Below are 56,189 nucleotides of genomic sequence, written 5' to 3'. Positions count from 1 at the left end.
CCAGCATCTTGTCGACCGGGACCCCGGTCCAGCGGGAGACGACGGCGGCGATCTGTTCGGCGTCGACGACCTCGGGCGTCAGGGGGCCGCCTTTGGAGGTTTCCGCCGCCTCGGCCTCGGCCAGTTGCTTTTCGATCTGAGGGATCTGGCCATAGGCGATCTCGGAGGCGCGGCCGAGGTCGCCGTTCCGTTGGGCGGCGGCCAGTTCGGCGCGCAGGCGGTCGAGGGTCTCGCGCAGCTGGGCGCCCTGACCGACCTTGTCCTTCTCGGCCTTCCAGCGCGTGGTCAGGTCGGCGGATTCGATCTCGAGGTCGGAGATCTCGTCTTCCAGCCGTTCCAGCCGGGCGACGGAGGCCTTGTCGGTCTCCTTCTTCAGGGCCTCGCGCTCGATCTTTAGCTGGACCAGGCGGCGGTCGATCTCGTCGAGGGCCTCGGGCTTGGAATCGACGGCCATGCGCACGCGGCTGCCGGCCTCGTCGATCAGGTCGATGGCCTTGTCGGGCAGGAAGCGGTCGGTGATGTAGCGGTTGGACAGGGTGGCGGCGGCGACGATGGCCGAGTCAGAGATGCGGACCCCGTGGTGGACCTCGTACTTCTCCTTGAGGCCGCGCAGGATGGAGACGGTGTCCTCGACCGTCGGCTCGTCGATGAAGACCGACTGGAAGCGGCGGGCGAGGGCCGGGTCCTTCTCGATGTATTTGCGGTATTCATCCAGCGTCGTGGCGCCCACGCAGTGGAGCTCGCCGCGCGCGAGGGCGGGTTTGAGCAGGTTGGAGGCATCCATGGCCCCGTCGCCCTTGCCGGCCCCGACCAGGGTGTGCATCTCGTCGATGAACAGGATGATCTGGCCCTCGGCGGCGGTGACCTCGCCCAGGACAGATTTCAGCCGCTCCTCGAACTCGCCGCGGTATTTGGCCCCGGCGATCAAACTGCCCATGTCGAGGGCCATGACCGTCTTGTCCTTCAGGCTCTCGGGCACGTCGCCGTTGACGATGCGCAGGGCCAGGCCCTCGACGATGGCGGTCTTGCCGACGCCGGGTTCGCCGATCAGGACGGGGTTGTTCTTGGTGCGGCGGGCCAGGACCTGGATGGTGCGGCGGATCTCCTCGTCGCGGCCGATGACCGGGTCGATCTTCTGGTCCCGGGCGGCCTGGGTCAGGTCGCGGGCATAGCGTTTCAGGGCGTCGTAGCTGTCCTCGGCGCCGGCGCTGTCGGCGGTCTTGCCCTTCCGCACATCGGCGACGGCGGCATCGAGCTTGTCGGCGGTCGCCCCGGCGGATTTCAGGATCTCGGCGGCGACCCCGCCTTCACGGGCGAGGGCCGACAGCAGGCGTTCGGTGGTGACGAAGGCGTCGCCGCTCTTCTTTGCGGCCTCCTCGGCGGCGGCGAAGACGCGGGCCGTGGCCCCGTCCAGATAGAGCTGGCCCGAGCCGCCCTCGACCTGGGCGCGCTTCTTCAGGGCGGTCTCGGCCCCCTCGGCGGCCTTGCCGGCGTCGCCGCCGGCGGTGGTGATCAGGTTGCGGGCGAGGCCGTCACGCTCTTCCAGCAGCACCTTGAGCAGGTGTTCGGGCGCGAAATGCTGGTGGCGGCGGGCCAGCGCCAGGGTCTGGGCCGACTGGACGGCCTGTTTGGCGCGGTCGGAATAGAGGTCGAGGTTCATGCGGGGTCCCCTTTGGAAGGCGGAATCGGGGCTTCGCGTCCTCTGTAGCAAGCCACGCGACGCCCCGTTGCAGGGGATGTGTGTGTGGCTGATGCGTCACACAAGTGGCGGACATGAAAACGCCCGCCGCCGGGAGGGCGACGGGCGTTTCAGCGCCGCGGGATTCGGGATCAGCCCCCGGCCGGGCCGGTCGAGAAGTCGAACTGTTCCGGCGGCTTGCGCGGGCTGGAGCCGAAGCTCCAGCTGAGTCCGACATAGAAGGCGCGCAGGCGGATATCCTGTTCCGACCGTTCGCGGAACAACGGGGTGTCGTAGATCGTGGTGTTGTTGAACGAGTTGAACAGGTCGCGGCCGGTGAAGTTGAACGAGACGCTGTCGGTCAATTTGCGGCGGTAGCCGAGGTTGACCATGCCGCCGGCCTCCCGCGTGCCCTGGGCCAGCAGGCTCTCGCCCTGCCAGAAGCCGGTCAGCTGGACGAAATCCTTCGGCGTCGGCTGCCAGTTGAGGCTGATGCGGCCGCTGGCCAGGGTGGCCTCGCGGTCGCCGCCGCCGGGAATGCCGGCCGCGTCGATCTGCTGGCGGAGGACATTGACGCTGGCGCTGTAGCGCAGGGTCGGGTGCAGCGGGCCGGTGGCGGTGGCCTCGAGACCCACATCCCGACGCGACCCCAGGTTCTCGGGCCGGGTCAGCAGGACGCCGCCGCCGATGTCGGTCGCCACCGGGGTGAAGGCCTTGTCCGTGTCCCGCAGATAGGCCGTCGCCTGATAGAAGCTCTGGCCCTTGCGCATCTGCCACATGGCCTCGAAGGCGTCCGTCTCCTGCGGCTCCAGATCCGGATTGCCCGAACGCAGGTTCAGCGGATCGCCATAGGACACGAAGGGATTGAGCTGGGCCGGCTGGGGGCGCTGGATGCGACGCGAATAGCTGGCGCGCAGGGTCTGGGTCTCGGACAGGGTGTAGCTGACATGGCCCGTCGGATAGGCGCGGAAATAGTCCTGAGACGCGGAGGTCCCGCCGGTCAGGTCCTTGATCTCGATGTCGGCCTGTTCAAGTCGCAGCCCGGCCTGGGCCGACAGTTTCGCCGTCAGGGGGCGTTCGAAGGTGGCATAGAGGGCGTGGACCGTCTGACGCGCCTCGAACCGGTTGCTGAAGCCGGGCACGACGGCCAGGGCGCCTTCGGAGGGGCCGCGGCGGAACACGACGTCCTGTTCCGGCCGAAGGTCATTGACCTCATAGCCGAGGCGCAGCTTCGCGTTATCGGACATCGGTCGCGTGTAGGCGCTGGTGAAGCCGAGCGTGACCTGGTCGGAGTCCTGTTCGGTCCGTTCAAGGAAGGTCGCCGCCGCCGGGGTTATGAAGCTGTTGGTCGAAAGCCCTGAGGTGTCGTTGCCGTTGCGGTCATAGCGCAGCTCGTTGGACCATTCGTGGCCGGCGTCATCGAACCGGTGCACGACCCGGGCCGTGGCGCCCCAGTTCTGGAAGTCGAATTCCGAGTCTCCGTCCCGCCGATAGCCGCTGGTCACCGTCCCGGCGGCATTGCGGGTCTCGTACAGACTGTCCCCGCTTCCCGTCCCGTCGAACAGCACGCCGCGCAGTTCGCCCGTCAACTGGGTTTTCGGGGTGAGGCGGTATTCCGCCGTGAACCGGCCAAAGGCGCCGTTCTGTTCCGAGGTGATCGGCGACTCGAGGCGGGTGGTGGAGACCACGGCGCCGCTGGCGGGGTCGAGCTGTTCACGCAGGCTGCGGAGCGAGATCTCGGTCGGGTCCGACCGGTAGCTGAGATCGCCCGACAGGGTCAGCTTGTCCTTCTGCCAGGACCCGCTGCCGCCCAGGTTCCACCGGCCGTTGTCGCCGACATTGGCGCGCAGGGAGCCGGTCGTCAGGGCGTCTGCGACCACGGTCGCTGGCTTGCTGATCAGGTTGATCACCCCGCCCGAACCCTCGGGACTGTAGGCGGCGGATGGATTGGTCATGACCTCGATACGCGCATACCGGTCGGCCGGAAGTTGCAGCAGGGCCTGGGCCCGGCCCTCGCCGGTCAGGATGCCCGACGGACGGCCGTCGATCAGGATGGTGACATTGCCGTCGCCGCGCAGCGAAACATTGCCCTGGGGGTCCACATCCACCGACGGCACATTGCGCAGGGCGTCGGCGAGGCTGCCGGTCGTGGCCTGAAGATCATCCTTCAGGCTGTAGCTGATCGAATCGATCGAGGTGCGGATGGCGCTGGCCTGACCGGTGACGACGACGTCGCCGACGCTGGCGGGCTTGTCTTCCGCAGGGGCGGGCGCCGGGGCGTCCGGGGGCGTCTGGGCCGGGGTCTGGGCCGGGGTCAGGGCCTGAGTCTGGGCCGACGTCTGGGCCGGGGTCGGGGTCCGTGCCGGCGGCGTGGGCGTCGAGGCCCCGGGCGCCGGGGTCGGTGCGGGCGACGGCGTCTGGGCCATGACGGCGCCGGCCGAAGCCGTCATGGCGACGCCGAGAAGGAGTGCGAGCTTGGAGGAGGTCATTGCCCCGGTGATCCTGAAAAACGCGGGCGATAAGGGAGGGCCCGTCAAGGACGCTTGACTACCAGTCCGTCCCGGCAAGGCGAAGTTACTTCTTCTTCATGTCGGTGGATCGTCACGGCGCCAGCCGGGCGTTTGACGCGACGCGGCCACAGGTGTCTGTGAAGGGGGCGGCGTCGATCCCGCGCTCCGACCCCTGCAGTTGTCCTTTCCGTCCCATGCTTCACGCCCTCTGGCCCGTCGATCCTGCGGTGATCCCGCCCTTTCTGGCGGCGGTGTCGCTGATCGAGCTGACGCCGGGGCCGAACATGGGCTGGCTGGCCATTGTGGCCATCGGACAGGGACGGATCGCCGGTCTCGCCGCCGTGGCCGGGGTGACGCTGGGGTTGACCGTCTGGATGGCCGCGTCGGCGTTTGGTCTGACCTCGGTCCTGCTGGTCTTTCCCTGGCTGTATCAGGTCGTGCGCTGGTCCGGCGTCCTGTTCCTGATCTGGCTGGGGTGGGAGGCCTGGTCGGGGGCCGGGCGCAGGACGCAGGTCGAGGCCCGTGATCCCGAGACGCTGCGGGGACTGTTCCTGCGAGGACTGACCGGCAATCTGCTGAACCCCAAGGCGGCGGTCTTCTATGTCGCCCTGTTGCCGACCTTCATCCGGCCGGACCATGCCACGCCCCTGGTCCAGGCCCTGACGCTGGGCGGGCTGCATGTGGCGGTCAGCGTCGCGGTGCATGCCCTGATCGTGCTGGGCGGGGCGAGTGCGGGGGCGCTGGTGCTGAAACGGATCGAAGGCGTGTGGGCCGGCCGGGCGATGGCCCTGGGCATGGTCGCGGTCGCCCTGTGGATGGGCTGGGCCACGCGGGGGTGAGCGCGGGGGTGTGAGCGCGAGGGGGTGACCGGAGGCGGACCGCGCGATAGCCTTCCTTGAACGCCCTGTCCGTCCGGAGCCCCCATGTCCCTTCGCCTGTCGCGCCGCGCCGCCCTGATCGCCTCGTCCGGCGCCGTCGCCCTGCCGATGCGGGCCTTCGGTCAGGCGTCCCCCGCCCCCGCCGACCTCGCCCGCGACGACGCGGCCCATGACGCTGCCCTGGCCGAAGCGGTCCACGCCTATGTGACGAAGGCGATGGCCGCCTGGCCCGACCAGCCGGCGCTGGGAATCGCCGTGGTGCGCGACGGGCGCGACGTGCTGGTGCGCGGCTATGGGGTGAGGAAACAGGGGGAGGCGGCGCGGGTCGATGAACACAGCCTGTTCGCCATCGCCTCCAACACCAAGAACGTCACCGCCGCCGCCCTGGCCATTCTGGTCGACGAGGGGAAGGTGAAGTGGGACGCGCCGGTGCGGACCTATATCCCCGGCTTCACCCTGTCGGACCCGGTCATCGGCGAACGGATCACGGTGCGCGACACCCTGAGCCACCGGGCGGGGTTCGGTCTGGGCGCCGGCGACCTGCTGTTCTGGCCCAACTCCGACCGGACGCGGGCGGAGATCATGGCGGCGGTCCCCCATGTGCCGATCGAGGACGGGTTCCGGGCCGGCTATCACTACTGCAACCTGATGTTCGTGGTGGCGGGCGAGATCATCGCCCGGGTCTCGGGCATGGCGTGGGAGGATTTCGTCCAGACCCGCATCCTCGAGCGGGTGGGGATGACGGAGACGGTCCCCCTGATGACACGGGCCGACCCGGCGAAGTCGGCCCTGCCCCACGGCCGGGTCGGGCCGCCCCTGCGCTATCAGGGGCCGATGACCCTGTTGTCGGACACCATCGCCGGCATCTGGGACTGGGATTCGGCGGCGGCGGCCGGGGGCTTCTGCGCCTCGCCCGCCGACTGGGCGAAATGGATGAAGCTGCGGCTGGCCATGGGCGCCCTGCCCGACGGGACGCGGCTGTTTTCGGAGGCGACGGCGCGCGAGATGTGGCGGCCCAATGTCATCGTCTCCTCGTCCGAAGGGCCGACGGCCGCCCTGCCCGGCCGGGCCATCGCCTCGACCTATGCGATGGGTTTTCAGGTCCAGGACTATCGCGGCGAGCGGTTGATCAGCCACGGCGGCGGGTCGCCGGGCGGGATCTCCGCCACCCTGCTGATCCCGGGACGCAAGGCCGGGATCGCCATCTTCTCCAACGCCGAGGAGAGCTTCCTGCTGCGGGCCCTGAGGTCCGGTCTGGTCGACATCGTCATGGGCAAGACGGGGTTCGACTGGATCGCGGATTCGAAGCGACTGGAGGGCGAGGGGACCGCGCGGTCGCTGGCCGCCGCCGCCGGGATCGATGCGAAACAGGCTGAGGGCGCGCCGCCCGCCCGTCCGCTGGAGGCCTATGCCGGGACCTGGCGCGATCCCTGGTATGGCGACATCACCATCGAGACGCGGACGACCGGCCGGGGGCGGAGCGCGAAGACCAGCCTCTGGCTGGCCTTCAGCCGCACCCCGGCGCTGAAGGGGCCGCTGGAGCCCTATGACGGGGAGACGATGCGGACGCGCTTTCCGGACAGGCGGGAGGAAGACCTGTTCATCACCTTCGACCTGAAGGCCGACGGCGCGGCCACCGCCACGATGAAGGGGGTCAGCCCGGACATCGACTTCAGCTACGACTATCAGGACCTGAGATTGACGAGGGTTTGATCATGAGTGTTCCGGCAATCGTGCTTGCGGCAGCCCTGATAGGCGGCCACGCCCCGATCAAGCCCGACGGCGGCCCGCCCTTGCCTCACACATCGCAAGATATCGCGCGCATGAGCGCAGACCGGTTCTGGGAGCTGATCGACAGGACGACTGCCTCCCAGTCCGATCCGGATGCGCAGTTAGCTGCTCTAAAGGACGAACTTCTACGGCTCCCGGCGGAGGAGATCGTCGCCTTTCAGGCGGAGTTCGATGGTCTGCTTGCCCAGGCCTATCGCTGGGACCTGTGGGCGGTCGTTTACATCGCGCACGGCGGCGCGTCCGATGATGGATTCGAATACTTCCGGCGCTGGCTCCTGTCGAAGGGGCGCGCCGTCTTCGAAAGCGTTCTAGCCCGGCCTGACGATCTCGCCGATATCGCCCGGCAGGTCTCGATGGGTCAGGACGGGGTTATGGAATTCGAGCAATTCTACGATGTCGCCGCTGAGGTCTGGGCCGTAAAAAGCGGCTCCTCACCGTTGGATATGCCGGCGCCTCCGGGTCAGGAAACGACAGGACGAGACCCTCTGGGCGAGCCCTTTTCCGAAGACAACGAGGTTCTGGCGGCGATGTACCCCAAGACCTGGGCGATGTTCGGCGAGGCTCCGCTGCCCTAGCTGGACCCTCTACCGCGCGGATCGAGCAATAGCCCCGACACCGTCCCGGCCAGCAGGCGGTCGGCGAGGGGCAGGCGGGCCAGCTTGCCCAGCAGGTGGTCGCGGATCCACGGCCGGATGCGGCCGTCGGCCTGATAGAAGGGGGTGAAGCCGAGGCTGAGCGCCTGATACAGGCGCAGGTGCCAGCGGCGGGCGCGGGCATAGGCGTCCAGCGCCGTATGGAGGTCGTCGGTCGACTCCAGGGCCATGGCCAGGGCCCGGGCGTCGAGCAAGGCCATGTTGACCCCCTGACCCAGCTGGGGGCTGGTCGAATGGGCGGCGTCGCCGATGACGGCGAGGCGGGGCGCGACGGGATAGTCCAGCGTGTGGTGCCCGTAGCGGGCGAGGGTCAGGGCCTCGGGGTCGGCGATGGCGTCCAGAACCGGGGCGACGCGGGGCCAGAGCGACAAGACCTCGGCCTTCCACGCCTCCATGCCCGCAGCGCGCCAGGCGGGATGGTCGGCGGCCTTCAGGCTCCAGAAGAAGGTGGCGCGGGGCTGCGGATCGTCGGGAAAGCGGCCGGACGGCAGGACGCCGATCATGCGACTGGCGCCGCGATAGACCTGTTCGAGGGCGCCGGCGTCGAAGTCGCCGCCCGGCCACGGGACCGTGCCCCACAGGGCGCCCCATTCCAGATCGCGGCGCGTGCCGAAGAAGCCCGTGGCGGGCAGGGTCCGGGCGATCGCGGACCGGGCGCCCGAGGCGTCGATGACGAGGTCGAAGGTTCCGGGGCTGCGGCCCTCCCGTCCTGTCAGCCGGCCGTCGGCGGCGGCCGTGACCTCGGTGTCGGGCGCGAAGTCGACGCCTTCGGCGAGGCAGGCGCGGTACAGGATCTGGAAGATCGAGGCGCGGAGGACGCCCCGGGCCGGACGGGCCGGGTTCAGGGCGCCGTAGCGGACGTCCAGCACGATCCGCCCGCGCCGGGCCTCGCGACCGAACAGCCGATCGATGGGTTGGCCCAGGGTCTCGACCTCGGTCGTCAAACCCAGACCGTCCAGCACATCCAGACCGGTGGGCTGGAGCATGAAGCCGGCGCCGACCGGTCGCGGCTGGTCGAACCGCTCGAAGACGACGGGCCGACGCCCCTGACGCGCCAGCATCAGGGCGATGGCCAGACCGGCCGGACCCGCGCCGATGACCGCGATCGAGGACGAGGGCCTAGGCAGGAACCAGCTCGATCAGGTCGAGGTTGGACTCGTTCTGGGGCCAGGGCATGACCAGCCGCCAGCGGCGATCGCCGATCCGCTCCAGAATGGCGACGAGGTCGCGGTCGGGGCGCCGGCCATAGGAGTTGGCCGGGGGCTCGGCGGCCAGGGCCATGGAGCCCAGCATCAGCATATGCCGGTCGTCCTCGGGGAACAGCAGGCCGGAGGGGCGCTGGGAGCCCGTGACCTTGGAGAATTTCAGGCCGCGCGGCGTGGCCTCGATGCGGCAGGCGAACCAGCCGTAGACGACATAGCCGAGACCGTCCTCGCCGCCTTGCGAGCCCAGTTTGACGGTCCGGCAGCGATAGTCGCCGGGCGGCGGGGCGACGGCGTCCTGTGCGGCCCGCTGTTTGATCAGGTCGCCAAGGCCGGCGAGATCGCCCGAACCGGGCTGGCGTCGCGCCTGTTCCAGGGCCAGGGACCAGGCGGCGTCGCGGCGTTGATAGCGGTCACGGTCCACCGAGGTGATGATGCCCCGCCAGTCGAGCCGGGCCACCGCGCCGCCGGGCGGCGGGGGAGGAGCCGGCGGCGGGGCCGAAGCGCAGGCGGAGGCCAGCAGCAGGCCGGCGATGGCGGTCAGTCGGACAAGACGCATGATCAACCCCTGAGGCGACGGCGTCCGGACAGATCGCCGCCTGAGCTTCGACTGCGTTTCTAGGGCGAAACGGGCCCGGGGTGAAACCGTCCGCTGCGTCGCGTCGTCGCGTCAGTCTTCGGAAGGCGCGGTTTCGGCCTTGCGGCGGGGCGCGCGGCGTTTGGGGGCGGGCGCGGCCTCCGGGGCCTCACCGGCGTCATGGACCGGCGCGTCGGTCTGGATATCGGCGGGAGCGGCGGCGGCGGGCGTCACCGGGGCGCGGGTCAGGAAGCCGGGCAGGGCCGAGGGCGCGTCGTCGCCGTCGGTCTCGCGGGGCATGCGGGTGCGGCGCGGCCGTTCGGCGCGGGCCGGGGCTGACGTCGGCTGATCCGGGGCGGCGTCCTCGACCGCCGGGGCCGCGACGTCGTCCGCGGGCTCGTCCGATGCGTCGTTGGAGGGCGCCTCGCCCACCCCGCCCTCGGCTTCAAAGCGGCGATTGCGTTCCTCGCGGCGGCGCTCCCAGCGTTCGCGCCGGGTCTCGCGACGGCCGCCCTGACCGTCGTCGCCCTCGGCGCGGGGCTCGCGGTCCTCGCGCGGCGGGTTGTCCCGGGCCTCGCGGGGCTCACGGGGCTGGCTGTCGCGGGTCTGGTCGCGGTCCCGGTTCTGGTCCCGGTCGCGATTCTGGTCCCGGTCGCGCCATTCGCGCTGACCGCCCTCGCTGCGGGCATGGTCTCGGCCTTCGCCGTCGCGGGGCTCGCGGGGTTCGCCGTTCTGGTGTCCGCCGTTCTGCCCGCCGCCGTTCTGGGCGCGGTCGGCCGCCTGCTGGGCGGCGAGGAAGGCGGCGGCCTGGGCGCCGGACTCGTCCTCGAAATCGATGTCAAAGCCCTGGTTGGACAGTTCGCGGGCGGCGATCTCGGACACCGGCCGGGCCGGCTGGAGGGCGCGCAGGACGCGGAAATAGTGTTCGGCGTGCTGGAGATAGTTCTCGGCCAGAACCCGGTCGCCCGAGGCGCCCGCATCGCGGCCCAGCTGGAGATAGCGCTCATAGACGGTCTGGGCATTGCCCCGGACCTTGATGTTCTCGGGACCCTGCGAATCCCATGACCGGTTGGGATTGGCGCTGTTGGCGTTCGCGCCATTGCCACCGGGTTTCCGGTTGCGTCCGCGCTGACGCTTCATGCCCTTGAAATCTCGCATATGAGCTTACCGTGCTGGTGAGGGCCGCCGTCGCGTGAGGACGGGCCGGGCCCAGTTCGTCATTCCGGTCGTTCGGGGCCTATCCCCGGGGCGATGTGTCGGAACCTTGCGCCGCCTGTGGTCCGCCGGCGCAGGAGTGGAGCGCCGACCGTCACTGTTCCAGACACCGGGGTTCGGGCAGACGAGCCTGAATCGAATGGGTTTGGATGGGAGACAGACCTGCCTTAGCGCGGCTTAAGCCGGTTTCCAAGGTCAATTCGCGCGCCCGGCGAAGAGCCGGCCGGATCAATCCTTCGGGATCGGATTGACGCGGGGGTCCGGGCCGTTGGTGACGACCCGGTCGCGGTCGGCGAGATCCCTGACGATCTTGACGTCGGCAAAGCCCTCGGCCTCGAACAGGGCCTTGACCTGGGGGCCCTGGTCCCAGCCGATCTCGACGGCGAAGACGCCGCCGGGCTTCAACACCCGGGCGATCTCGGGGGCCAGGTCACGATAGGCCTGAAGCCCGTCGGGGCCGCCGTCCAGCGCCAGGATCGGGTCGTGCTCGCGCACCTCGGGGTCGAGGCCGGCGATGTCGTCGGTCGGGATATAGGGGGGGTTGGACACCACCAGATCGAAACTGTCGTCGCCGAAGCCCGTCGCCCATTCGGTGCGCAGGAAGGCGGCGCGGCCGTCGAGATCCAGGTTGGCGGCGTTCTCGCGCGCCACGGCCAGGGCCTCGGTCGAGATGTCGGTGCCGACCCCGGTGGCGGCCGGACGCTCGGACAGGATGGCCAGCAGGATGGCGCCCGAGCCGGTGCCCAGGTCGGCGACGGTGAAGGCCTCGTTCCGGGCATGGGCCAGGACGGCGATGTCGATCAGGGTCTCGGTGTCGGGACGCGGGCTGAGCACGTCGGGGGTGACGTTCAGCATGATCTTCCAGAAGCCCTTGCGGCCGAGGATGCGCGAGACGGGCTCACGGCGCAGGCGGCGCTCGACCCAGCCGTCCAGCTGCGCCTGCTGGTCGGGGGTCACCAGGCGATAGGGGTCGGTCAGGATGTCGACGCGGGTGGCGCCGGTGGCCGCCTCGACCAGCAGGCGGGCGTCGATGGAGGGGCTGTCGATCCGGCCGGTCTTCAGCCGGGCCTGGGCGGATTTCCAGGCGGTCAGCAGGGTCGGGGCGGCGGGGGCGGTAGCGTCGGGGGCGGTCATGCGCCGCTGGTTATCAAATCGCCGCGCGAGATGCGACCGCCCGTCTCGATCGAACAGTAGAGGCCCGTCAGGACGTGGCCGTAGAGGTCGAACAGGGCCTTCACCACCGGCAGGTCGCGCTGGCCCGTCGCCGGATCGACCTCGGTCGCGGCGCAGCGGGTGATCGGCTTGTCGCCGCGCAGGGTGACGGCGTCCCCGTTTTCCGGGCCAATCGTGAAGGCCACGCCGCCGTCAGCGCCGCCGCCCCATTCATTCTCGACCCACGGCGCCCAGCCCTCGACCCAGAGATTGGCGCGGAAACGCAGGGGATCGACGGGGCGGCCCAGCCTCTGTTCCAGATCCCGCACACTGGCCAGGTTCAGAACGGAGACCTTGCCGCGCATCGAATCCATGAAGCGGTGGCGCGGCCCGGCATCGATCAGCTTCAGCGGACCTTTCGCCTCATCGCCCAGGCGGACGCCCAGCCAGTCGGCGAAACGGACGCGGTCGGCCGCGTCGTCCATCCGGACGGTGAAGCCGGGGTCGTCGGCAGCCGACACGAACATTCTGTTGGTCGCCTCATCCCAGCGCGTGCGCACCTTCGCCACCTCGGCCTGACGCATCAGGACGGCGAACCGGGTCTTGGGCAGGTGTTCGGGCGCCTCGGGGTCATAGCCGGTCGGGCCGTTCTCGACGGCCCACATCCGGTCGCCGGGAAACCAGCCGCCGGGCTGAAGCACCACCGTCTCCAGCGGTTCGGGCGTGAAGCCTTTCACCGGATGGCGCCAGAGACCCGCGACATGAGGCGCGATATCAGCGGGTTTGGGGGATGGGGACGCCATCGCCTATAGCTGCCCCACCGGACGGCCGCCCACAAGCCGGCGGAATCCCGGGAACGGAGGCGAAGCGCGACCGTTTCCGGGCGATGCCCCTGCCTGACCTCCGTCGCCCCTTCGCTCGCCTGCCGCTCAGGGGGCCACGCGCGCGCGGACGCGGCGGGCGTTCGGTCTGGAGTTTCGTCGGCGCCGCCCTGGGCGGGCTGGCGGCCGGCGCGACCGCAGCGCACCTGATCTACAGTCAGGGGCACAAGGTCGGGCTGGAATTGCGGCGCGACAGGCCGCCCCCCCTGCCGGCCCGCGACCCGACGCCCGAGGACTATGAGGCGCGCGAGCCGGGCCGGGGACGACTGGCCCGGAGGCCCGAACACATCCCGCACAAGGGCTGGGCCGACATCCTGTGGCGCACGGCCGCGGCCTATTTCGGCGATCGGGTCGGCTTCTTCGCCGGGGGGGTGACCTTCTTCCTGGTGCTGTCGATGTTCCCGACCATGGCGGTCTTTGTGACGATCTACGGTCTGTTCGCCGATCCGGGCGACGCCTGGTCACGCCTGCAGAGTCTCTATGCCTTCCTGCCCGCCAATGTGGCCGAGTTCATCGGCGAACAGATGCAGCGTCTGGCCGAGAATTCGACCGGGGAGATGACCTTCACCCTGATCTGGACCCTGGCCCTGTCGCTGTGGGTGGCCAACAACGGCATCAAGACCCTCTTCTACGGGCTGAACGTCGCCTATCACGAGGTCGAGAAGCGCAACCTCGTCCGCTACAATCTGATCTGTCTGGCCTTCACCCTGTCGGGTCTGGCGGCGGTGCTCATCTCGGCCCTGCTGGTGGTCGGCGTGCCGGTGGTGCTGGGGGTGCTGCGTCTGACCGAGGAATACCAGATGGTAGACTGGCTGAGGTGGCCGGTGCTGTTCGTCGGCTATGTGGCGGCCCTGACGCTGATCTATCGCTTCGGCCCGTGCCGGTCGAAGGCCCGCTGGCGCTGGCTGACGCCCGGGGCCGTGATGGCGGCGACCCTGAGCGTGTCGGTCTCCTTCCTGTTCAGCTGGTACCTGACCAATTTCGTCCGCACCGACAGCTACGGCCCGCTGGCGGCCTTCATGGGCTTTCTGCTGTGGATGTGGATTTCGGTGCAGATCATTCTGATGGGCGCCGAACTCAATGCCGAGATCGAACACCAGACGGCGATGGACACCACCACCGGGCCGGAGCAGCCGATCGGCCGGCGGGGCGCCCTGGTGGCCGACAGCGTGGGGCCGAGACGGGGATCGCCCGCCGCCCTGGGCTTTACCCTGAAACACGCCGAGGCGGTCGCCGACCGGTTGACCCGACGCCGGACGCGGCGCCTCTAGGGCCCGAGCGCGCCGGCGGATCGGGCCGTTGCCGGCCCGGACCGCCATGGACGATCAGAAGAACAGGGCGTCGGGCTTCTTCTCCGGCGGCAGGGCCGGTTCCGGGCGCTGGTCCGGGGGATCGACCGGACGCACCCGGGCCGGCGGGGTGGTGGTGCGAGGCGTGTCCGGGCGCGTCGGCTGGCCATTCGGCTGGACATAGGGCCGGCCCTGATCGGGATCGACCGGCGCCGCCGGGCTCCCGCCGTAGGGGTCTTCCAGATTGCCCAGCAGGTCGCCGACGGGATCGGTCATCGGCTGGGGCGGAACCCAGCCTTCCGGCATGGGCGGACCGTTGGGGATGGGCTGGACGGCGAGGCGCGGAAGCGCGGCTTCCATAAAGCCCTTCCAGATGGCGGCCGGCGCGCTGCTTCCGGTGACGCCGCGCATGGCGGTGTTGTCGTCCTTGCCGACCCAGACGGCGGTGACGAAACCGCCGGTGTAGCCGACGAACCAGGCGTCCTTGTAGTCCGAGGTCGTGCCCGTCTTGCCGGCCAGGTCCCGCCCGGCGATGGCCGCGCCCCGGCCGCTGCCCGAGGTCACCACGCCGCGCAGCATCTGGTTCATATAGTAGAGCGGGGGGTTGTTGATGGCCTGACCCGAGACGGAATCGCGGGCGGAGCGCTGATAGATGATACGGCCCTGGGGCGTGCGGATGCGCTCGATCCCGGCCGCCTCGACCCTGCGGCCCCCGTTGGCGAAGGCGTCATAGGCGGTGGCCATGTCGATCGGCGAAACCTCGACGGCGCCGAGGGCCATGGCCGGCTCCAGCCCGATGCGGCTGGAAATGCCGAGGCGGCGGGCGACGCGCGAGACATTGTCGCGCCCGATCTGGTCCGCGACCGAGGCGGCGACGGTATTGGTCGACTGGGCCACCGCCGTGGCCAGGGTCATGGGCCCTGCGAAGGTCCCGGAATAGTTGCGCGGCGACCAGTTGCCGATCTGGACGGGCTGGTCGACGACCGGGGTCTCGGGCGTATAGCCGGCCTCGACGGCGGCCAGATAGACGAAGGGTTTCCAGGCCGAGCCCGCCTGACGCCGGGCGTCGACGGCGCGGTTGAACTGGCTGTCGGCATAGGAGGCGCCGCCGATCATGGCCCGGACCCGGCCGTCGCCGTCCAGGGCGACCAGGGCCGCCTGTTCGACGCCCTTTGACCGGTCGCGGGTCAGGATGCGGTTGACCGAACGTTCGGCGGCGGTCTGGAGGGTAAGGTCCAGGGTCGTCTCGACGATCATGTCCTCGGTCGGTTCCCCGACCAGTCCGCGGATCTGTTTGTCGAGCCAGTCGATGAAATACTGGGCGTGCTGGCTGGCCAGGGTGCGGGAGACCCGGACGGGCTCGGTGACCGCCTGGGCGCGCTGTTCGGGGGTGATGACGCCGGTCTCGACCATCTGGTCCAGCACGACGGTGGCGCGGCCGGCGGCGCGCTGGCTCTCGGACACCGGCGAATAGCGGGACGGCGCCTTGAGGAGGCCGGCCAGAAGCGCCGCCTCTCCGACGGTCAGGTTATTCGCCGACTTGTCGAAATAGCGTTGCGAGGCCGCCTCGATCCCATAGGCGCCGGCGCCGAAATAGACCCGGTTCAGATAGAGGGCCAGGATCTCCTTCTTGGTGAACTTCAGCTCCAGCCAGACGGCCAGGATCAGCTCCTGGGCCTTGCGGCGCAGGTTCTGGTCGGGGGTCAGGAACAGGTTCTTGGCCAGCTGCTGGGTCAGGGTCGAGCCGCCCTGGACCACCCGCCCGGCGCGGACATTGGTGACCATGGCCCGGCTCATGCCGATGGGATCAAAGCCCGGGTGCCACCAGAAGCGGCGGTCCTCGATGGCGATGAAGGCGGCCGGAACATAGTCGGGCAGGGCGTCCAGATCGGCGGGCGGCGCCATCTGGGTGCCCCGGGTGGCGATCAGGGCGCCGTTGCGGTCCAGATAGGTGATCGAGGGCTGGCGATCGACATTGTAGAGGCTGGAGGTGTCGGGCAGGCCGCGCGCGAAGACGGCGAAGAAGACCACGACGAAGATCAGACCCCAGACGGCCAGGACCGCGCTCCAGTACAGGAGCCGCTGCAGGGGCGTGCGCGGGGCCTTGCCGCCGCCCGCGTTTCCGCCGCCGCCGGGCCGTCCGTTCGAATTGCCGTAGCCCGGAGCCGCCATCGCCGTCCTCATCGTCTGCCCGGCTGGTTTAGCGGGCGATCGTCGACATCGAAACGCCCTTCATGGTGAACGGGCGATGAAGACTTCACGCAAGCGTGAGGGGACTTTCCGCCGAAACGATGGCGTTGGGGTTAACGCTCATCCATCCCGGTGAGCCAGCCACACCGACCCATCGTCGGCCCAGACGCCCTGCTCGACGCTGAAGCCGGCGCCGGCGAGGATCGCGTCATACTCCGCCGCGTCCAGACTGCCGTGATAGAGCGGCTCGCCGTGCCAGGCGCCCATGGCGTGGCCCAGCCGGTGGCCCGACGAGAAGATGACCACCGAGCGGGGCGCGGCGTGGCCCAGAAGGCGGGACAGCGCCGCGCGTTGATCGTCCGGCGTCAGATGGAACAGGCTGTGCCAGGCCAGAACGCCGGCGAACGTCTGGTTCAGATCCAGCGTGCGCATGTCGGCCTGCACGAAACGGCCGGCAGGCAGGTCGGCGGCGGCATGGGCGACCAGCCGCGCCGACGAGTCCACGCCGGTGACCCGGAAGCCCCGGTCCAGCAGGGTGACCGCCATAGGCCGGCCGGAGCCGCAGCCGACGTCGAGCACCCTGTCGCCGGGCTCCAGATCGGCCGTGAACCGGCCGATCCAGAGGCGGTCGGCCGCCGTCAGGACCGCGCCGCGATCGGCGACCCAGTCAGTAGCCCTGCGATCATAGAGATCGACGATGTCCGCAGCGGCCGTCTCGACCGGGTCGCTCACCGTCTATTTCGCCAGAAACGCGTCGACCTCGGCGAAGAAGGCGGCCGGCTGGTCCAGCATGATGAAGTGGGCGCTGTCGTCGATCCGCTTCAGGGTCGCGCCGGGCAGGGCGGCGAAGGAGGCGCGATAGATCATGTCGGTGATCTCCGGCGTCATCCGGGCGTCGTTGAACTTGACATAGACCACCTCGACCGGGGCCGTGATCCCGGGCAGTTCGGGACGCAGGTCGGTGACGATCAGTTCGCGATAGGCCGAGGCGGAGACCGTGCGGTCGCTGGTGCGCGCATCCTCCAGCGGTCCGGCGCGCAGGCTTTCGGTGTTGATCATGCCGGTGACGGCGGCGGCGGCCTGGGCCTGATAGGCCTCGACGGGGCCGGCCATCATGCCGGTATGGATCTGGTCGGCGATGGGCGCCACCTGTTCGGCCGTGACCCCGGGGGCCCCGAACATCGCGCCCATGAAGGGGATCATGTCCACGACCATCAGCCTGCCGACCCGGTCAGGATGCCGGGCGGCCAGCATCATCCCCATGGTCCCGCCCATGGAGTGGCCGATGACGGCGGGTTTGTTCAGACCCTTTTCGGAGATGTAGCGGGCGATTTCGTCGGCGACCGGCGCGGCGACCGGCCCGGCCGCATTGGCCCTGGCCGGCGCCCCGGCGAAGCCCTGGACGTGAATGCGGTGGATCCGGTAGCGGCCGTTCAGGTGGGCGACGGTCGAGTCCCAGACCTCGGGCGAGGACGACAGGCCGGGGATCAGGATCAGGTCGGGCGCGCCCTCCGGCCCGTCCACGCGCACATGCAGCCGGTCGGAGGCGAAGTCGGCGTGGTGGTGGCCGTGGTCGGCAGGGGCGGCGGCGGACGGGGCCGGATGGGCGTGGCCGGCATGGCCGTCCTGGGCCATGGCGACGGCGGGGGCGGCCAGGAGGGCGAGGGCGGCGGCCGGACAGGCGAGGGCGGCGAGACGGGTCATGGATAACTCCCTTGGATATACGGCGCTTCTACACGCACCGACTTTGAATTGTAAAGCGCTCTGTCGATAGTCTGATCCGGCCTCGCGACAGCGGCCAAGTCTCTTGATAGACAGGGTCCATGAAGCCAGCCGAAGACGCCGCCGTCCAGTCCTCTCCCGCTCCGGCCAGGGCGGGACCGACCCCGTTCGGCAAGGGGTTCGTGCGCGACGCCTGGTATTTCGTCGCCCTGGCGCGCGATATCGCGCCGGGATCGCTGGAGCGGTTCGAACTGATGGGCGAGCCGGTCCTGATCGGCCGAACCCGGGGCGGCCAGGGGGGGGCGGGCCAGGTCTTCGCCCTGCGCGACATCTGTCCGCACCGCGCCGCGCCCCTGTCCGCCGGAAAACTGGTCGACAAGCCCGGCGAGGGCCAGACGGTCGAATGCTGCTACCACGGCTGGCGGTTCCGGCCCGACGGGGTCTGCGCGGCCATCCCCTCGCTGGTCGAGGATCAGGCGATCGACCCGGGCCGCATCCGGGTGCGTCCCTATCCGGTCGCCGAGAGCCAGGGGATGGTGTTCGTCTGGATGCGGGCCGACCCGCGCTCGGACGCCGAGCCCGATCATGAGCCGCCGGTGTTTCCGGGCGTGGTCGGGGGCGGGGCGCGGCTGGTCGAGTCCATGGTGTTCGACAGCCATATCGACCACGCCGTCGTCGGGCTGATGGACCCGGCCCACGGCCCCTATGTGCACCAGCAGTGGTGGTGGCGGTCCGAGCGGTCGATGCATGAAAAGGCCAAGGCGTTTGAACCGCGCGATTTCGGCTGGGCCATGGTGCGGCATGCGCCGTCGTCGAACAGCCGCGCCTACAGGATCCTGGGCGGGGCGCCGGCGACCGAGATCACCTTCCGCCTGCCCGGCTATCGCTGGGAGCATATTCTGGTGGGGGAGAAACAGGTTCTGGCCCTGACCTGTCTGACCCCCGTGACGGAGACCTCGACCCGGATCACCCAGATCTTCTGGTCCGACCACTGGGTGTTCGGCATCGCCCGGCCGTTCCTGAGACAGGGGGTCAGGGCCTTCCTGAAACAGGACGGCGGAATGGTGAACCTGCAGAATGAAGGGCTGCGCTACGATCCGGCCCTGATCTGGATCGACGACGCCGACACCCAGGCCAAATGGTACCAGCAGGTGAAGCGGGAATGGATCAACAGCCGCGCCGGGGGGCGGCCGTTCGCCAATCCGGTCAGGCCGGCGACCCTGAGATGGAAGAGCTGAGGTCCTGCCCCGGCCCTGAGCCCTGTGGGCCCCTCCGCCAGCGGTCCAGAACAATGTTCCACCCGACGGTTGACTAATTCATATCCAATTGGTTATGAGATAAATCATAATCAGATGGTTATTGTTTGCCCATGCCTCCGGCTCCCGACCTGGTGTTCCGCTCCCTGTCCGACCCGACGCGCCGGGCCCTGTTCGAGCGGCTCTGTCGCGACGGAGAGCAGACGGTCACGGCCCTGACGGCCTGTTCCGGCGTCTCCCAGCCGGCGGTGTCGAAACATCTGCGCCAGCTCCGGGAGGCCGGTCTGGTGACCGACCGGCCCGATGGGCGGGTGACCCACTACAGCGCCAGGGTCGAGGCCCTGGCCCCTCTCAACGCCTGGTCGCGCCAGATGACCGGCTTCTGGGAAGCCCGCCTCGACGGGCTCGAGACTCTGCTGAACAGGATGGACCAATGACCGCCGCCGAAACCCTGTCCGTCGTCGTCGAGCGCGACCTGCCCCACCCGCCGCCGAAGCTGTGGCGCGCCCTGACCCACCCCCACCTGATCCAGGAATGGCTGATGAAGACGGATTTCGTCCCCGAGACGGGGCGAAAATTCCATCTGACCGGCGAATGGGGCGGGACGCTGGACTGCGAGGTCCTGACCGTGGAGCCTGAACGCCGCCTCGCCTATCGCTGGGACTTCGTCCACGACGATCCCGCCCTGGCGCTGAAGAGCGTGGTCACCTTCACCCTGACGCCGACGCCCGGCGGAACCCGGCTGACCGTGGAACAGGCCGGCTTCCGCCCCGACCAGAAACAGGCGGCCGGGGGCGCCCGGCTCGGCTGGCCGACCTTCCTCGACAAGCTCTCCGCCCTGCTCGACAGCCCGGCGCTCGACTGATCCGTCTCTGGAGACCCCCATGAACGCCCTGGTCCGATCCGCCCATCGCTGGCTGTCGATCGTCTTCACCCTCACGGTCCTGGCGAACATCGCCGCCATGGCGATGCAGGTCCAGGCCGTCTGGCTCGGCCTGCTGGCCCTCGTGCCGCTGGTCCCGATGCTGGTCACGGGCCTGTGGCTGTTCGCCCTGCCCTACGCCAGACACAGACGCGCCCGCTGACCATCGGGCCAGCGGGCGCGTCCGGTCGTCGATGGCCCTGTCCTAGCTGCGGGTAACGGCGCCGGCCAGGATGACGTCGACCTGGCGGCCGGCGTGGTCGGACAGCTGTTCCACGGCCCAGCCGTCATAGGCGGCGCGGCGGTAGTTGGAGAGATAGGCTTCCCAGACCAGATCGGTCAGCAGGGTCACGTCGGCGTCCTGGGACAGTTCGCTCCGGCCGACGCCGTCCCGCAGGATGTCCGAGATCACGGCGGTCAGCTTGCGGGTCGAGACCCGGGCGCGTTGTTCGGCGTCCCTGGGCTGGAACCATGAGCGGGCGACAATGGCCTGGAACAGGGGCAGGTGATCCAGGGTGTCATGATAGCCGGCCGCGAGGGCGGCGACGAGGCGCTCACGCACCGATCCCTGTCCGGCGCCGGCCTTCAGGGTCTCGGCCAGACGGCCCATGTCCTCGGTCAGCACCGTCTCGAACAGTTCGGCCTTGTCCTGGAAGTTGGCGAAGACGGCGCCGGTGGACATGCCGGCGCCCCGGGCGATGTCGCGGATGGTGGCGGGTTCATAGCCGCGCTCGGCGAACAGGTCGCGCGCGGCGTCCAGAACCTTCTGGCGTGTCCGCACCTTGGCGGCCTGACGACGGTTCATGCGCGGCTGTTCAAGGGTGGCTGCGGTCTGGGACATGGACGGGATCACTCAACAAACAAAAAGCAGGGTATCGGGCAGAACCGGGTCCGGCGCGCATCCTGCGTTCGCCGAAGGGCGGCTGTTCATCACGCAAGAATGACGAAAATGGGTCGCAAAGATTAATCCGGCCACGGCGCACGGCTTCGGGCCGGCCATCCGGCCGGCGAAACGGGCTCCCGGGCCGGAACGGGCGCCATCGCCGAGGCGGCCGTCAGGTCTCGCCGAGCGGCACGGGCGTCCGGTCCGATCCGCGCAGGGCGCGGGTCGGGCGGTGACGCCGCTCTTCCGGTACGGCCGCCTGGAAGACGGCGCGGAAGACATCGCGCTTCTCATGGATCGAGGCCAGGACCAGACCCATGGGCACGCCCAGATCCACCAGCACATTCTCGGCCAGCTGCAGGCTGGCCTCGGTGGTCTCGGGCACGGCGTCGGTGGCGCCGAGGGCGTAGAGCCGGGCGGCGTGCCGGTCGTCGCGGGCCCGGGCGATGACCGGCATGTCGTCCCGCAGACTGCGGGCGGCGATGACGACCTCGTCCACCTTGGACGGGGCGTCCATGGTGACCACCAGGGCGCGGGCCTGTTCGAGGCCGCACAGTCGCAGCATCTCCACCCGTCCGGCGTCGCCGTAATAGATGTCGACGCCCTCGCGCCGGGCGGCGGCCACCGCAGCAGCGTCGGTGTCCAGTCCGATGAAGGCCACCCCATGCTCGGTGAGCAGTTCGCCGACCAGACGGCCGACCCGGCCGAATCCGACGATGATGACCGCGTCCTCGTGTGCGACCGGGGCGGGCAGCTCCGCCGTGGGGGCCGCCCCCCCGGCGGACGGCTTCGACAGGCGGCGGCCCAGCCAGGCCATCAGGGGCACCATGAACATGGACAGGGTGGCCGAGAGCAATATGCCCTGGGTGAAGCCGGGGGCCGCGACGCCCTCGACCATGCCGGTGGTCAGGACGACGAAGGCGAACTCCCCCGCCGGGCCCAGGACGAGGGCCGTCTCGATGGCGGTGCGGGCGCTGAGGCCCCACAGCCGCGCCAGGATGAAGATGACGGCGGCCTTGATGCCGGTGATGGCCAGGGCCGTGCCGATGACCTGGAACGGGTGGGCGGCGATCGCGTCAAGATCCAGCCCGATGCCGACCCCGACGAAGAAGACGCCCAGAAGAAGACCCTTGAAGGGTTCGATGTTCAGTTCGACCTCGCGGCGGAACTCGGTCTCGGCGATCAGCAGGCCGGCGATCAGGGCCCCGATGCTCATGGACAGGCCGGCCGCCTGGGCCGCGAGGCCGGCGCCGACCACCAGAAGCAGACACAGGGCGACAAACAGCTCCTGACCGGCGCCGCTGCGCTTGCGGCTTTTCGCCACCGAGCGGAACAGGGGGCGCAGGACGCGACGGCCCAGCAGCACGATCAGGGCCAGGCCGATGGCGGCCGGGGCGAGGGTGAACAGGGCCCGCCCCAGAACGTGAGGTTCCAGCAGACCGCCGGGATTCGCCGCCCCGGCCAGGACGGTGACGGTGATCAGGATCGGGGCGACGGCGAGATCCTGGGCCAGAAGCACGGAAAAGGTCGAGCGGCCGACGGCGCCGCGCAGCCGGCCCTGTTCCGCCATCACCGGCATGACCACGGCCGTCGAGGACAGGGCCAGTCCCATGCCCAGAACGGCGGCCCCCGCCAGCGACTGGCCCATGACCATGAACAGGGCCGCCAGCACGACGGTGCAGACCACGACCTGGGACAGGCCGAAGCCGAACACCAGGCGGCGCATGGACTTCAGTCGTTCCCACGACAGCTCCAGCCCGATCATGAACAACAGGAAGGCGACGCCCAGTTCGGAGATCTGGGCGATCTGGGCGCGGTCGCCGATGGTGAACCAGCTCAGCCAGGGGGCGACCGCCGCCAGCCGGTTCAGTCCGTCCGGCCCAAGCAGAACCCCGGCGGCGAGGAAGCCCAGCACAGGGCTGATGCGGAAGCGGCTGAGCAGGGGGACCACGACGCCGGCCGCGGCGAGGAAGACCACCAGATCCTTGTATTCGCCGCCGTGTCCGCCCGCCATTCGATATCCCCGTCTCGCCCGCATTCTCGCCCATGGAAGGCCCTGCTGACGAGGGCGATCGAACGAACATGACAATTTATTTAGGCGACACGACCTGTGTCGGGGGTAGGGTTCCTCCCGATATGGTCCGGGTACGGATGCGCGGACCGCCCAGACGATGGATCCCCTATGAAAAAGCTGCTTATCGGCGTCGCCCTCGGCGCCCTGCTCATGCCTGCTGCGGCGCTCGCCCTTAGCCCCGGGGGCCCGGACAACGGGCTGGACCTGTTCGGCGTGAACGGCGACGACCACGCCTGTGTCGACGAGGCCTGCACGACCGTTGAGCTGTTCCAGACCACGTCGCCCGGCGGCGCGGGCGGCTATCAGGGCGTGGAGACGCCGAAATACGGGACCTGGGGTTTCAACCTGGCCGGTCGTAACACGGCGGTGAATCCTGGCGATGACTTCAACCAGTACGCCAACGGCACAGCTCTGGACGCCATTGTCATCCCCTCGGACCGCACCTCCTACGGCTCGTTCGCCCTGCTGCGCGAGCTGTCGGACAACCGCATGAAGGCCCTGGTCACGGGACTGGCCGCCCGCACCGACCTGGTCGCCGGTTCAGACGAGCAGAAGGTCGCCGACGCCTACCGGTCCTATATGGATCAGGCCCGGGTCGACGAACTGGACGCCCGTCCGCTGCAACCCTATCTGGCCGCCATCCGCGCCGCCGACAGCCATGAGAAGATGGCCGCCTATATGGGCCAGACCCAGGGTCGGGCCGGGGCCTCCTTCTTCGGCACGGGCATCACCATCGATCAGAAGGCGCCGACGCGATACGTCGTGTCCGCCGGTCAGGGCGGCATCGGCCTGCCCAACCGGGACTACTATCTGGACGCCCGCTATGCGGACAAGAAGGAGAAGTATCAGGCCTATATCGCCCGTATGCTGGGGATGATCGGCTGGGACGACCCGGAGGGCAACGCCGCCGCCATCGTGGCGATGGAGACCCGGATCGCCGAGGCCCACTGGACCCCGATCGAGAACCGCAACCGAGACCGCACCTACAACGACTACACCATCGCCAGGCTGGCGACGGATGCGCCGGGCTTCGCCTGGCAGACCTATTTCGACGCTGCGGACCTGGGCGGCGTGCCCCGGCTGGTCGTCCGTCAGGACACCGCCATGCCGAAGATCGCGGCCGTCTATGCCGAAACGCCGATCGCCCTGTTGCAGGCCTGGCAGGCCTTCCACACCACGGACGACGCCGCCGCCAGCCTGTCGCAGCGGTTCTCGGACGCCCAGTGGGAGTTCCGGTCGCGCGACCTGTCGGGCCAGCCGGCCCAGCGCGGCCGCGAGAAGCGCGCCATCTCCTTTGCCGAAGGGGCCCTGGGTGAGGCGACAGGACGCCTGTACGTCGCCGAATATTTCCCGGCCGAGTCCAAGGCCAAGATGGAGACCCTGGTCGCCAACCTGCGCACGGCCCTGTCGCACCGGATCGAGAACCTGAGCTGGATGGGCGCCGAGACGCGGGCCGCCGCCCAGGAGAAGCTGCGCAAATTCACCGTCAAGATCGGCTATCCCGAGAAATGGCGCGACTATTCGGCGCTGGAGATCCGGGCCGACGACCTGTTCGGCAATGGCGAGCGCATGGGGCAGTTCCGCTGGAACTATCAGCTCCAGCGCCTGGACCAGCCGGTGGACAAGGACGAATGGGGGATGACGCCCCAGACGGTGAACGCCTACTACAACTCGGCCAATAACGAGATCGTCTTCCCGGCGGCGATCCTGCAGCCGCCCTTCTTCGATCCGGATGCCGACCCGGCCGTCAACTATGGCGGCATCGGCGGCGTCATCGGCCACGAGATCGGTCACGGCTTCGATGACCAGGGCTCCAAGTCCGACGGCGACGGGGTGCTGCGCAACTGGTGGACCGCCGAGGACAAGGCCGCCTTCGAGGGCCTGACCCAACGTCTCGGGGCCCAGTACGACGCCTATGAGCCCCTGCCGGGCTTCAAGGTTCAGGGCGGACTGACCATGGGCGAGAACATCGGCGACGCCGCCGGGGTGGCGGTGGGGCTGGAAGCCTATCACCTGTCGCTGAACGGCCAGCCGGCGCCGGTGCTGGACGGCACCACCGGCGACCAGCGCTTCTTCTACGGCTGGTCCCAGGTCTGGCAGTCGAAGATGCGCGACGAGGCCGCCAAACAGCAGGTCGCCACCGACCCGCACTCGCCGGCCATGTTCCGGGTGATCGGCCCGCTGCGCAATGTCGACGCCTGGTATGAGTCGTTCGATGTCCAGCCGGGCAGTCGCTACTATCTGACGCCGGCCGAACGCGTCCGGATCTGGTAGGTCCGGTTCGCGTATGACCAAGAAAGGGGCCGGCGGAGACGCCGGCCCCTTTTTTTGGCGCTACCGCTCGCGACGCGGTCGCTCGCTGCTTGAGCGGGGTTCTTGTGTGGCGCCACCGCTCGCGACGCGGTCGCTCGTCGCCTGGGGCGGCAGGTCCTCCCGGGCGTTGCCGTTCGCGGGAGAGTCGTGCGCCGCCCGGGCGTCGGACACAGAGCTCCGGACGTGAAAAAGCCCGCTGCGGGGGATACATCGCAGCGGGCTTTCACGCTCTCTGTGGAGCGGACGTTTCCTCCCCGAAACGCCTCCGTCGGGCGGCTGCGCCTGAGCGCCGCGCCGTTCGAGTGAGTTCAGATGCGCCCTGGAACGGGTTTGCGTCAAGGCGAAGTCCAGCGAATTGAGATGGTTTTCTGACTGATCGTCGATAAGTCAGAAAAATAGCCGTCAGATTATCGAAGGAGCTTCGATAATGCGCTTTACGGCCGCGACCAGCTCGTTCCGGGCGATCGTCTGCTGACCGGGACGGGCCGCCTTCCAGGCGTCATTGTCCGCCAGTCCGGAGGCCGCCTGACGACCGGCGTCGAGGTCCTTGATGGTCACCTGGCCGGCGGCGATCTCGTCTCCGCCCAGCATGACGGCGGCGGGCGCGCCCCGGCGGTCGGCGTATTTCATCTGGGCCTTCATGCCCGCCCGGCCCAGATAAACCTCGGCCGGAACCCCGGCGGCCTTCAGCTCGGCGGCGGCGCGGAAATACTCGCCCATATCCTCGTCCGAGAAGGCGATGACCACCACCGGGCCGCGCGCGTCGGCGGCCAGGGCGCGACCGGCGGCCGACAGGGCCGAGGCCATGCGCGAGACGCCGAACGAGACGCCGGTTGCGGGAACCGGCTGGCCGGTGAACCGGGCCACCAGATCGTCATAGCGGCCGCCGCCGCCGATCGAACCGAACCGGACCGGGCGGCCCTTGTCATCGACGGTGTCGAGCAACAGCTCGGCCTCGAAGACGGCCCCGGTATAGTATTCCAGACCGCGCACCACGGCCGGGTCGATGCGGGCGGCGTCGCCCACCCCCATCGAGGTCAGGGCCGCATCGATCCGGGCCAGGTCCGACAGGCCGGCGGCCCCCGAGGCGGCGCCGCCGACGACGGCGTCCAGGGCGTTCAGCACATCGCCGCGCGCGCCCGTGCTCTGGATGGCCAGATAGGCGAGGACAGCGTCGATGCCCGAGGTCGTCAGGCCCGCGCCGCGGGTGAAGTCGCCGGATTCGTCCAGCCGCCCCTCGCCCAGCAGCAGGGCGACCCCGTCCGGACCCAGCCGGTCCAGTTTGTCGATGGCGCGCAGGACGGTCAGGGTCTGGCCGCCGCTGGCGACCCCCGCCGCCTCCAGCACGCCGTTGACCAGTTTGCGGCTGGCGATCTTCATCACCGTGCGGCCCTCGCCGAGGCCGAGGGCGGACAGGGCCTCCAGCGCCATGGCGATGATCTCGGCGTCGGCCTCCGGCCGGTCGGAGCCCACCGTGTCGGCGTCGCACTGGATGAATTCGCGGAAGCGGCCGGGGCCAGGCTTCTCGTTGCGGAAGACCGGGCCATGGGCGTAGCGGCGGAAGGGTTTGGGCAGGGTCTCCCAGTTCTGGGCCGCGTACCGGGCCAGCGGCGCGGTCAGGTCATAGCGCAGGGCCATCCACTGGTCGTCGTCGTCCTGAAGCGCGAAAACCCCCTCGTTCGGACGGTCGGCGTCGGGCAGGAATTTGCCCAGGGCGTCGGCGTATTCAAAGGCGCCGGTCTCCAGCGGCTCGAAGCCCCAGCGCTCATAGACGGCGGACACGGTCGACACGATACGGCGTGCGGCGATCAGGTCGCGTCCGCGGCGGTCCATGAACCCCCTCGGGCTGCGGGCCTCGGGGCGGATATCTGCGGGCTGTTCGGGGGCGGCGGCGTCGGTCATGCCGCGCCTTAGACCATTTTCGGTTCAGCCGAAATCAACCGGGGCTGAAAAAGGCGTCGTCGCCGCCGGGCGGCGGCGCGGCGCGAACTCCGCTCAGCCGATCCCGTCGCGGCGACGCTCCATCATGCCAAGCCGGTCGTTGACCGGCTCCGGCGCCTTCTGGAAGGCGATGAAGGCCACGCACAGGCCCGCCCATAGGGCGTAGCTGACGCCGACCAGAATGGCGACCGGCAGGCCGCCGACGCCATAGATCAGCAGCGTCGTCTCGGTGGCGCCCAGCCCCTGCATCAGGCCCCCGGCCTCGAACCAGCCGATGATGACCACGACCAGGGCGATCAGGACCTGAAGCCCCGCCGCAAGCAGGCCGCCCCACAGCATGAAGCGCCACACCACGCCCAGCCGGGTCGCCGGCCGGCCGGAGATGTCGCGAGACCGCCCAAGGGCCCAGAGCCCGGTCGGGGCGGCGATCATACCGATGAACAGGACGACCAGCCGCCAGTCGATATCCACCCCGGGCGTCCAGTTGGCGGGACGCCAGACCAGCAGGGTCAGGATCAGAGGCGGCCAGCACACCGCCGCCAGGGCGGCCAGGGCCCGGGCCGCCGGCTCCCGGCGCCACTGGATCCGGACCTGGCCGGGAATGTCCTCGGGGCGGTCGAAGCGGGGAAGTTTCACCGGGTCACCGCGTCGGCGTCGGCACGGGGCCGGAATAGTCATAGAAGCCGCGTCCCGACTTGCGGCCCAGCCAGCCGGCCTCGACATATTTCACCAGCAGGGGGCAGGGCCGGTATTTGCTGTCGGCCAGACCGTCGTACAGAACGTTCATGATGGCGAGGACCACGTCCAGTCCCATGAAATCGGCCAGCTCCAGCGGCCCCATCGGATGGTTGGCGCCCAGTCGCAGGGCCTTGTCGATCGAGACCACGTCCCCCACGCCTTCATACAGGGTGAAGATGGCCTCGTTCATCATCGGCACCAGAATGCGGTTGACGATGAAGGCGGGAAAATCCTCGGCATTGGTGGTGGTCTTGCCCAGGCTTTCCGCAAAGGCGACGGCGGCCTCATAGGTGGCCGCCGAGGTGGCGATGCCGCGCACGATCTCCACCAGCCCCATGACGGGCGCCGGCTTCATGAAATGCAGGCCGATGAACCGGTCGGGGCGGTCGGTCGCCGCGGCCAGCCGGGTGATGGAGATGGAGGAGGTGTTGGAGGCGACCAGGCTATGGGCCGCCAGATGCGGCGTCAGGGCGGCATAGAGGGCCTTCTTGATCCCCTCGTCCTCGACCGCCACCTCGATGACCAGATCGGCCGACCCGGCCTCGGCCAGGGTCTGGACGGCGGTGATGCGCGACAGGGCCGCGTCGGCCTCTGCCCGGCTGACCACGTCCTTGCCGATCTGACGCGCCAGATTGGCGGCGATCTCGCCGAGGGCGACCGGCAGCCGGTCCGGCGCGATGTCGTACAGGCGCACCTGATAGCCGCCGAGAGCCACGGCATGGGCGATGCCCACGCCCATCTGGCCTGCGCCGATGATGGCGACTGTCGCGATCGTGGTCATGCGGTCGGTATGCCGTCAGGCCTCGTTTCCAGAGCGCCGCACCTTAGAAAGCTGTGGCGCGGGCGCAAGGCTGGATTCCGTTCCGGGATCAAACTGTGGCTTTCAGGACCGGCGCCGGGCCGGCTCACATCGGATAGACGAGGCCGAGCGCCGCCACCTTGGCCGCCGGCAACAGGTAGGAGCGGATGCCGGTGATCAGGATCCAGGCGATGATCGGCGTCACATCCAGCCCCCCCAGCGGCGGAATGACGCGGCGCAGCGGGGCCAGGATCGGGCCGGTGATCTGGTCCAGGGCGCTGGCCAGCTGACCGACGAACCGGTTGCGGGGGTTGATCACATCAAAGGCGAACAGCCAGCTCAGCACCGCGCTGACGATGATGGCCAGGATCAGCAGACCCAGGATGGCGTCGGCGATAAAGAAGAGGAAGTTGATGGCGGCGACGGCGAGGTCCACGGGCAGGCTCCGGTTGATGCAACCGGCTTCTAGACCATTTTGGCCTCAGGTCGAATTGCGCAGGCTTCGAAAAGCGATCGGGCTGCGGCGTCCCCGGGTCTGCGTCCGGGGCTTGCCTTTGACAGGCCCCGTTGACAGGCCCCGGCCCGCCCGCCTATGTCCCGCGCTCGCCTGCATCCGCACCCCGTGCGGAACCCGGAAACGGGGCCGTAGCTCAGTTGGTAGAGCGCGTCGTTCGCAATGACGAGGTCAGGGGTTCGACTCCCCTCGGCTCCACCAGGCGTTTTCACATCGATGATGGACCGGCCGCGCCGGGGCCGGGCGCTGCGGGCGTTCGTATGCGATGGCGGCTCCAGGCGGCGCCGGCGCAGGCCAGCATGATGGCGGCGATGCCGGTCCATTGGGCGGGGGCGAGGGTTTCGCCCAGCAGCGCCAGCCCGGACAGGGCGGCGATGGCGGGAGAGGCGCTGAGCAGGACGCCGAACACGCGTCTGGGCAGCCGGCCCATGGCGTACATGTCCAGCACATAGGGGATCATGCTGGACAGCAGGGCCACCCCCGCCCCGACGGCCAGCACATAGGGGCTGATGAGGGCCGGCCCGGCGTGGCTGACGCCGACCGGGACGGTGATCAGGGCGGCCACGACCATGCCGGCGGCGACGCTGCGTCCGGCCCCCAGATGCGCGACCCGCGAGCCGAAGACGATGTAGAGCGCCCAGCAGGCGGCGGCGGCGAAGGCGAACAGAACCCCGGTCAGGGACAGGCCGCCTGTCTGCCCGTTCCAGGGCAGAAGGGCCAGGCCCAGCCCGGCGAGGCCGATCCAGAGGAAGTCCATCGGACGGCGCGAGGCCAGGGCGGCCACGACCAGGGGTCCGGTCACCTCGATGGAGACGGCCACGCCGATCGGGATGCGGGCGAAGGCCTGGTAGATCATCAGGTTCATCACCCCGAGGATGACGCCGTAGGCGGTGAGGGCGAGGGCGGTCGGGCGATCGGGCCGGATCGTCCAGACCCGGAAGGCGAGGCCGAGACCGAGGGCGGACAGGCCGACGCGAACCGCCACCACCCCCTCGGCCCCCACCAGCGGAAACAGCCCCTTGGCCACGGCCGCGCCGACATGGACCGAGATCACCGCCGCCACGACGGCCGCAAGGGGCCCGGCAGGGGAGGGCCCGGCCATGGCAGGTCCGGATCGGTGCGGCATCGGCATCCCATTCCTTCGGCGATCCCGATGGTCTATCCCGAGGCCGCGAGCCGGTCGAGCGGACCGGGATGGAGACGACCCTGGCCAGGCTGATCGACACGCGCGAACTGTACCGGGGCTGGCTGCGGCTGGAGGCCGTCACGCTCGAGACCGACGGCGGGGCGGCGATCACGCGCGAGGTCGAGGATCACGGCCGGGCCGTCTCGGTGCTCGTCTATGATCCGGACCGCCGGACGGCCCTTCTGGTGCGCCAGCTGCGGGCCGGACCGATGCGCGCCGGCGAGGCCGAGCCCCGCCTGCTGGAGGCGCCGGCGGGGATGATCGATGCCGGAGAGACGGCGGAGGCGGCGGCCCGGCGCGAGGTGTGGGAGGAGATCGGGGTCCGGGCCGGCGCCTTGCAGCCCGTCGGCCGGGTCTACAGCTGTCCGGGCATATCGACCGAGACGGTCACCCTGTTTCTGGCGCCCTGTCCGGCGGCCGACCGGGTGGGCGACGGCGGGGGGCTGGCCGCCGAGCATGAGGAGATCGAGGTGGTCGAGATGGCATTGGCCGAACTGGCGGCCCTGTCGGACGCCGGCGGATTGCTGGACATGAAGACGGTCCTTCTGGTGTCGCGGCTGAGGCTGGAGCGGCCTGAACTTTTCGCCCGGCCCTGACAAACCCGCGTTCGCATACCGGCCCTATCCAGGGGGCTTGACGGCGATCCGGGGCGGTCGCATCAATCCTCTGCCGCCCGGCATGATGCCGTGGCGCGGGGGAATGCTCATGAAATCCGCTGTCTACATGGTCGCCGTGGCGACCGCCGCCCTGATGCTGTCGGGTGTGGGGCCGCAGTCGGCGGCCGCCCAGTCGGCCAGCGCCACGCCCAATTTCGGGTCCGTCCGTCTGTCGGCCGGCTTCCGGCCGGATCCCTATATGGTCAGGGTGGTCGCGGGCGGTTCGATCGACGCCTATGACGACACCCCCCTGCCGGCGGCCTGCGTCGGCAAGATCTCCGACGCTCCGGATTTCCGTGTCACCTATACGGCCGGCTCGCTGCCGCTGGTGTTCCGCACGGTCGCCAGCGAGGACACGACCCTGATCATCAATGGACCGGACGGGGAATGGTCCTGTGACGACGACAGCTATGGCGACGGCGACGCCCAGGTGGTCTACCGCCGCCCGCAGAGCGGCACCTATGACGTCTGGGTCGGCACCTTCGGCTCGCGTTCGGTCACGGCTTCGCTGCGCATCACCGAAACGCCGTAGCCGAAAGCCCGCGCGTCCGGCCGCCGGCCCGCACCCAAGGCAAAGGTCAATTCAAAAAGGGCCCGGTGATCGCTCACCGGGCCCTTTCTCATATCTGTGGCGGCGATCAGTCCGGACGGACGCGTTTCTTGCGGAACGACGGGTTCAGGATCTGTTTGCGCAGGCGGATCGACTTGGGCGTGACCTCGACCAGTTCGTCCTCGCCGATATAGGCGATGGCCTGTTCCAGCGACATCTGGCGCGGCGGGGTCAGGCGCACGGCCTCGTCCTTGCCCGAGGCGCGGACGTTGGTCAGCTGCTTGCCCTTGATCGGGTTGACGTCGAGGTCGTCCCAGCGGGCGTTCTCGCCGATGATCATGCCCTCATAGGTCTTCTCGCCGGCGCCGACGAACATGACGCCGCGATCCTCGAGGTTCCACAGGGCGAAGGCCGCCGTCTCGCCGTCCGAGTTGGAGATCAGGACCCCCTTCAGACGGCCCTCGATCGCGCCCTTGAAGGGTTCGTAGTGGCTGAACACCCGGTTCAGCACGCCCGAACCGCGCGTGTCGGTCAGGAACTCGCCCTGATAGCCGATCAGGGAGCGGGACGGGCACAGCAGGCTGATGCGGGTCTTGCCGGCGCCCGACGGCCCCATGTCCTTCAGCTCGGCCTTGCGGGCCGACAGCTTCTCGATGACGATGCCGGTGTAGTCGTCGTCGACGTCGATCATGACGTCCTCGATCGGCTCCAGCTTCTCGCCGTTCTCGCCGGTCTGATAGACCACGCGCGGACGCGAGATCGAGACCTCGAAGCCTTCGCGGCGCATGTTCTCGATCAGTACGCCCAGCTGCAGTTCGCCGCGGCCGGCGACCTCATAGGCGTCGCCGCCTTCGGTCGTGGTGACGCGGATGGCGACATTGGCCTCGGCCTCCTTCAGCAGGCGGTCGCGGATCACGCGCGACTGGACCTTGTCGCCTTCGCGACCGGCCAGGGGGCTGTCGTTGACCGAGACCGTCATGGAGATGGTCGGGGGATCGATCGGCTGGGCGGGCAGGGCCTCGGTGACCTCCATGGCGCACAGGGTGTCGGCCACGGTGGCCTTGGACATGCCGGCGATGGCGACGATGTCGCCCGCTTCCGAGCCCTCGTCCAGGGCCTGACGCTTCAGGCCGCGGAAGGCGAGGACCTTGGTGATCCGGCCGCGCTCGATTTCCTTGCCGTCGCGGTCCAGGGCGTGGATGGCCATGCCGGGGACGGCCTTGCCGCTCTCGATCCGGCCGGTCAGCAGGCGACCGAGGAAGGGGTCGGACTCGATCAGCACGTTCAGGATCTGGAACGGCTTGTCCTTGTTCTCCTGCACCTTGGGCGGCGGCACATGGCGGACGATCAGGTCGAACAGGGGGGCCAGGGTGTCGTTGGGCTGGTTCAGGTCCATCGTCGCCCAGCCGGCGCGGCCCGAGGCGTAGATGTGGGGGAAGTCCAGCTGTTCGTCGGTCGCGCCGATGGCGGCGAACAGGTCGAAGGCCTCGTTGTGAACCCGGTCGGGATCGGCGTGGGCGCGATCGACCTTGTTGATGCAGAGGATCGGGCGAAGGCCCATTTTCAGGGCCTTGGTCAGGACGAACTTGGTCTGGGGCATGACGCCCTCTTCGGCGTCGACCAGGATGACGCAGCCGTCCACCATGCCGAGAATCCGCTCGACCTCGCCGCCGAAGTCGGCGTGGCCGGGGGTGTCGATGATGTTGATGCGGGTTTCGCCGGCCTCGCCGTTCCAGAGCACCGAGGTGCATTTGGCCAGGATGGTGATGCCGCGCTCTTTTTCCTGGTCGTTGGAGTCCATGGCGCGCTCGGTCGTCGCCTCATTGGCTCGGAAGACGCCGGACTGGGCCAGGAGCTGGTCCACCAGGGTGGTCTTGCCGTGGTCGACGTGGGCGATGATGGCGACGTTGCGAAGGTTCATATCGGTTCTGGGATCGTTCAATGCGAAAGGGCGGCCGGACAGGTGCGGGGCCGCTGGAGAAGAGGCGTCATTCGGGGAGCGCGCGCCTCTTACAGGGGAAGCGGCGAAAAGACCAGTGCCGCAGAAATGGGGCGCTGTAACGACGGTCGGCGGAACCGCCGCTCAGAAATCGACCGCCAGGCCCTTCTTTTCCCAGTCGCCATAGCGGGTGGGCTCGGGGCCGGTCGGGCCGCCGTGTTCGGTGGGGCTCTCCGGGGCGGGTTCGGCAGCGCGGCGGGCGGCGGCCTCCTCCAGGGCCCGGCGGGCGGCGGGGCTCAGCGGCCGGTCAGGGGCGGCGTGGAGCGCTTCCGCGTTGAAAACAGGGGCGCTGGCGACGGTGTCCGTAGTCTCGGTCATGCGGCTGATATAGGGGCGGCCGGTCGTCCCGTCACCCGCCGACGCTTTGCCCCGCCCCGCGCATGGTCTAGGCAGGGCGGGTGAGGAAACGCGAAGAAGGCGGCGTGATGAAGGTATTTGTTCTGGGCGGCGACGGATTCTGCGGCTGGCCCACGGCCCTGCATCTGTCGGCGCGCGGCTGGGACGTCGTGATCGTCGACAACCTCAGCCGGCGGAACATCGACAATGAGCTGGAGGTCCAGTCGCTGACGCCGATCCGGCCGATGGGCGAGCGGATCGCGGCCTGGCGCGAGTTGACGGGCCGCAGCATCGGCTTCGTCAACCTGACGCTCGGCAAGGAATTCGACCGGCTGGTTCAGCTGATCCGCGACGAGGCGCCCGACAGCATCGTCCATTTCGCCGAACAGAGGGCCGCCCCCTATTCGATGAAGTCGGCGCGGCACAAACTGTACACCGTCGACAACAACATCAACGCCACCCACCATGTGCTGGCCGCCATCGTCGAGAGCGGGCGGGACGTGCATCTGGCCCATCTGGGGACCATGGGGGTCTATGGCTATACGACCGCCGGCCTGCGCATCCCCGAGGGCTATCTGAAGGTCACGGTGGAAACCGATTTCGGACCGACCGAGCAGGAGATCCTGTTCCCGCCGAACCCCGGCTCGATCTATCATATGACCAAGACCCAGGACGCCCTGCTGTTCCAGTTCTATGCGAAGAACGACCGGCTGCGGATCACCGACCTGCACCAGGGCATCGTCTGGGGCGCCCAGACCGAACAGACCCGGATGGACGAGCGGCTGATCAACCGGTTCGACTATGACGGCGACTATGGCACGGTGCTGAACCGTTTCCTGATGCAGGCGGCGGTGGGCTATCCGCTGACGGTGCACGGCGGCGGCGGACAGACCCGGGCCTTCATCCATATCCAGGACACGGTGCGTTGCGTCGAACTGGCCCTGACCCATCCGCCGGCCCGGGGCGACCGGGTCCGGATCCTGAACCAGATGACCGAGAGCCGGCGGGTGCGCGACCTGGCCGCCCTGGTGTCGAGGCTGACAGGGGCGGAGGTCCGCCACGTCGCCAATCCGCGTCAGGAGGCCGACGAGAACGAGCTGGTGGTGGCCAATGACCAGTTCAGGGCCATGGGCCTTGACCCCATCACCCTGGCCGATGGCCTGATGGACGATGTCGCGGCGGTGGCGCGGACATACGCCGACCGGGCGGACCTGGCCCGCATTCCCTGCGTCTCGGCCTGGAACGCCGACCGGGCCGAGGCGATCGCCGAAACCCGCAAGACCCCTGCGCCGGTGCGGATGGTTCACGGCTGATGCTGCTGGTCTTCGGCGGCGGCTATCTGGGGCGGGCGGCGGCGCTGGAGGCGATCCGGCGCGGCGACGGCGCCATGGCGACCTCGCGCGATCCCGGCCGGCGTGCAGCACTTGCGGCGGACGGGATCGAGGCCGTCGATCCGGCGGATGCACAGGGCCTGACGGACGCGGTGAAGCGCGCCACGGCCATTCTGGTCACCGCCCCGCCGGAGCCGGCCGGCTGTCCGGGTCTGGGGCGGCTGTCGTCGCTGGGTCCGGTGCTGGGCGAGGCCTGGCCCGACTGGATCGGCTATGTCTCGTCGACCGCCGTCTATGGCGACCGGGCCGGCGGCTGGACCTTCGAGGACGACGCCCTGCACGCGGCCTCGCTGGAGGGGGCCAGACGGGTCAAGGCCGAGGTCGACTGGCTGGACGCCGGGCGCGGCATGGGGCTGACGGTGCAGATCTTCCGCCTGCCGGCGATCTATGGCCCCGGCCGCTCGGTCGTCGACCGGCTGAGAGACGGGACGGCGCGGCTGGTCCGTAAGCCGGGACAGGTGTTCAATCGCATCCATGTCGAGGACGCCGTGGCCGGCCTGTTCGCCTCCATGGCGCGGCCGAGACCGGGCGGGATCTACAACCTGGCCGATGACGAGCCGGCGCCGGCCGATGTGGTCATGGCATGGGCGGCGCAGCGGATGGGGCTGCCGGCCCCGCCCGAGGTCGACTGGACCGACCCCTCGGTCTCTGACGCCATGCGGCGCTTCTATCTGGATTCCAAACGGGTCTCGAACGCCCGGGCCAAGGCGGAACTGGGCTGGAGACCGAGGTATCCGACGTATCGGGAGGGGCTGGCGTCGACGATTTGATGCCGATTTCTAGGAAAGGCGACCGTACTTTTCGATATGCTCTTCCACGTATCCGTACAGATCGGGATGTAAGTCGTAGATGGTCTCGGTAATGCGACCGATTTCGCCTATGGCCATTCCCATCTGCGATTTCAGTTTATCGCCGACCTCCGCTGACGAGAAAGTCTGGACCGCAGTCGCTGTCTCGCCGATTTCTCGAGAAGCCCGAAAACAGGCGTTCAACACGAGAATTGCGAAGCCTCTGTCCATGGTCGCGGCCTCCACCTACAGCGGGATAATATTCCGCTGCCTCGAATAGGCCATGGTGCCGACGTTGGCGCCCAGGCGCAGGCCGACGCCGGTGCGGACCGGGGCCAGGACGATGCCGTCGGCGCGCTGGTAGTTCACGCCCAGGCCGGCGATCAGATAGGCCGAGCCCTCGACCCCCGGATAGCGGCGGTAGATGGCGTCGGGGGTGAACAGCCCATAGACGAGGGTGAAGACCCGGCTGGCGTTGCCGCCCACGTCCCAGCCGATCGAGATGCCCTGCCAGAAGACCTCTCGCGCCGGCTGGCCGTCCTTCATATGCAGGGCGCCCCGGCCGTAGCGCAGGCCGACGCCGACGGCGCCGGCGCCCTCCTCGCCCGCGATATAGGCGGTGGGGGCGTCGCCCTGATCGCGGAAGATGCGTTCGATGGCGCCGCCCATGGCCTCGGCGGCGATGCCCAGTTCGCGCGACCCGGCCGCGACCAGTTCGTCGGCGGTATAGGCCGGGGCGGTGGCGTCGTTGCGCACCGGATAGGCGGGGTCATTGGCCGCGCCACGGGTGGCGCAGGCGCCGAGGCCCAGAGGCAGGGTGGACGCGGCGGCGACGAAACCGGTGCGGATCAATTGGCGACGATGCATGGGCGAGGTCATGGCGCGAGGTCCCGGCGTGAGCAGTTTGCCCGTCGACGCGGGCCTGAACCAGCCTCGCCGGGCATTGAGTCAGCCTTGGGGCGGCAAGGTTAACGGGGGATTACCGCCCCACGCCGCAGAGGCGACCCTAACCCCGCAGTTTCGCGCCCGTCTTCTCGACAGCGGCGACGATCCGGGCGGACAGGGCCTCGATCTCCGCCTCGGTCAGGGTGGTCTCGCGCGGTTGCAGGACGACCTCCAGGGCGACGGACTTGAAGCCCTCGTCCACGCCGGGACCGCGATAGACGTCGAAGACGCGGACATCGGCGATCATCGCCTTGTCGGCGCCGATGGCCGCCCGGACCAGATCGCCGGCTGGGCGGGCGTCCTCGACCACGAAGGCGAAGTCGCGGCTGAGCGGCATCAGGGTCGGCAGGTCGGCGTTTCCGCGCGTCTTGGCTTTCGCCTTCGGTTCCGGCAGGGCGTCGAGCACGATCTCGAAAGCGAGGATCGGACCGTCGGCGTCCAGGGCCTTGAGGGCGCGGGGATGCAGGGCGCCGAACTCGGCGACCACGACCCTGGGGCCCATCTGCAGCCGGGCCGAGCGGCCGGGATGCCACCAGTCCCGGTTCTGGCCCTGAACCAGTTGAAGGCCGCTCATCGGCGCCCCGATCTCGGCCAGGAGGGCCATCAGGTCGCCCTTGAGGCCGAACAGCGGGTCCTCGCCTGCCGGCGACCAGTGGCGGGGGGCGTGGGGCGCGATCAGACCGGCGATGACGGTGCGCTGGTCCTTCGGTCCGTCGCCCAGATAGATCGGGCCGATCTCGAACAGGGCGGCGTCGGCATGGCCGCGCGCGGCGTTGCGCGCCGCCGCCTGGATCAGGTTGGGCAGGGCGGAGGGCCGCATACAGTCCAGCTCGGACGCGATGGGGTTCTCCAGATGCAGCCGTTCATCCCCGCCGCCGAACAGGGCGGCTGTGGCGCGGCTGGTGAAGGACCAGGTGACGGCCTCGGCGTATCCCATGGCCGCCAGGGCCCGACGGGCGATGCGGACCTGGGTCTGACGCGGGCTCAGCACGCCGCGCGAGGGGGCGCCCTGATCCGGCAGGGGCGCATCCGGCAGGGCGTCGAAGCCCTGGATGCGCGCGACTTCCTCGACCAGATCGGCCGGCCCCTCGACGTCGCGACGCCAGGACGGCGGGGTGACTGTCCAGCGGTCGTTTCCGCGTCCGGCGATGTCGAAACCGAGGGCGGTCAGGATCTCTGCGATCCGGTCCTGCGTCAGATCCATGCCCGACAGCCGCTTCACATGGGCGGGGTCGAAGGCGAAGGGGGCGGGATCGGCCGGGGCCTGACCCGCCACGACGATGTCGGACGGCTCGCCGCCGCACAGGTCGAGGATCAGTCGCGTGGCCAGCTCCAGCCCCGGCACGACCGAGGCGGGATCGACGGTGCGGGCGAACCGGTACTGGGCGTCGGAGGCGATGTTCAGCGACCGGCCGGTCTGGGCCGTGACGATGGGGTCGAACCAGGCGCTCTCGACGAAGACGTCGACAGTCTCGTCCGAGCAGCCGGTGGACTCCCCGCCCATCACGCCGCCGAGGCCGATGGGGCGTTCGCCCCCGGCGTCGGCGATGATGCAGACGGACAGGTCGGCCGGATAGGTCTTGCCGTCCAGGGCAATCAGATGCTCGACCTCGCCGGTCTCCGAGGAGGACTGACCGCTGCGGACCACGATCTCGTCGCCCACCAGTTTCGCCGCGTCATAGACATGCAATGGCCGGGCGCGGTCATAGGCGATCAGGTTGGTGACATCGACCAGCCGGTTGATCGAGCGCAGGCCGATGGCGGTCAGCTGGCGTTGCAGCCAGTCGGGCGAGGGGCCGTTCTTCACCCCGCGGATCAGTCGTCCGGCGAAGACCGGGCACTGGTCGGGCGCCTCCAGCCGCACGGTGATCGGGCAGGGGAAGCCGCCGCGCACGGCCGCGATCCTGTAGTCGAGGAACTCGCCGAGGCCCGCCGCCGCCAGATCGCGGGCGATGCCGGACACGCCCAGCCAGTCGGGCCGATTGGGCGTGACCTCGAAATCGATCACCGGGTCGGCGCCGAACAGGGCCGCCGCCGGGGTTCCGACCGGCAGATCGGCCGGCAGGTCCATGATGCCGTCGTCGGGGCCGTAACGACCCTCGGGCTGTTCCAGCTCGGCGGCCGAGCACAGCATGCCGTTGGAGACCACGCCGCGCACCGGCTTCTCGACCAGGGTGACCCCCAGGCCGGGCACCCAGGCGCCGATGGGGGCATAGACGGTGACCAGACCGGCGCGGGCGTTGGGGGCGCCGCAGACGATCTCCTTCATGCCGTCGACCGTCTCGACCTGGCAGACGCGCAGACGGTCGGCATTGGGGTGCTGGACCGCCTCGACAATGCGGGCGACGCTGAAGGGGGCGAGGGCGGCGGCGGGGTCGTGGATCTCCTCGACCTCCAGCCCGGCCATGGTCATGGCCCCGGCGACGGCCGTGACGTCGGCCTCGGTCTGCAGGTGGTTCTTCAGCCAGGACAGGGTGAACTTCATACGGAGGGTCCCTGGACGCCGTCGCGCATATCCTTGAGGAAGTCCGGCGAACCGGTGAAGCCGACGGCGAAGAAAAAGCAGCGCCGGAAGACGCAGTTGCGGAAGGCGATGGCGCCGGTGATCTTCGTCGGCCCCAGAGGGGCGAGCATGAGGTTGCGGATGTCCCCGTCGCTGGCGCCCATGTCGCAGGCCTCGAAACTGACCCCTCCGACCGGGCAGAGCACGGCCGGCCCCTCGATACGGCAGTCGATGAAGGTCCTGCCCTCGATCACCTGTTCGCCGCGGCGGATGGCCTCGGCCACCAGCTGGGGCAGCCAGATATCGGCCTTTTCATAGACGGGGCCGGCGCCGAGGGCGGCCAGATCGAAGGTCCCGGCCATGGTTCAGGCCTTTCCGATGTCGAGCGTCATCAGCTCGTCGAGGAAGTCGGCCTGGCCGGTGAAGCCGACGTTGAAGAACTCACAGCCCTCGAACACGCAGTCGCGCACGGGAACGGTGCCCAGGGCGCGGTCGCCGACAGGGCGCAGGATCAGGTTGCGAATATCGCCGCCGCTGTCGCCGAAGTTGACATCGTCGAAGCTGACGCCGCTCGACACCAGCAGGATGGCCGGCCCCTGCAGGCGGCAGCCGCGAAACACGCGGTCGCGGATCAGACCGACGCCCTTGTTCGCCCCGGCCGCATAGAGGTCGAACAGGCTGATATCCAGATCCTCGAAGACGCGGGCCTCCATGTCCTGGGCGACGCGCAGGGGCCGGTTGATCGGGCGGCGCGACATCAGGCCTCCGCGTCCCGGGCGGCGATCAGGTCGGCCGCCATGGCGTCAATCGCAGCCTCCTGTCCCGTGAAGCCGATCTGGACGAAGCGGCAGCGCACGAACCGGGTCTGGGCGACGGCCACGACGCCGACCAGCATCGGGCCCTGGGCCTTGTAGAACAGGGACTTCGGATCCTTCGCCAGCCCCAGGTTGCAGCCCTCGAAACTGACGCCGTCCAGGGAGGCCATCAGGGCGGGACCCTCGATCACGCAGTCGGTGAAGGTCTTGCCGCGGATCACCCCCTCGCCGGCGTTCAGACTGTGCACGGCCAGCAGGGGAAGCCAGATCGCCTCCTTCTCGAAGGTGGTGCGCGCAGCCAGTTCGCGGCCGAAGGTTTCGGACATGATGTCGGTCATGGGATGATCTCAGCTCAGGCCCGAGGCCGGGTTGGGGGCGGCGAAGCCGGAGAATCCATAGTGGGCCAGCCAGCGCACATCGGCGTCGAACATGGGACGCAGGTCGGGCACGCCGTATTTCAGCATGGCCAGGCGATCGACACCCAGGCCGAAGGCGAAGCCCTGATACTCGTCCGGGTCGATGCCGCAGTTCCGCAACACATTGGGATGGACCATCCCGCAGCCGAGAATCTCCAGCCAGTCGTCACCGGTGTTGAACTTCAGCTGACCGCCCGAACGGTCGCAGCGGATGTCCATCTCGGCCGAGGGTTCGGTGAAGGGGAAGTGGTGCGGGCGGAAGCGGGCCTGGACCGCGTCGAGCTCGAAGAAGCGGGCGATGAAGGTCTGAAGCGTCGTCTTCAGATGGCCCATGTGGATGTCGCGGTCGATCACCAGCCCCTCGACCTGATGGAACATCGGGGTGTGGGTGGCGTCCGAGTCCTTCCGGAAGGTTCGGCCCGGGGCGATGATCCGGATCGGCGGCTGTTGCGACATCATGGTGCGGACCTGCACCGGGCTGGTGTGGGTGCGCAGCACCTTGCGCTCGCCGGTCACCGGATCGGGCTTCAGGAAGAAGGTGTCGTGCATCTCCCGCGCCGGGTGTCTGGGCGGGAAGTTCAGGGCGGTGAAATTGTGGAAATCGTCCTCGATGTCCGGGCCCTCGGCCACGGCAAAGCCCATCTCGGCGAACAGGGCGATCATCTCGTCCATCACCTGCATGGTCGGATGGACCCCGCCCTTGCGGCGCGGCCGGGCCGGCAGGCTGAGGTCGAGCGTCTCGGACAACAGGCGCGCGTCCAGTTCGGCGGCCTCGAGTTCGGCCTTGCGGGCGGTGATGGCCGCCGCGACCCGGTCGCGCAGGCCGTTGATCATCGGCCCCTGTTCGCGGCGCTCGTCCGGGCTCATGGATCCCATGCCCTTGAGCAGGCCGGAGACGACCCCGGTCTTGCCGAGGGCCGAGACGCGCACGGCCTCCAGCTCCGCCACGGTGGCGGCCGAGCCGATGGCGTTGATCAGGTCGAGTTCAAGTTGGGCAAGATCGGTCATGGAGGCAGTCGTCTAGCGGGCGCGGCGGCGTTCGTCACGGGGGGAACGCAGGCCGGGCTTCCTGATCCTGGGCCGCATCAAGGGGCTATTGCGCCGCATAGGCGTCTGTGACCCATGCGGGCGGCTCTGGCTCCCAGCGTATCGGGCGGCCGGCGGTGGCGGTCCAGCGGTGCAGCCACGACACCCCGTTGGCGCCGATCCAGCGGTCCGGCAGGGCATAGACCGGATCGCGCAGGGTCTCCTCCAGCGGAATGAAGCGATAGCCGCGGGACAGAAACAGGGCGTGGATCCGTGGATACCAGTCTCGGTTCAGCGTATTGGCGTGAAGCAGCAGGATCTGGGCGGGTTCCCGCCCGTCGGCCAGTTCGGCGCTGTAAGGTTCGGCATGGTCCAGAACCTCGGCCATATAGGCTACATAGGCCTCGCCGATGCGGGTCTGCTGCGCCGCGTCGCCCGCGCTTTCGGCGCGGCGATAGAGAGCGCCGAACATCCAGTCGTCATTGGTCAGGGTGATCGGGGCGACAATATAGCCTCGCGCGGCCAGTCCCTCTGCCGCCCGGTCCTTCTTTTCCAGGGTCTCGCCGGTGTGGAGGTAGGGGTGGCGGAACCACTTCAGGGTCTGGCCGCGTGAAGCCAGAAGCGGACGGGTGACCTCGGCGCCCTGATCGATATCGGCCAGCCAGTCCGTCACAGAACTGGCGGTCAGACTGGGATGACTGAAGGCGTGGTTGCCCAATTCCAACCCGGAATCGAGCCAGACCCGCAGCAGGGAGGGCAGCAATTCGGCGCGCCGGGTTTCGCAGACCTTCGCCTCATTGATGAAGGCGACGCCGCGGGTGTCCAGGGGACGCAGCATGGCGACGAAGTCCCGGGTCAGCCTCATCGCCGCGGCGGGATCGCACAGGTCGCTCTCCGGCGCCTGGTAGGGCAGGTCGTCAAAGGTGACGGTCACTGTCCGCCCCTGCGCCAGGGCGGGCGAGACCGACGTGAGGGCAAGGCCGAGGGCGAGCAGGAGGGTGCGGATCATGGTTCCAGCCTAGCTGTTCTTCGCCAAAGCGAAAACGCCCGCCCCGGACAAACCGGAGCGGGCGTGTTTCTTGAAGGGTCTGACAGACGCCTCAGGCGGCTTTCAGGGCGTCCCGGACCTTGGCGGCGATGTCCTTGAAGCCGACGCCATCCATGGCGATGGCGGCCAGGACCTTGCGGTCCAGTTCGATGCCGGCCTTGTTCAGGCCGTTGATGAACTGGCTGTAGGTGAAGCCTTCCAGACGAGCGGCGGCGTTGATGCGCTGGATCCACAGGGCGCGGAAGTTGCGCTTCTTGGTGCGGCGGTCGCGATAGGCGTATTGCCCGGCGCGGTCCACGGCGGCCTTGGCCGTGCGGATGGTGTTCTTGCGACGGCCGGAAAAGCCCTTGGCCTGTTCCAGAACCTTCTTGTGACGGGCGTGGGAGACAACGCCCCTTTTGACGCGAGCCATTATGTTTCTTCCTTCGGAAGGGCCCTAACGCGCGCGACGCGGTCGCTCGCTGCTTGAGGGCCTCTGTTCAAATTCGATGCGGTGAGGATGTCTGTGCTGCTTGCCGGACTACGCTTACGCGTAGGGCATGTAGGACTTGATCTTCTTGGCGTCGGCGTCGGCCATGACCGAGGTGCCGCGGTTCTGGCGGATGTATTTGGAGTTGTGGCTGATCAAGCGGTGACGCTTGCCCGCAACCCCGGCCTTGACCTTGCCCGTTGCGGTGAATTTGAAGCGCTTCTTGGCGCCCGACTTCGTCTTCAGTTTCGGCATTTTCCATTCCTTTTCGGCTGCCGTCCTGCGGGCTGCTGGAGCCCGAAGGGGGAGGAAGCGCTGGGTTCTGGAACCGCCCAGGCATGCCTGTTCGCCTGGCGGTTCGTTACGCGAAGGGGCGGCTTCTACGGGAAGCGAGGCCGAAACACAAGCCCGGCGGGGGTTTGGTCGTCTGTCCGGTTCAGCGTGGCGGGTTGTGCGCCTCCAGAAAGCGGACGGTCTCGTTCAGCATTCTCTGGCGGGTTTCAGTGCGAGACAGCCAGTGGTCCTCGCCCGAGAGCTCGACCAGTTCATAGGGCTTGCCCGCCGCCTTGAGGGCGTCGGCGAAGATTTTCGACTGGACGAAGGGCACCACCGTATCGTCGCGGCCGTGCAGCATCAGGATGGGGGCGTCGGCCTGTTGCGCGAGTTTGGCGGGAGAAATCTGGTCCAGGTCGCGGTCGCCCAGCCGGTCTGCGCCCATGAAGCGGTTCCAGTAGCGCACCACAGGGGCGTCGCGTGCGCCTGCCCGGCTCGAGGACCACTGGACCATGGCCCTGAGATCCGAGACGCCGGCCACGGCGACGGCGCAGCGGTAAACGCCGGGATCCAGGGTGGGACCGGCCATGGCCGCATAGCCGCCGTAGCTGGCGCCGACGATACAGACCCGTTTCGGGTCGACAATCCCCTCCGAGGCCAGCCAGCGCACCCCGTCCGAGAGGTCGGTCTGCATCTTGCGGCCCCACTGGCCATAGCCGGCCTCCAGATGGGCCTGGCCCAGACCGTCGGAGCCGCGGAAATTGGGCTGGAGCACCGCATAGCCGCGCGAGGCCAGACCCTGGGCCCACCAGTCAAAGCCCAGGGTGTCGCGCGCCGCCGGTCCGCCGTGGGGCAGGACCACCAGCGGCAGGTCCCTGGGATCGGTGACGCCCGGCGGCAGGGTCAGATAGCCGGGGATGCGCATGCCGTCGGCGGCGGCATAGCTGATCGGGCGGACCTCCCCGACCTGTTCGGGCGTCAGCGGGTAGCGGGAGCCGACGATCTCGGCGAGGCGGCGGTCGAGGTCGATCAGCTGATAGGTGCCCGGGTCGCCGGCGCCCTCGGTGACGGCCACGATCTGGCGCATGTCTTCCGACCAGGACACGAACTGCACCCGCCGGTCCCGGAAAGCCGCCGCGGCCGAGCGCCATGCGCGTTCGGCCGCAGGATCCAGAAACTGGTAGGATCGGCCATCCTCGCCCTCGGTCGAGGCGCCGATCAGCAGCTTCGTTTTCGGGTGGATGACCAGACCGTCCGGTTTGCCCTCGAACGGCAGATCCGACCAGGCGCCGGTGTCGAGATTCAGCAGCCGATACTGGTCCGGCTCGGACCCTTCGCCGCCCATAACCACAACCTCGCGGCCCGTCGTCCCCAGAGCGGACAGGCTGGGGGTGTCGATCGGCGCGCTTACGGACCAGACGGTGCGCCAGAAGTCGCCCCTTGCGGCCTGAAGCTCCCACAGGCCCGTCCGGCCCTCATAGGTCACCCGGGCGACCGGCCGGGCCTCGCCGTCGAAGACATAGCCGCCGGCGCGCTGCTGTTCCTCGACGGTGCGCAGGGCGCCGCCCGTGGCCAGGTTGATCTCGTAGAGGCCGAGCCCCTTCATTCCCGAGGCGGGGGCGATCAGCATGCCGCCCCCGATATTGCGGATGATCGGCGCCCCTGCCAGACGGGGAAAGACGCCTTCGACCGGGGCGAGGGCCCGCGCCACCCGGCGTGTGGGAATCGAATAGACCTGACCTTCGGACAGTTCGGTGCGACGCAGACCGGTCAGGTTTGAGGCCTGGGTCGCCGAGGTCGTGATCATCACATGGTCCTCGCCGATCCAGTCGAGGTCGCGCACCTTGACGTCGCCGGCCCGCACCCCGCCGATCAGGCTCATATCCGCCAGATCGTTGATGATCAGGCTGCGGTCCTCGCCGACAATGGCGATATAGGCCAGACGGTCGCCACTGGGCGACACGGCGACCTGGTCATAGGCCGGCATGCCGCCATAGACGGACAGGTCTGCGGGCGGAGTCTGGGCGCGAAGGGGGGCGGCCAGCGAAAGGCTCGCGACGAGGGCGCAGCCCAGGCCAATCCCCCGGATCAGATGCAGTCTCATGTGTCGTGGCCCCCGACCCTGATTTTTCCATGAGCAACGGACCTCAGCGCCGCAAATCGGTCAAGCCGTTTCAAACCCGGGACCGGGAACATTCGGGGCCTGGGCCCGGTATGGGCGACGACGGACTCCACGCAAGGCTCCACGCCTGACGCTGCGACACGGCTCAGTTCGGCGGATTGTGAGTTTCGAGGAAGCGTATGGTTTCAAGAAGCATCCGCTGCCGGGTTTCGGCGCGTGAGAGCCAGTGATCCTCGCCTGTCAATTCCACGAGCTCATAGGGCTTTCCGGCCGTCTTGAGGGCGTCGGCCATGTCGCGGCTCTGGTCGATCGGAACAACAGTGTCGTCCCGGCCATGGATCAGCAGGATCGGAGCGTCGGCCCTGTCCGCCAGCCGGGCCGGAGAGCGGGCGTCCAGCGCCCGGTCGCCCGGCCCGTCGCCGCCCATGAACCGGTTCCAGTAGCGGACCGCCTCATTGTCCCTGCGCTCGCCACGCACGGCGGCGTAGTTGATCATCCTGCGGAGGTCCGACACCCCCGCCACCGAAACGGCGCAACGATAGACGCCGGGGTCCAGCGTCGGCCCGGCCAGCGCCGCATAGCCGCCGTAGCTTGCGCCGACAATGCAGACGCGACGGGGATCGACGACGCCCTGTTCAACCAGATGCTGTACGCCGTCGGACAGGTCGGTCTGCATCCTGCCGCCCCATTCGCCGTAGCCGGCTTCCATGAAGGCCTTGCCGTATCCGGTGGATCCGCGGAAGTTCGCTTGCAGAACGGCGTAGCCGCGCGACGCCAGGGCCTGGGCCCACCAGTCAAAGCCGTTGACGTCACGGGACGCCGGTCCCCCATGTGCGAGGACGACCAGGGGCAGGTTCCGATCCACGCGACCGGGCGGCGTGGTGAGATAGGCGTGAATCTCCAGCCCGTCCCTCGCCTTGTAGGTCTGGACGGCGACCGGGGCGACCTGGGCCGCCGGCACGTCCGTGTAGGCCTCGCCGACCGTAGTGACCTCGGCCTTCGCAAGATTGACAATGTGGTAGGAACCCGCATCGCCGGCTCCGCTTGTAAAGATCACGGCAGAGCCGAAATCGTCGCTCCAGCTGATCAGCGCAGGAGAACCTTCGGGAAAGATCGCCTCGACGCTGGCCCACAGTCGATCCGCGTCCCCGTCAGCGAAGGCGTAGCGTCTGCCCGTGTCTTCCTGTCGGCTCGCGCCGATCAGACGCCGTGTGACGGGGTGAAACAGCAGGCTGTCCGGGTTGAAGTCGAACCGCACAGGCCGCCAGACGCCGGTCTGCAGATGAACGTCGAAGAAGGCGGCGTCTTCCACGCCCTCGCGACTGAGGTCCGGGCGGTCGGCGGACACGATCACACTGTCGCCGTTCACGCCCAGCCCGACCAGATAGGGCGGGTCCAGCGGTGCGTTGGTGCGCCAGACTTCGCGGAACCCGCCATCCTTGCGCAGGTGCAGGCTCCAGTTCCTGGTCAGTCCGTCGTACTCGCTGCGCGCCACAGATTGGCCGGAGGGATCCAGGACATAGTCGTCCACCTCGCGGCTCATATATTCAGCCTCGCGCACCCGACCGGTCCTGGGGTCCACGCGATAGAGGCTTCGGCCCCGGGCGCTGCGGAACGAATGCGCGCGCACAAGCACGTTGGGCCCGGCGGCCGTGTTGAGCACGTCCGTGGGGCCGAGCAGGGCCGGAAAAAGGTCCGGGTCGGCGTGGAGCAGGGCAGTGACCCTTTGGCGGGCGGGATCGAAGACCTGCCCCATGGCCAGTTCGCGTCGAAAGATACCGATCCCCGGCAGGGTCTCGGTCGCAGTGGTCTTGATGAGCACCAGATCCTCGCCGATCCAGCTCAGGTCCCGCACCTTGGCCCGGGCGATGTCGCTGGTGCCAAGGGCCCTGTTCTGTTCCAGATCGACCAGAACCAGAAGGCGTTGCTCGCCGACGACCGTAACGAGGGCGAGCCGCCGACCTGAGGGCGACAACTGGACGAGCTCCGTCGTGGGCAGGGCGCCGTAGACCTCGATCGGGGGCGGGGCTGTGGCGGGGCCCGGCTCCTGGGCGGGCCGGGCTGCAACAGATGATGATGGGCATCCGATCATGACCACGGCCGCAAGGAGGGCCAACGCAGGGCGGAGCGACATTTCAGGTTCCGGCAGGCAGGACGTTGATGGCCAGCGGAGCCGAAGCCGCCAGCCAGGTCAAGGCCATTGCGGCAACCCCCCGCGCAACAAAAAACGCCCCGGCGGAGACCGGGGCGTTTTGAAGAACGGGCGGGCGAAAGCCTATTTCGGGGCCAGGATCATGATCATCTGACGGCCTTCCATACGCGGGGCGTATTCGACCTTGGCGATTTCCTCGAAATCGGCCTGGACCTTGTTGAGCAGTTTCATGCCCAGTTCGGGGTGGGCCATCTCGCGGCCGCGGAAGCGCAGGGTCACCTTGACCTTGTCGCCCTCGTCGAAGAACCGGTGCATGGCCTTGGCCTTCACATCGTAGTCGTGGACGTCGATGTTGGGCCGCAGCTTGATTTCCTTGAGCTCGACGACCTTCTGGCGCTTGCGCTGCTCGGCCTTCTTCTTCTGCTCCTGGAAACGGAACTTGCCGTAGTCGAGGATCTTGGCCACCGGGGGTTCGGAGGTGGACACGATCTGAACCAGGTCCAGGCCTGCCTCCTCGGCGGCCTCCAGCGCAGCGGACGTCGGCATGACGCCCTGTTTCTCGCCGTTCTGATCAATCAGCAGAACGCGCGGCGCGCGGATATCGTGGTTCATGGGCGGCCCGTCCTTGACGGGCGGCTGGTTCATCGGACGGCGAATGGGCGTCGGTTCCTTATGTGGACGGAGAGAAGCTCGGGTGTCTAGATCGGGCGGCAACGAACGTCGCATGGCCGATCGCGCGACCGGCGGCCGCGTTTTCGACAGCCCTATATGCCTGTCAGACCGGTCTTGTACAAGGTAAGCCGCAATGAGGCGGCCCCGGATCAACCAGTCTGCGGCCCGATGCAGGCGTCGTGCAGGGCCAGGACGGCCTCGAACACATGGTCCACGGTCAGGGCCTCGATGGGGGCGAACTGGCCGCGCGTCTCGTTGGAGGCGACGGTGCGGGTGCGAGGGCCCCAGGGTCCGTACAGCCACCATTCGGTCGGACCGAACAGGCCGAGCGTCGGCCGGCCCAGGGCGGCGGCGACGTGCATCAGGCCGGAATCGTTGCCGACGAACAGGTCGGCGCGGTCGATAGCGGCGGCCGAGGCGAGGATGTCGCCCTTGCCGACGAAGTCGATGGCGCGGCCGCCCTGTTCCGGATTTCCGGCCCTTTCCAGCGCAGGCGTTGCAGGCGGCCGGTCGCCGGGTCCGCCCACGGGCATGAAGCGCCAGCCCTCGAAACGGGGATCGGCCATCAGGCGCGCCACCAGTTCGCCCCAGCGGTCGGCCGGCCAGCTCTTGCCGGGCTGATGGGCGATGGGGGCGAGGGCGAGGATGCGGCCCGGTCCGGGACCGGACGCCAGCTGCGGTTCGATGACGGCGGCGGCCTCGGCGCGGGCCCGGTCGTCGAGCCAGATTTCGGGATCGAGCGGCGTTTCCGATCCCATCAGCCGCGAGACCATCTCGACCTTGCGCAGGCCCGTCTCCCACGAGCGATTGTAGATCACCCGCCGCTTCGCCGGGATCAGATAGGCGAGGGCCGAGCCGCGGATGTCGACGACCAGGTCCCAGCGGGTTCCGGCGACCTGTCTCCACAGGTCCAGCCAGTGGCCGGCCATCTTCTTCTTGTCGAGCGCGATGACCCGCTCGACGCCGGGGGCGGAGCGGAAGAAGGGGGCGGGCGGACGGCCGCAGGCGACGGTGATCGCCGCGCCCGGCAGCTGGCGGCCGATCTCGCGGATCACGCCGGAGGAGATGACGCAGTCGCCGATGCGGTTGGAGCTGACGAACAGGACTTTCGGTGCGGACAACGGGTGACCTCATTCCGTCATCCTCGGGCTTGACCCGAGGATCGAGGGCGCCGCGCGAAAGATGCGGGACACGGATGGCTGTCGGCAGGGCCGACTTCATCGCCCGATGTGCGGCACGTCCGATCCTCGGGTCAAGCCCGAGGATGACGAAGTCGGGTCAAGCCCGGGGATGACGAAGTCAGGTCAAGCCCGAGGATGACGGACCGGGGAGGGGCGTGCGAAAAGGCGCCATGATCAACATCGAACATCTGAGCCGCCCCGACGGCGAGACGCTCGCCCTCAAACGCATCGAGGGCGCCGGCCCGACCGTCATCTGGGTCGGCGGCTTCCGTTCGGACATGGAGGGGACCAAGGCCCTGGCGCTGGAGGCGGCCGCACGCGACCGCGGCTGGTCCTACGTCCGCTACGACCATTTCGCCCACGGCCGGTCTTCGGGCGACTGGCGGCAGGCGACGATCGGCCGGTGGCGCGAGGATGCGATCGGGCTGGTCGATGCGCTGGAGGGGCCGGTGATACCGGTCGGCTCCTCCATGGGCGGCTGGATCGCCCTGCTGCTGGCCCTGGCCCGTCCGGACCGGATCGCCGGCACGGTCCTGATCAATCCGGCCCAGGACTTCACCGAACGGCTGATGTGGCCGGGGCTGGCCGATCATGAGCGGCAGGCGATCCTGCGCGAGGGCGAGACGGTGGTCGTTGAGGCGGGCCTGGGCTCCTACGTCCTGACCCGGCGCATGTTCGAGGAGGCGCGGGACTGGCTGCTGCTGGACGGGGCCATCCCGATCACCACGCCTGTGCATATCCTGCAGGGCCGGGCCGACGACGTGGTGCCCTGGCGCCATCAGATGGAGCTGATCGAGCGGCTGCACGGGGCCGATGTCCGGCTTGATCTGGTGGAGGGCGGCGACCACCGGCTGTCTGGCGCCGCAGACCTGAGCCGGCTGGTCCATGTCGTGGAGGCGATGCGGGCGCGGGCCTGAGACCGTCGCGCCCGCTACCGGACATCAGCCCCGGGCGGGGCGGAGGCCCTCGGCCGAGGCGACGCGGGTGGCCGTCACCGGGGCCGCGACCTGACGCTTTTCACCGCCGGCGGCGATGATGCGGTCGATGCGCGACTTCTCGGCGCGGAAGGCGGTCAGGTCGGCGCCGGCCAGGACGGTGCCCTCGGAGGTGCGGATGCCGGCCGGATTGATCCGCTGGCCGTTGCGCCAGATCTCATAGTGCAGGTGCGGACCGGTGGAGGCGCCGGTCGAGCCGACGAAGGCGACGACCTGGCCCTGGCTGACCCTCTGGCCGGCGCGGATGCCGGAGCCATAGCGCGACAGGTGGCCGTAGCCGGTCTCGAGCCCGTTCGAATGGCGGATGCGCAGCCAGTTGCCATAGCCGCCCCAGCGACGGGCCTCGACCACGACGCCGTCGGCGGGGGCCACGATCGGCGTACCGGTGGTGGCGGCATAGTCCATGCCCTGGTGCATCTTGCGGAAGCCGGACAGCGGGTGGACCCGCACACCGAAGGCCGAGGAGATGCGGCGGAAGCTGGTCAGGGGCGCGCGCATGGCGGTGGTGCGCATATTCTTGCCCGAGGCGTCGAAGAAGGCATAGTCGCGGGCGCCGGCGGGCTTGAAGCGATAGAAGCTCTGGCCGCGGATCTCGACATATTGCAGGTCGCCGGTGCCGACCGTGCGGCCGTTCTCGGTGATCGAGCGGTCGAAGACCAGGGTGTAGTCGTCCGAGCCGCGCACGTCGCGGCGGATGTCCAGCTTGCCGGACAGGGCCTGGGCCGCGCGGCGGATGATGGCGGCGGTGGCGCCGAACTCGCCGGCTGAACCGGCCAGGGAGGCGCCGACCTTGCCGCGCGCCACGACCGTCTCGTGGGTGACCTTCTCGTCGAGGGCGCGGAGCTTGAGGGCGCCGTCGAAGCTGCGCGACACGGTGACCTGGCTGGCCGGCCCGGTGCGCATCGTCAGGCCGATCAGCTTGGCGTCGCCCAGGCCGCCGCGCGGACGCGAGATGGCGGTTTCGAATTTCAGTCCGGCGCGCAGGTCGCCGAGATTGGCGCCGGCGAGGGTGGCGACGACGGCCTGGGCGTCCTCGGCCGAGACGCCGGTGCGCAGGATGGCCTGTTCAAGGGTCTCGCCGCGACGGATCTGGACGGCCACGGCCTCGGGCGATTCCAGCCCTACCGGGGCGCCGGCGGTGGCGAAGGCGCGGGCTTCCAGCGAAGCCTGTTGTTCGGCGGTCAGTTCGGGAACTTCTGCAGCGACAGCGGGTTGATATACCCGCCCGGCCAGTACGGCGACGGACAGTGCAGCGGCGGCTGTCAGAAGGTGAGGCGCGAACCGTGTCGGCTGCCGGCGTGGATCGAACTGAGCCATGTGTCCTCGGGGTATGACGACGCCGACCCGGCGCCAACCTTCGTTAGCAGGCTCGCGCCCGGGCGGTCCTCCCAGAGTGCGAAGGAGGGGCTATAGCGCGCAGGACACATATTGGGAAGACACCCGTTACAAAGGGTTAACAATGTCCGACTGCCGGGGGCCTGCGAAATCGCGCAGCGGCGCCGGACCGGCGGTGCAACGGGAAAACGGCATCGCCCACACGAACGTCACGATTTCCTCTATTGTCGCCTCCTTCCGAGCCGAGAAAGTGCGCCGCACCCACGTGACCTCCAGCCGCCCAGAACCTGAAAACACCGGCCCCGACACGGCGGCGCCTGATGCGGGGACCCCGGATAAACCGCGCGCAGACGCGCCGCGTGCTCCGCGCCGCCGCGTCCGTCGTCGCGACCGGCTGGCTGTTGGCGTGATGGTGGTCGTGGTGGTGGTGACGATCGCCGTCACGGCCCTGTATCTGAACCGGCGGGCGGCGGCGCGGGCGGTTCTGGTCGGCTGGCTCGACCAGCGCGGCATCGTCGCCGACGTCGCCGTCGAACAGCTGGAGATCGACGGCTTCGTCGGCCGTATCCGCATCGGCGACCCGCAGAACCCCGATGTGATCGTCGAGCGGGTCGAGGTCGACTATGCCCTGGCCATGCCCTGGTCGAAGACCGGATGGGGCGTGCGTCCCGGCCGGGTCCGGCTGGTGCGGCCGGTGATGCGGGCGCAATATATCGAGGGCGAGCTGTCGTTCGGATCCCTTGATCCTCTGGTCAAGGAGTTCACCGGGGGTCCGCCGCGCCCGGACAGTCGCGGACCGGTCGTCCTGGTTGAAAGCGGCCGGCTGAACCTCGCCACAGACTACGGGGCGATCCAGCTGCGGGCCGATGCGCGGATCGACGACGGGAAGCTGATGCGGCTGAACGCCGAACTGCCGGCCTCCGGGCTCCGGAGCGAGGCGGTTTCCGCTACGGGTCTGGCCGTACGCCTGAACATGACGACGACCGGCGACCGGGTGGCGATCACCCTGGACGCCTCGGCGGATACGGCGAGCCTCGGGTCCGGCGAGATTGCGTCCGGCGGCGAGGGACTGGTGCTGAAGGCGACCGGCGATCTGCCCTATCCGGATCTCAAGGCGCGGCGCGGCGACGGTCGGGCGGTGGTCGATATGCGTCTGGCCGGGCGCCGTCTGTCATCGGGCGGAATGGTCCTGCGCGAGGCGCTTGTGGATCTGGGCTTCAATGGCCAGACGCGCGGCTGGATCGAGGCCTTCGCCCTGGAGGGCGACAGCCGCATCGGCCTGGGCGCCGCACAGGTTTCAACGCCGGGCCTGCAGGCGAGGGGGCTGCGGCTGGCTCCGGCGGCGACCCGGGCGGTGATCTCCCGGGACGACGACGGCCTGAGGTGGAGTCTGACCGGCCCCGCCAGCCTCGGGGTCGCCTCGGTCCGCGCCGGAGACCTGGCGGTCGAGGGTCTGACGCTCGGGACCGGGCGGCTGGAGGCCGGCGGGCGCGGCGGCGACTGGGAGGTCGCCGGGCCGGTGGAGCTGACGGCGAGCCGGGGGGGCTTCGGCGAGCTGGATCTGAAGACCGTGGCGGGCCGCACCGATCTGGACGTGACCCGGACGGATGGCGTCCTGCTGGTGCGCGCCCGCACCGCGCTGACGTCTCAGGGCGGGTCGTGGAGCCTGCTGGGGTCGGCCGCCGCCGATGACGCGCCGGAGCTGGCGGCCATGAAGCGGGCGCTGGGCGACTTCGCCGTCGACCTGCCGGAGTTGCGGCTGCTGACGGGATCGACCGGAACCGAGGCGGTGCTGACGCAGGCCGCGCGGATCATGCCCCGCAACGGAGGCGTCGTGACGATCCGGCCGGCGGCGCGGGCCCTCTATACGTCGCCTCCGGGCGCGTTGGGCGGCGGGGCCCTGTCGCTGGTCTCCTCTCGCCCGCCTGGCGACGCGCCGGGTCTGCCGGGCGCAACGGTCGACATTCCCGACTGGAGGCTGACGTCCGGCGGGTTCGAGGCCCGGCTGGCCGCGAGGGCGGCGCTGGATTTCGACGTGGCGCGCGGCGTTACGCTGCAAACCTCGGGGCTGCTGGTCTCCGATGGGGGCGTGATCCGCTACGGCGCCGACGGGTGCGCTGTGTTCGCCGTCGAGCGACTGGAGCTGGGCGAGAACGATGTCGACACGCTGACGGGCCGCCTCTGTCCGGCGGAGCGGGCGCTGGTCGAACTGCGCCAGGGCGGCTGGCGGGCGGACGGCGCCCTTGCCGGGGTCGCGGCCAATGCCCCCTTCCTTGGGGCCCGGTTCGAGGACGTGGCGGGGACGCTGGCCGTGACAGGCGCCCCCCGGGGGATCGGGGTGGAGACGCAGATCGCGTCGGCCCGGGTGATCGATACCGCGACCGTGCGGCGCTTTCATCCCCTGACGGGCGCGGGCCGGGCCAGCCTGTCCGATGACGCCTGGACCGGCGCCTTTGACGTCTTCGCAGGGCGGCAGGCCATCGCCAGGGTGGGCTTGACCCATGACGGCCCTTCGCGGACGGGCGGGGTGGCCTTCGATACGGGGGATCTCGTCTTCAATGAACCGGGCCTGCAGCCGCGTGACCTGACGCCCATGGGCGGCGAGGCCATGACGTCGCCGGTCCGCGGCCAGGTTCGGTTCTCCGGCCGTTTCGACTGGGACCCGGCCGTACCCCTGGGCTCGTCCAGCGGGCGACTGGTCATTCCCGGTCTGGATTTCACCAGCCCGGCCGGGCCGGTCGAGGGACTGAAGGGCCAGATCGACTTCACCAGCCTGGCGCCCCTGACGACGGCCGATGGACAGACCCTGACGGTCGACCGGCTGGAGACGGTCACGCCGCTGACGGCCCTGGGCCTGACCTTCAGCCTCGGAGAGGCGGCGCTGAAGGTCGAGGGCGGCGAGATCCAGGCGGCGGGCGGACTGCTGAGGCTGGAGCCGCTCAGCGTGCCGCTGGACGGCAAACAGCCGTTCAACGGCGTCATCGCTCTCGACCGGGTGCAGCTGGGCGAGCTGATCGCCGGCGCAGGATTCGCCGACCGGGTCAGTCTGGACGCCGTGGTTTCGGGCCGGCTGCCGTTCCGCTGGGATCCGGTGGAGGGGGTGCAGGTCGAGGCCGGCAACCTGACCGCCGTCCAGCCGGGCCGGCTGTCGATCGCGCGCCAGGCCCTGACCGGCCTGGCCGCAGCGGGCGGGGGTGCGGACATCCCGCAGGGGACGGTCGAGGACCTCGCCTATCAGGCGATGGAGAACCTGGCGTTCCAGACCCTGACCGCCGACGTCAACAGTCTGGACGCCGGCCGGGTCGGGGTCCTGTTCCACATCAAGGGCCGACACGATCCGCCGGAACGACAGGAACTGCGCCTGTCGGTCGCGGAGCTGATCAGCCGCAAATTCCTCGAGCGCAAACTGCCCCTGCCGTCGGACACGGGCATCGACCTGACCCTGGACACCAGTCTGAACCTGAACCAGCTGGTCAGCGACATTCTGGCGGCGCGGCGACCCCCGGAGGACGACGGGACGGCTGGGCCCGCAGTGGAACCGGCCCGGTGACGGGCGACTCCGTGACGGGCGTCTCCTTGAAGGCCGGCGGATTCGGCGTTCAGCCGTCGTTCACGGTCGCGTCCCTAAGCGTCGGGGTCTAGGGATATCGCGTGACGCCAACCGGAGACCGCCCATGACCGTTCAGCCCTTTACGGACCAGCCCGTCGCCGAACCCTGCGTTTCCGGGCGTCGCGGCCTGATGCTGGGCCTGGCCGCTGTCGGCGCCATGGCCGCCCTGCCGCTCGGGGCCTGTACGCCGACCATCAAGCTGGAGGTCGCTCCGATCCAGATCTACGCCAAGCTGGACGCCGATATCCGGGTGAAACTGGATCGCGAGCTGCAGGACCTGCTGCGCGAAAACCCCAACCTGTTCTGAACCTGAACTGCCTCGCCTGAACCTGAAGGATCGGATCCCATGTCGCTTCGCAATCTCCTGATCGCCGTCCCCGCCGCCGTGGCCATCGCCGCCGCCGCGACCCCTGGTCTGGCCCAGACCGCCGCCCAGAAGGCCCAGATCGACGCCGCCAAGGCGGCGGGCGTCGTCGGCGAACAGGCGGACGGCTATCTCGGCTTCCGCACCCCGTCGTCGGACGCCGGCCTGCAGACGGCCGT

Annotated in this window: 51 protein-coding genes and 1 tRNA gene (2 of these 52 only partly in view); 18 read left to right on the top strand and 34 right to left on the bottom strand. The window is 69.2% G+C overall.

Translation table 11 applies throughout. The features are described from left to right. Both clpB and ACW17W_RS16095 read right to left on the bottom strand, forming a co-directional pair. Positions 1-1,660: the 5' portion of an ATP-dependent chaperone ClpB gene (clpB, locus tag ACW17W_RS16100; RefSeq protein WP_492078127.1), read on the bottom strand. It extends 929 nt beyond the left edge of the window; only the first 1,660 of its 2,589 coding nucleotides appear in the window; it begins with the start codon at positions 1,658-1,660; its stop codon lies beyond the left edge, outside the window. A 170-nt stretch (positions 1,661-1,830) separates the two neighbouring features. Further along, on the bottom strand, positions 1,831-4,167 hold the full coding sequence (locus tag ACW17W_RS16095; RefSeq protein WP_492078125.1) for a TonB-dependent receptor domain-containing protein: 2,337 nt from the start codon (positions 4,165-4,167) through the stop codon (positions 1,831-1,833). A 215-nt stretch (positions 4,168-4,382) separates the two neighbouring features. On the opposite strand from ACW17W_RS16095, the gene ACW17W_RS16090 reads away from it, so the two are divergent. The 3 genes from ACW17W_RS16090 (at position 4,383) to ACW17W_RS16080 (ending at position 7,432) form a co-directional block, all read left to right on the top strand. After that, complete coding sequence (locus ACW17W_RS16090; RefSeq protein WP_492078123.1) at positions 4,383-5,027, top strand: LysE family translocator; 645 nt, start codon at positions 4,383-4,385, stop codon at positions 5,025-5,027. Positions 5,028-5,111: 84 nt separating this feature from the next. After that, a complete protein-coding gene (locus ACW17W_RS16085; RefSeq protein WP_492078121.1) occupies positions 5,112-6,779 on the top strand; it encodes a serine hydrolase in 1,668 nt (555 codons plus the stop codon). Positions 6,780-6,781: 2 nt separating this feature from the next. Next, complete coding sequence (locus tag ACW17W_RS16080; RefSeq protein ID WP_492080335.1) at positions 6,782-7,432, top strand: DUF4240 domain-containing protein; 651 nt, start codon at positions 6,782-6,784, stop codon at positions 7,430-7,432. Here ACW17W_RS16080 and ACW17W_RS16075 read toward each other — a convergent pair. The 5 genes from ACW17W_RS16075 to ACW17W_RS16055 all read right to left on the bottom strand — a co-directional run bounded on the left by ACW17W_RS16075 (position 7,429) and on the right by ACW17W_RS16055 (position 12,393). Continuing rightward, positions 7,429-8,571: an FAD-dependent oxidoreductase gene (locus tag ACW17W_RS16075; RefSeq protein ID WP_492078119.1), complete on the bottom strand. Its 1,143-nt coding sequence runs from the start codon at positions 8,569-8,571 to the stop codon at positions 7,429-7,431. The genes ACW17W_RS16080 and ACW17W_RS16075 overlap by 4 nt on opposite strands. Positions 8,572-8,629: 58 nt before the next feature. After that, positions 8,630-9,271, bottom strand: a complete 642-nt coding sequence (locus tag ACW17W_RS16070) for a DUF4893 domain-containing protein (protein WP_492078117.1) — start codon at positions 9,269-9,271, stop codon at positions 8,630-8,632. Positions 9,272-9,382: 111 nt separating this feature from the next. After that, complete coding sequence (locus tag ACW17W_RS16065; protein WP_492078115.1) at positions 9,383-10,447, bottom strand: DUF4167 domain-containing protein; 1,065 nt, start codon at positions 10,445-10,447, stop codon at positions 9,383-9,385. Positions 10,448-10,732: 285 nt separating this feature from the next. Then, positions 10,733-11,638 carry a peptide chain release factor N(5)-glutamine methyltransferase gene (gene prmC / locus ACW17W_RS16060; protein WP_492078113.1) on the bottom strand — a complete coding sequence of 302 codons (906 nt, stop codon included), beginning with the start codon at positions 11,636-11,638 and terminating at the stop codon, positions 10,733-10,735. Next, entirely contained in the window at positions 11,635-12,393 is a 759-nt protein-coding gene (locus ACW17W_RS16055; protein WP_492078111.1) for an MOSC domain-containing protein, read from the bottom strand. The genes prmC and ACW17W_RS16055 overlap by 4 nt, the downstream gene beginning before the upstream one ends. 149 nt (positions 12,394-12,542) lie before the next feature. Between ACW17W_RS16055 and ACW17W_RS16050 the strand changes: the two genes are divergently transcribed. Beyond that, on the top strand, positions 12,543-13,808 hold the full coding sequence (locus ACW17W_RS16050) for a YihY/virulence factor BrkB family protein (RefSeq protein WP_492078109.1): 1,266 nt from the start codon (positions 12,543-12,545) through the stop codon (positions 13,806-13,808). 54 nt (positions 13,809-13,862) lie between these two features. On the opposite strand, the gene ACW17W_RS16045 is transcribed toward ACW17W_RS16050, so the two are convergent. From ACW17W_RS16045 to ACW17W_RS16035, 3 genes are all read right to left on the bottom strand, one after another. After that, a complete protein-coding gene (locus tag ACW17W_RS16045; protein ID WP_492078107.1) occupies positions 13,863-15,998 on the bottom strand; it encodes a transglycosylase domain-containing protein in 2,136 nt (711 codons plus the stop codon). Between the two features lie 138 nt (positions 15,999-16,136). Then, complete coding sequence (locus ACW17W_RS16040) at positions 16,137-16,748, bottom strand: class I SAM-dependent methyltransferase (RefSeq protein WP_492078105.1); 612 nt, start codon at positions 16,746-16,748, stop codon at positions 16,137-16,139. A 3-nt stretch (positions 16,749-16,751) separates the two neighbouring features. Further along, a complete protein-coding gene (locus ACW17W_RS16035) occupies positions 16,752-17,720 on the bottom strand; it encodes an alpha/beta fold hydrolase (protein ID WP_492078103.1) in 969 nt (322 codons plus the stop codon). Positions 17,721-17,839: 119 nt separating this feature from the next. Between ACW17W_RS16035 and ACW17W_RS16030 the strand changes: the two genes are divergently transcribed. From ACW17W_RS16030 to ACW17W_RS16015, 4 genes are all read left to right on the top strand, one after another. Further along, a complete protein-coding gene (locus ACW17W_RS16030) occupies positions 17,840-18,976 on the top strand; it encodes a Rieske 2Fe-2S domain-containing protein (RefSeq protein ID WP_492078101.1) in 1,137 nt (378 codons plus the stop codon). A gap of 131 nt (positions 18,977-19,107) precedes the next feature. Then, on the top strand, positions 19,108-19,431 hold the full coding sequence (locus tag ACW17W_RS16025) for an ArsR/SmtB family transcription factor (RefSeq protein ID WP_492078099.1): 324 nt from the start codon (positions 19,108-19,110) through the stop codon (positions 19,429-19,431). Then, entirely contained in the window at positions 19,428-19,859 is a 432-nt protein-coding gene (locus ACW17W_RS16020; protein ID WP_492078097.1) for an SRPBCC family protein, read from the top strand. The genes ACW17W_RS16025 and ACW17W_RS16020 overlap by 4 nt, the downstream gene beginning before the upstream one ends. A 19-nt stretch (positions 19,860-19,878) precedes the next feature. Then, complete coding sequence (locus ACW17W_RS16015; protein ID WP_492078095.1) at positions 19,879-20,079, top strand: hypothetical protein; 201 nt, start codon at positions 19,879-19,881, stop codon at positions 20,077-20,079. A gap of 42 nt (positions 20,080-20,121) precedes the next feature. Here the strand turns inward: ACW17W_RS16015 and ACW17W_RS16010 are convergent, their stop codons facing one another. Continuing rightward, entirely contained in the window at positions 20,122-20,757 is a 636-nt protein-coding gene (locus tag ACW17W_RS16010) for a TetR/AcrR family transcriptional regulator (RefSeq protein WP_492078093.1), read from the bottom strand. Between the two features lie 214 nt (positions 20,758-20,971). Continuing rightward, positions 20,972-22,813: a cation:proton antiporter domain-containing protein gene (locus ACW17W_RS16005; RefSeq protein WP_492078091.1), complete on the bottom strand. Its 1,842-nt coding sequence runs from the start codon at positions 22,811-22,813 to the stop codon at positions 20,972-20,974. A 168-nt stretch (positions 22,814-22,981) separates the two neighbouring features. Between ACW17W_RS16005 and ACW17W_RS16000 the strand changes: the two genes are divergently transcribed. After that, positions 22,982-25,147 (top strand): M13 family metallopeptidase, encoded by a 2,166-nt coding sequence (locus ACW17W_RS16000; protein WP_492078089.1) that lies wholly within the window; start codon positions 22,982-22,984, stop codon positions 25,145-25,147. A gap of 441 nt (positions 25,148-25,588) precedes the next feature. Here the strand turns inward: ACW17W_RS16000 and hisS are convergent, their stop codons facing one another. The 4 genes from hisS to ACW17W_RS15980 form a co-directional block, all read right to left on the bottom strand. Beyond that, positions 25,589-27,088 (bottom strand): histidine--tRNA ligase, encoded by a 1,500-nt coding sequence (gene hisS, locus ACW17W_RS15995; RefSeq protein WP_492078087.1) that lies wholly within the window; start codon positions 27,086-27,088, stop codon positions 25,589-25,591. A gap of 93 nt (positions 27,089-27,181) precedes the next feature. Continuing rightward, a complete protein-coding gene (locus ACW17W_RS15990; RefSeq protein ID WP_492078085.1) occupies positions 27,182-27,763 on the bottom strand; it encodes a phthalate transporter in 582 nt (193 codons plus the stop codon). 4 nt (positions 27,764-27,767) lie between these two features. Beyond that, positions 27,768-28,646, bottom strand: a complete 879-nt coding sequence (locus ACW17W_RS15985) for a 3-hydroxybutyryl-CoA dehydrogenase (RefSeq protein WP_492078083.1) — start codon at positions 28,644-28,646, stop codon at positions 27,768-27,770. A 124-nt stretch (positions 28,647-28,770) separates the two neighbouring features. Next, a complete protein-coding gene (locus tag ACW17W_RS15980; protein ID WP_492078081.1) occupies positions 28,771-29,100 on the bottom strand; it encodes a YggT family protein in 330 nt (109 codons plus the stop codon). Between the two features lie 203 nt (positions 29,101-29,303). Between ACW17W_RS15980 and ACW17W_RS15975 the strand changes: the two genes are divergently transcribed. Then, positions 29,304-29,379 (top strand) — tRNA-Ala (locus tag ACW17W_RS15975). A gap of 7 nt (positions 29,380-29,386) precedes the next feature. On the opposite strand, the gene ACW17W_RS15970 is transcribed toward ACW17W_RS15975, so the two are convergent. Next, positions 29,387-30,280, bottom strand: a complete 894-nt coding sequence (locus ACW17W_RS15970; protein WP_492078079.1) for an EamA family transporter — start codon at positions 30,278-30,280, stop codon at positions 29,387-29,389. A 92-nt stretch (positions 30,281-30,372) separates the two neighbouring features. Here ACW17W_RS15970 and ACW17W_RS15965 point away from each other — a divergent pair, with 92 nt between their 5' ends. Both ACW17W_RS15965 and ACW17W_RS15960 read left to right on the top strand, forming a co-directional pair. Next, on the top strand, positions 30,373-30,960 hold the full coding sequence (locus tag ACW17W_RS15965) for an NUDIX domain-containing protein (RefSeq protein ID WP_492078077.1): 588 nt from the start codon (positions 30,373-30,375) through the stop codon (positions 30,958-30,960). Between the two features lie 109 nt (positions 30,961-31,069). After that, positions 31,070-31,552 carry a peptidase S1 gene (locus ACW17W_RS15960; RefSeq protein WP_492078075.1) on the top strand — a complete coding sequence of 161 codons (483 nt, stop codon included), beginning with the start codon at positions 31,070-31,072 and terminating at the stop codon, positions 31,550-31,552. Positions 31,553-31,658: 106 nt separating this feature from the next. Here ACW17W_RS15960 and typA read toward each other — a convergent pair whose 3' ends face one another. Next, positions 31,659-33,491, bottom strand: coding sequence for a translational GTPase TypA (gene typA / locus ACW17W_RS15955; protein WP_492078074.1), 1,833 nt, complete (start codon positions 33,489-33,491; stop codon positions 31,659-31,661). A gap of 162 nt (positions 33,492-33,653) precedes the next feature. Next, positions 33,654-33,887: a DUF1674 domain-containing protein gene (locus ACW17W_RS15950; protein WP_492078072.1), complete on the bottom strand. Its 234-nt coding sequence runs from the start codon at positions 33,885-33,887 to the stop codon at positions 33,654-33,656. Between the two features lie 107 nt (positions 33,888-33,994). Between ACW17W_RS15950 and ACW17W_RS15945 the strand changes: the two genes are divergently transcribed. Both ACW17W_RS15945 and ACW17W_RS15940 read left to right on the top strand, forming a co-directional pair. Further along, positions 33,995-35,218, top strand: a complete 1,224-nt coding sequence (locus ACW17W_RS15945; RefSeq protein ID WP_492078070.1) for an NAD-dependent epimerase/dehydratase family protein — start codon at positions 33,995-33,997, stop codon at positions 35,216-35,218. Then, on the top strand, positions 35,215-36,066 hold the full coding sequence (locus ACW17W_RS15940; protein WP_492080334.1) for a Rossmann-fold NAD(P)-binding domain-containing protein: 852 nt from the start codon (positions 35,215-35,217) through the stop codon (positions 36,064-36,066). Before ACW17W_RS15945 ends, ACW17W_RS15940 begins: the two co-directional genes overlap by 4 nt. Before the next feature lie 9 nt (positions 36,067-36,075). Here the strand turns inward: ACW17W_RS15940 and ACW17W_RS15935 are convergent, their stop codons facing one another. From ACW17W_RS15935 to ACW17W_RS15870, 14 genes are all read right to left on the bottom strand, one after another. Continuing rightward, positions 36,076-36,315, bottom strand: coding sequence for a hypothetical protein (locus tag ACW17W_RS15935; RefSeq protein ID WP_492078069.1), 240 nt, complete (start codon positions 36,313-36,315; stop codon positions 36,076-36,078). Positions 36,316-36,330: 15 nt separating this feature from the next. Beyond that, positions 36,331-36,951, bottom strand: coding sequence for a DUF1134 domain-containing protein (locus tag ACW17W_RS15930; protein WP_492080333.1), 621 nt, complete (start codon positions 36,949-36,951; stop codon positions 36,331-36,333). A 139-nt stretch (positions 36,952-37,090) separates the two neighbouring features. After that, positions 37,091-39,514, bottom strand: coding sequence for a phenylalanine--tRNA ligase subunit beta (gene pheT, locus ACW17W_RS15925; protein WP_492078068.1), 2,424 nt, complete (start codon positions 39,512-39,514; stop codon positions 37,091-37,093). Next, a complete protein-coding gene (locus tag ACW17W_RS15920) occupies positions 39,511-39,894 on the bottom strand; it encodes a hypothetical protein (RefSeq protein ID WP_492078066.1) in 384 nt (127 codons plus the stop codon). The genes pheT and ACW17W_RS15920 overlap by 4 nt, the downstream gene beginning before the upstream one ends. 3 nt (positions 39,895-39,897) lie before the next feature. Next, on the bottom strand, positions 39,898-40,290 hold the full coding sequence (locus ACW17W_RS15915; RefSeq protein ID WP_492078064.1) for a hypothetical protein: 393 nt from the start codon (positions 40,288-40,290) through the stop codon (positions 39,898-39,900). Continuing rightward, entirely contained in the window at positions 40,290-40,685 is a 396-nt protein-coding gene (locus ACW17W_RS15910; RefSeq protein ID WP_492078062.1) for a hypothetical protein, read from the bottom strand. Before ACW17W_RS15910 ends, ACW17W_RS15915 begins: the two co-directional genes overlap by 1 nt. A 9-nt stretch (positions 40,686-40,694) precedes the next feature. Further along, positions 40,695-41,771 (bottom strand): phenylalanine--tRNA ligase subunit alpha, encoded by a 1,077-nt coding sequence (gene pheS / locus ACW17W_RS15905; RefSeq protein WP_492078060.1) that lies wholly within the window; start codon positions 41,769-41,771, stop codon positions 40,695-40,697. Between the two features lie 85 nt (positions 41,772-41,856). After that, the gene (locus ACW17W_RS15900) at positions 41,857-42,798 is read right to left on the bottom strand and encodes a polysaccharide deacetylase family protein (RefSeq protein WP_492078058.1); all 942 of its coding nucleotides are present in this window, start codon (positions 42,796-42,798) and stop codon (positions 41,857-41,859) included. A 91-nt stretch (positions 42,799-42,889) separates the two neighbouring features. Next, positions 42,890-43,249, bottom strand: a complete 360-nt coding sequence (rplT, locus tag ACW17W_RS15895; protein WP_492078056.1) for a 50S ribosomal protein L20 — start codon at positions 43,247-43,249, stop codon at positions 42,890-42,892. Positions 43,250-43,363: 114 nt separating this feature from the next. After that, positions 43,364-43,561 carry a 50S ribosomal protein L35 gene (gene rpmI / locus ACW17W_RS15890; RefSeq protein WP_003166435.1) on the bottom strand — a complete coding sequence of 66 codons (198 nt, stop codon included), beginning with the start codon at positions 43,559-43,561 and terminating at the stop codon, positions 43,364-43,366. A 181-nt stretch (positions 43,562-43,742) separates the two neighbouring features. Next, positions 43,743-45,683, bottom strand: coding sequence for an alpha/beta hydrolase family protein (locus ACW17W_RS15885; RefSeq protein WP_492078054.1), 1,941 nt, complete (start codon positions 45,681-45,683; stop codon positions 43,743-43,745). A 163-nt stretch (positions 45,684-45,846) separates the two neighbouring features. Continuing rightward, on the bottom strand, positions 45,847-47,835 hold the full coding sequence (locus ACW17W_RS15880) for an alpha/beta hydrolase family protein (protein WP_492078052.1): 1,989 nt from the start codon (positions 47,833-47,835) through the stop codon (positions 45,847-45,849). A 141-nt stretch (positions 47,836-47,976) separates the two neighbouring features. Further along, positions 47,977-48,498 (bottom strand): translation initiation factor IF-3, encoded by a 522-nt coding sequence (gene infC / locus ACW17W_RS15875; RefSeq protein WP_492078050.1) that lies wholly within the window; start codon positions 48,496-48,498, stop codon positions 47,977-47,979. A gap of 176 nt (positions 48,499-48,674) precedes the next feature. Continuing rightward, entirely contained in the window at positions 48,675-49,646 is a 972-nt protein-coding gene (locus tag ACW17W_RS15870; RefSeq protein ID WP_492078048.1) for a glycosyltransferase family 9 protein, read from the bottom strand. Between the two features lie 230 nt (positions 49,647-49,876). On the opposite strand from ACW17W_RS15870, the gene ACW17W_RS15865 reads away from it, so the two are divergent. After that, entirely contained in the window at positions 49,877-50,623 is a 747-nt protein-coding gene (locus ACW17W_RS15865) for an alpha/beta fold hydrolase (RefSeq protein ID WP_492078046.1), read from the top strand. Between the two features lie 24 nt (positions 50,624-50,647). Here the strand turns inward: ACW17W_RS15865 and ACW17W_RS15860 are convergent, their stop codons facing one another. Beyond that, positions 50,648-52,018 (bottom strand): M23 family metallopeptidase, encoded by a 1,371-nt coding sequence (locus ACW17W_RS15860; RefSeq protein WP_492078044.1) that lies wholly within the window; start codon positions 52,016-52,018, stop codon positions 50,648-50,650. 268 nt (positions 52,019-52,286) lie between these two features. Here ACW17W_RS15860 and ACW17W_RS15855 point away from each other — a divergent pair, with 268 nt between their 5' ends. From ACW17W_RS15855 to ACW17W_RS15845, 3 genes are all read left to right on the top strand, one after another. After that, positions 52,287-55,586 (top strand): intermembrane phospholipid transport protein YdbH family protein, encoded by a 3,300-nt coding sequence (locus ACW17W_RS15855; protein ID WP_492078042.1) that lies wholly within the window; start codon positions 52,287-52,289, stop codon positions 55,584-55,586. 190 nt (positions 55,587-55,776) lie between these two features. Continuing rightward, a complete protein-coding gene (locus tag ACW17W_RS15850; protein ID WP_492080332.1) occupies positions 55,777-55,953 on the top strand; it encodes a YnbE family lipoprotein in 177 nt (58 codons plus the stop codon). A 39-nt stretch (positions 55,954-55,992) separates the two neighbouring features. Then, positions 55,993-56,189: the 5' portion of a DUF1318 domain-containing protein gene (locus ACW17W_RS15845; RefSeq protein ID WP_492078040.1), read on the top strand. The gene runs 166 nt beyond the window's last position; the window shows 197 of its 363 coding nt (coding positions 1-197); the start codon lies at positions 55,993-55,995; its stop codon lies off the right edge, out of view.

This window comes from Brevundimonas sp. FV1ye29L (assembly GCF_058681095.1).
The sequence above is the reverse complement of the archived record's forward strand: the minus strand, read 5'-3'. Positions and strand labels throughout refer to the sequence as shown.

Coding starts and splice junctions, on each gene's coding strand:
- ACW17W_RS16095 (WP_492078125.1), bottom strand. CDS start 4,167: ATGACCTCCTCCAAGCTCGCACTCCTTCTCGGCGTCGCCATGACGGCT.
- ACW17W_RS16090 (WP_492078123.1), top strand. CDS start 4,383: ATGCTTCACGCCCTCTGGCCCGTCGATCCTGCGGTGATCCCGCCCTTT.
- ACW17W_RS16085 (WP_492078121.1), top strand. CDS start 5,112: ATGTCCCTTCGCCTGTCGCGCCGCGCCGCCCTGATCGCCTCGTCCGGC.
- ACW17W_RS16080 (WP_492080335.1), top strand. CDS start 6,782: ATGAGTGTTCCGGCAATCGTGCTTGCGGCAGCCCTGATAGGCGGCCAC.
- ACW17W_RS16075 (WP_492078119.1), bottom strand. CDS start 8,571: ATGCTGGCGCGTCAGGGGCGTCGGCCCGTCGTCTTCGAGCGGTTCGAC.
- ACW17W_RS16070 (WP_492078117.1), bottom strand. CDS start 9,271: ATGCGTCTTGTCCGACTGACCGCCATCGCCGGCCTGCTGCTGGCCTCC.
- ACW17W_RS16065 (WP_492078115.1), bottom strand. CDS start 10,447: ATGCGAGATTTCAAGGGCATGAAGCGTCAGCGCGGACGCAACCGGAAA.
- prmC (WP_492078113.1), bottom strand. CDS start 11,638: ATGACCGCCCCCGACGCTACCGCCCCCGCCGCCCCGACCCTGCTGACC.
- ACW17W_RS16050 (WP_492078109.1), top strand. CDS start 12,543: ATGCCCCTGCCTGACCTCCGTCGCCCCTTCGCTCGCCTGCCGCTCAGG.
- ACW17W_RS16045 (WP_492078107.1), bottom strand. CDS start 15,998: ATGGCGGCTCCGGGCTACGGCAATTCGAACGGACGGCCCGGCGGCGGC.
- ACW17W_RS16035 (WP_492078103.1), bottom strand. CDS start 17,720: ATGACCCGTCTCGCCGCCCTCGCCTGTCCGGCCGCCGCCCTCGCCCTC.
- ACW17W_RS16030 (WP_492078101.1), top strand. CDS start 17,840: ATGAAGCCAGCCGAAGACGCCGCCGTCCAGTCCTCTCCCGCTCCGGCC.
- ACW17W_RS16025 (WP_492078099.1), top strand. CDS start 19,108: ATGCCTCCGGCTCCCGACCTGGTGTTCCGCTCCCTGTCCGACCCGACG.
- ACW17W_RS16020 (WP_492078097.1), top strand. CDS start 19,428: ATGACCGCCGCCGAAACCCTGTCCGTCGTCGTCGAGCGCGACCTGCCC.
- ACW17W_RS16015 (WP_492078095.1), top strand. CDS start 19,879: ATGAACGCCCTGGTCCGATCCGCCCATCGCTGGCTGTCGATCGTCTTC.
- ACW17W_RS16010 (WP_492078093.1), bottom strand. CDS start 20,757: ATGTCCCAGACCGCAGCCACCCTTGAACAGCCGCGCATGAACCGTCGT.
- ACW17W_RS16005 (WP_492078091.1), bottom strand. CDS start 22,813: ATGGCGGGCGGACACGGCGGCGAATACAAGGATCTGGTGGTCTTCCTC.
- ACW17W_RS16000 (WP_492078089.1), top strand. CDS start 22,982: ATGAAAAAGCTGCTTATCGGCGTCGCCCTCGGCGCCCTGCTCATGCCT.
- hisS (WP_492078087.1), bottom strand. CDS start 27,088: ATGACCGACGCCGCCGCCCCCGAACAGCCCGCAGATATCCGCCCCGAG.
- ACW17W_RS15985 (WP_492078083.1), bottom strand. CDS start 28,646: ATGACCACGATCGCGACAGTCGCCATCATCGGCGCAGGCCAGATGGGC.
- ACW17W_RS15970 (WP_492078079.1), bottom strand. CDS start 30,280: ATGGCCGGGCCCTCCCCTGCCGGGCCCCTTGCGGCCGTCGTGGCGGCG.
- ACW17W_RS15965 (WP_492078077.1), top strand. CDS start 30,373: ATGGAGACGACCCTGGCCAGGCTGATCGACACGCGCGAACTGTACCGG.
- ACW17W_RS15960 (WP_492078075.1), top strand. CDS start 31,070: ATGAAATCCGCTGTCTACATGGTCGCCGTGGCGACCGCCGCCCTGATG.
- typA (WP_492078074.1), bottom strand. CDS start 33,491: ATGAACCTTCGCAACGTCGCCATCATCGCCCACGTCGACCACGGCAAG.
- ACW17W_RS15950 (WP_492078072.1), bottom strand. CDS start 33,887: ATGACCGAGACTACGGACACCGTCGCCAGCGCCCCTGTTTTCAACGCG.
- ACW17W_RS15945 (WP_492078070.1), top strand. CDS start 33,995: ATGAAGGTATTTGTTCTGGGCGGCGACGGATTCTGCGGCTGGCCCACG.
- ACW17W_RS15935 (WP_492078069.1), bottom strand. CDS start 36,315: ATGGACAGAGGCTTCGCAATTCTCGTGTTGAACGCCTGTTTTCGGGCT.
- ACW17W_RS15930 (WP_492080333.1), bottom strand. CDS start 36,951: ATGCATCGTCGCCAATTGATCCGCACCGGTTTCGTCGCCGCCGCGTCC.
- pheT (WP_492078068.1), bottom strand. CDS start 39,514: ATGAAGTTCACCCTGTCCTGGCTGAAGAACCACCTGCAGACCGAGGCC.
- ACW17W_RS15920 (WP_492078066.1), bottom strand. CDS start 39,894: ATGGCCGGGACCTTCGATCTGGCCGCCCTCGGCGCCGGCCCCGTCTAT.
- ACW17W_RS15915 (WP_492078064.1), bottom strand. CDS start 40,290: ATGTCGCGCCGCCCGATCAACCGGCCCCTGCGCGTCGCCCAGGACATG.
- ACW17W_RS15910 (WP_492078062.1), bottom strand. CDS start 40,685: ATGACCGACATCATGTCCGAAACCTTCGGCCGCGAACTGGCTGCGCGC.
- pheS (WP_492078060.1), bottom strand. CDS start 41,771: ATGACCGATCTTGCCCAACTTGAACTCGACCTGATCAACGCCATCGGC.
- ACW17W_RS15900 (WP_492078058.1), bottom strand. CDS start 42,798: ATGATCCGCACCCTCCTGCTCGCCCTCGGCCTTGCCCTCACGTCGGTC.
- rplT (WP_492078056.1), bottom strand. CDS start 43,249: ATGGCTCGCGTCAAAAGGGGCGTTGTCTCCCACGCCCGTCACAAGAAG.
- rpmI (WP_003166435.1), bottom strand. CDS start 43,561: ATGCCGAAACTGAAGACGAAGTCGGGCGCCAAGAAGCGCTTCAAATTC.
- ACW17W_RS15885 (WP_492078054.1), bottom strand. CDS start 45,683: ATGAGACTGCATCTGATCCGGGGGATTGGCCTGGGCTGCGCCCTCGTC.
- ACW17W_RS15880 (WP_492078052.1), bottom strand. CDS start 47,835: ATGTCGCTCCGCCCTGCGTTGGCCCTCCTTGCGGCCGTGGTCATGATC.
- infC (WP_492078050.1), bottom strand. CDS start 48,498: ATGAACCAGCCGCCCGTCAAGGACGGGCCGCCCATGAACCACGATATC.
- ACW17W_RS15865 (WP_492078046.1), top strand. CDS start 49,877: ATGATCAACATCGAACATCTGAGCCGCCCCGACGGCGAGACGCTCGCC.
- ACW17W_RS15860 (WP_492078044.1), bottom strand. CDS start 52,018: ATGGCTCAGTTCGATCCACGCCGGCAGCCGACACGGTTCGCGCCTCAC.
- ACW17W_RS15850 (WP_492080332.1), top strand. CDS start 55,777: ATGCTGGGCCTGGCCGCTGTCGGCGCCATGGCCGCCCTGCCGCTCGGG.